This is a genomic window from Paraburkholderia aspalathi, from assembly GCF_905220735.1.
Lineage (GTDB): Bacteria > Pseudomonadota > Gammaproteobacteria > Burkholderiales > Burkholderiaceae > Paraburkholderia > Paraburkholderia aspalathi.
The window spans coordinates 625,058-682,216 of record NZ_CAJNBA010000003.1 but is presented as its reverse complement, the minus strand read 5'-3'; the positions used below and the strand labels follow the sequence as shown (position 1 = coordinate 682,216).

The 57,159-nt window shown below is 61.7% G+C and carries 51 protein-coding genes and 5 tRNA genes (2 of these 56 only partly in view); 20 read left to right on the top strand and 36 right to left on the bottom strand.

The window, feature by feature from the left end; all coding sequences use genetic code 11:
- Positions 1 to 205 carry the end of a peptidoglycan DD-metalloendopeptidase family protein gene (locus KHO30_RS22025; RefSeq protein WP_211702283.1) on the top strand. It extends 521 nt beyond the left edge of the window, so the window shows 205 of its 726 coding nt (coding positions 522-726); its start codon lies off the left edge, out of view; the stop codon is at positions 203 to 205.
- A gap of 127 nt (positions 206 to 332) precedes the next feature.
- The gene (locus tag KHO30_RS22020; RefSeq protein ID WP_093640302.1) at positions 333 to 659 is read left to right on the top strand and encodes a hypothetical protein; all 327 of its coding nucleotides are present in this window, start codon (positions 333 to 335) and stop codon (positions 657 to 659) included.
- Between the two features lie 743 nt (positions 660 to 1,402).
- Here KHO30_RS22020 and KHO30_RS22015 read toward each other — a convergent pair.
- Positions 1,403 to 2,131: a pentapeptide repeat-containing protein gene (locus KHO30_RS22015; protein WP_200652464.1), complete on the bottom strand. Its 729-nt coding sequence runs from the start codon at positions 2,129 to 2,131 to the stop codon at positions 1,403 to 1,405.
- Positions 2,132 to 2,242: 111 nt separating this feature from the next.
- On the opposite strand from KHO30_RS22015, the gene KHO30_RS22010 reads away from it, so the two are divergent.
- Entirely contained in the window at positions 2,243 to 2,551 is a 309-nt protein-coding gene (locus KHO30_RS22010; protein WP_093640308.1) for a DUF2288 domain-containing protein, read from the top strand.
- Positions 2,552 to 2,643: 92 nt separating this feature from the next.
- Positions 2,644 to 3,936: an MATE family efflux transporter gene (locus KHO30_RS22005; RefSeq protein ID WP_244864106.1), complete on the top strand. Its 1,293-nt coding sequence runs from the start codon at positions 2,644 to 2,646 to the stop codon at positions 3,934 to 3,936.
- A gap of 174 nt (positions 3,937 to 4,110) precedes the next feature.
- Here KHO30_RS22005 and KHO30_RS22000 read toward each other — a convergent pair whose 3' ends face one another.
- On the bottom strand, positions 4,111 to 4,272 hold the full coding sequence (locus KHO30_RS22000; protein WP_166618273.1) for a hypothetical protein: 162 nt from the start codon (positions 4,270 to 4,272) through the stop codon (positions 4,111 to 4,113).
- 163 nt (positions 4,273 to 4,435) lie between these two features.
- Between KHO30_RS22000 and KHO30_RS21995 the strand changes: the two genes are divergently transcribed.
- From KHO30_RS21995 to KHO30_RS21980, 4 genes are all read left to right on the top strand, one after another.
- A complete protein-coding gene (locus KHO30_RS21995) occupies positions 4,436 to 4,609 on the top strand; it encodes a hypothetical protein (protein ID WP_166618274.1) in 174 nt (57 codons plus the stop codon).
- Between the two features lie 97 nt (positions 4,610 to 4,706).
- Positions 4,707 to 4,783 (top strand) — tRNA-Pro (locus tag KHO30_RS21990).
- 191 nt (positions 4,784 to 4,974) lie between these two features.
- Complete coding sequence (gene sixA / locus KHO30_RS21985) at positions 4,975 to 5,433, top strand: phosphohistidine phosphatase SixA (protein ID WP_200618402.1); 459 nt, start codon at positions 4,975 to 4,977, stop codon at positions 5,431 to 5,433.
- Between the two features lie 226 nt (positions 5,434 to 5,659).
- Complete coding sequence (locus tag KHO30_RS21980; RefSeq protein ID WP_054036277.1) at positions 5,660 to 6,472, top strand: GNAT family N-acetyltransferase; 813 nt, start codon at positions 5,660 to 5,662, stop codon at positions 6,470 to 6,472.
- 125 nt (positions 6,473 to 6,597) lie between these two features.
- Here KHO30_RS21980 and ppx read toward each other — a convergent pair whose 3' ends face one another.
- Complete coding sequence (ppx, locus tag KHO30_RS21975; protein WP_093640350.1) at positions 6,598 to 8,223, bottom strand: exopolyphosphatase; 1,626 nt, start codon at positions 8,221 to 8,223, stop codon at positions 6,598 to 6,600.
- 202 nt (positions 8,224 to 8,425) lie between these two features.
- On the opposite strand from ppx, the gene ppk1 reads away from it, so the two are divergent.
- A complete protein-coding gene (ppk1, locus tag KHO30_RS21970) occupies positions 8,426 to 10,489 on the top strand; it encodes a polyphosphate kinase 1 (protein WP_211702281.1) in 2,064 nt (687 codons plus the stop codon).
- A gap of 110 nt (positions 10,490 to 10,599) precedes the next feature.
- On the opposite strand, the gene phoR is transcribed toward ppk1, so the two are convergent.
- From phoR to KHO30_RS21915, 11 genes are all read right to left on the bottom strand, one after another.
- Positions 10,600 to 11,913: a phosphate regulon sensor histidine kinase PhoR gene (phoR, locus tag KHO30_RS21965; RefSeq protein WP_211702279.1), complete on the bottom strand. Its 1,314-nt coding sequence runs from the start codon at positions 11,911 to 11,913 to the stop codon at positions 10,600 to 10,602.
- 36 nt (positions 11,914 to 11,949) lie between these two features.
- Positions 11,950 to 12,651 (bottom strand): phosphate regulon transcriptional regulator PhoB, encoded by a 702-nt coding sequence (gene phoB, locus KHO30_RS21960; RefSeq protein WP_028199153.1) that lies wholly within the window; start codon positions 12,649 to 12,651, stop codon positions 11,950 to 11,952.
- A 25-nt stretch (positions 12,652 to 12,676) separates the two neighbouring features.
- Entirely contained in the window at positions 12,677 to 13,381 is a 705-nt protein-coding gene (gene phoU / locus KHO30_RS21955) for a phosphate signaling complex protein PhoU (protein ID WP_054036271.1), read from the bottom strand.
- 28 nt (positions 13,382 to 13,409) lie between these two features.
- Entirely contained in the window at positions 13,410 to 14,258 is an 849-nt protein-coding gene (gene pstB, locus KHO30_RS21950; RefSeq protein WP_054036269.1) for a phosphate ABC transporter ATP-binding protein PstB, read from the bottom strand.
- A 17-nt stretch (positions 14,259 to 14,275) separates the two neighbouring features.
- Complete coding sequence (gene pstA / locus KHO30_RS21945; protein WP_093640359.1) at positions 14,276 to 15,172, bottom strand: phosphate ABC transporter permease PstA; 897 nt, start codon at positions 15,170 to 15,172, stop codon at positions 14,276 to 14,278.
- Complete coding sequence (pstC, locus tag KHO30_RS21940) at positions 15,169 to 16,170, bottom strand: phosphate ABC transporter permease PstC (protein WP_211702277.1); 1,002 nt, start codon at positions 16,168 to 16,170, stop codon at positions 15,169 to 15,171. Before pstC ends, pstA begins: the two co-directional genes overlap by 4 nt.
- A 141-nt stretch (positions 16,171 to 16,311) precedes the next feature.
- Positions 16,312 to 17,343 (bottom strand): phosphate ABC transporter substrate-binding protein PstS, encoded by a 1,032-nt coding sequence (gene pstS, locus KHO30_RS21935; RefSeq protein ID WP_093640365.1) that lies wholly within the window; start codon positions 17,341 to 17,343, stop codon positions 16,312 to 16,314.
- A gap of 297 nt (positions 17,344 to 17,640) precedes the next feature.
- Entirely contained in the window at positions 17,641 to 18,999 is a 1,359-nt protein-coding gene (glmM, locus tag KHO30_RS21930) for a phosphoglucosamine mutase (protein ID WP_093640368.1), read from the bottom strand.
- Between the two features lie 28 nt (positions 19,000 to 19,027).
- Positions 19,028 to 19,927 carry a dihydropteroate synthase gene (gene folP, locus KHO30_RS21925; protein ID WP_200653109.1) on the bottom strand — a complete coding sequence of 300 codons (900 nt, stop codon included), beginning with the start codon at positions 19,925 to 19,927 and terminating at the stop codon, positions 19,028 to 19,030.
- Between the two features lie 83 nt (positions 19,928 to 20,010).
- Positions 20,011 to 21,900 carry an ATP-dependent zinc metalloprotease FtsH gene (ftsH, locus tag KHO30_RS21920; RefSeq protein ID WP_054036261.1) on the bottom strand — a complete coding sequence of 630 codons (1,890 nt, stop codon included), beginning with the start codon at positions 21,898 to 21,900 and terminating at the stop codon, positions 20,011 to 20,013.
- A 189-nt stretch (positions 21,901 to 22,089) separates the two neighbouring features.
- Positions 22,090 to 22,752 (bottom strand): RlmE family RNA methyltransferase, encoded by a 663-nt coding sequence (locus KHO30_RS21915; protein ID WP_054036258.1) that lies wholly within the window; start codon positions 22,750 to 22,752, stop codon positions 22,090 to 22,092.
- Between the two features lie 182 nt (positions 22,753 to 22,934).
- Here KHO30_RS21915 and KHO30_RS21910 point away from each other — a divergent pair, with 182 nt between their 5' ends.
- The gene (locus KHO30_RS21910; RefSeq protein WP_093640370.1) at positions 22,935 to 23,465 is read left to right on the top strand and encodes a YhbY family RNA-binding protein; all 531 of its coding nucleotides are present in this window, start codon (positions 22,935 to 22,937) and stop codon (positions 23,463 to 23,465) included.
- Positions 23,466 to 23,597: 132 nt separating this feature from the next.
- On the opposite strand, the gene KHO30_RS21905 is transcribed toward KHO30_RS21910, so the two are convergent.
- The 7 genes from KHO30_RS21905 to gloB form a co-directional block, all read right to left on the bottom strand.
- Entirely contained in the window at positions 23,598 to 24,107 is a 510-nt protein-coding gene (locus KHO30_RS21905) for a DUF4149 domain-containing protein (RefSeq protein ID WP_093640373.1), read from the bottom strand.
- A gap of 20 nt (positions 24,108 to 24,127) precedes the next feature.
- A complete protein-coding gene (greA, locus tag KHO30_RS21900) occupies positions 24,128 to 24,604 on the bottom strand; it encodes a transcription elongation factor GreA (RefSeq protein WP_054036257.1) in 477 nt (158 codons plus the stop codon).
- 151 nt (positions 24,605 to 24,755) lie between these two features.
- Entirely contained in the window at positions 24,756 to 28,010 is a 3,255-nt protein-coding gene (carB, locus tag KHO30_RS21895) for a carbamoyl-phosphate synthase large subunit (protein ID WP_200618398.1), read from the bottom strand.
- A gap of 155 nt (positions 28,011 to 28,165) precedes the next feature.
- Positions 28,166 to 29,320 (bottom strand): glutamine-hydrolyzing carbamoyl-phosphate synthase small subunit, encoded by a 1,155-nt coding sequence (carA, locus tag KHO30_RS21890; RefSeq protein ID WP_211702275.1) that lies wholly within the window; start codon positions 29,318 to 29,320, stop codon positions 28,166 to 28,168.
- 429 nt (positions 29,321 to 29,749) lie between these two features.
- Entirely contained in the window at positions 29,750 to 30,991 is a 1,242-nt protein-coding gene (locus tag KHO30_RS21885) for an MFS transporter (protein WP_200653107.1), read from the bottom strand.
- Positions 30,992 to 31,192: 201 nt separating this feature from the next.
- Positions 31,193 to 32,887 carry a transglycosylase SLT domain-containing protein gene (locus KHO30_RS21880; RefSeq protein WP_211702272.1) on the bottom strand — a complete coding sequence of 565 codons (1,695 nt, stop codon included), beginning with the start codon at positions 32,885 to 32,887 and terminating at the stop codon, positions 31,193 to 31,195.
- Between the two features lie 157 nt (positions 32,888 to 33,044).
- Positions 33,045 to 33,836 (bottom strand): hydroxyacylglutathione hydrolase, encoded by a 792-nt coding sequence (gene gloB / locus KHO30_RS21875; RefSeq protein ID WP_200618395.1) that lies wholly within the window; start codon positions 33,834 to 33,836, stop codon positions 33,045 to 33,047.
- A 19-nt stretch (positions 33,837 to 33,855) separates the two neighbouring features.
- Here gloB and KHO30_RS21870 point away from each other — a divergent pair, with 19 nt between their 5' ends.
- The 5 genes from KHO30_RS21870 (at position 33,856) to KHO30_RS21850 (ending at position 38,487) form a co-directional block, all read left to right on the top strand.
- Entirely contained in the window at positions 33,856 to 34,719 is an 864-nt protein-coding gene (locus tag KHO30_RS21870; RefSeq protein ID WP_093640385.1) for a class I SAM-dependent methyltransferase, read from the top strand.
- On the top strand, positions 34,716 to 35,162 hold the full coding sequence (gene rnhA, locus KHO30_RS21865) for a ribonuclease HI (protein WP_093640388.1): 447 nt from the start codon (positions 34,716 to 34,718) through the stop codon (positions 35,160 to 35,162). Before KHO30_RS21870 ends, rnhA begins: the two co-directional genes overlap by 4 nt.
- A gap of 80 nt (positions 35,163 to 35,242) precedes the next feature.
- Entirely contained in the window at positions 35,243 to 35,983 is a 741-nt protein-coding gene (gene dnaQ / locus KHO30_RS21860) for a DNA polymerase III subunit epsilon (RefSeq protein WP_211702269.1), read from the top strand.
- 48 nt (positions 35,984 to 36,031) lie between these two features.
- Positions 36,032 to 36,106 (top strand) — tRNA-Val (locus KHO30_RS21855).
- A 503-nt stretch (positions 36,107 to 36,609) separates the two neighbouring features.
- A complete protein-coding gene (locus KHO30_RS21850) occupies positions 36,610 to 38,487 on the top strand; it encodes an ABC transporter ATP-binding protein (protein ID WP_211702266.1) in 1,878 nt (625 codons plus the stop codon).
- A gap of 98 nt (positions 38,488 to 38,585) precedes the next feature.
- On the opposite strand, the gene KHO30_RS21845 is transcribed toward KHO30_RS21850, so the two are convergent.
- The 3 genes from KHO30_RS21845 to KHO30_RS21835 all read right to left on the bottom strand — a co-directional run bounded on the left by KHO30_RS21845 (position 38,586) and on the right by KHO30_RS21835 (position 41,396).
- Positions 38,586 to 39,050, bottom strand: coding sequence for a DUF2214 family protein (locus tag KHO30_RS21845; protein ID WP_211702264.1), 465 nt, complete (start codon positions 39,048 to 39,050; stop codon positions 38,586 to 38,588).
- 158 nt (positions 39,051 to 39,208) lie between these two features.
- The gene (locus tag KHO30_RS21840) at positions 39,209 to 40,063 is read right to left on the bottom strand and encodes a hypothetical protein (RefSeq protein ID WP_093640656.1); all 855 of its coding nucleotides are present in this window, start codon (positions 40,061 to 40,063) and stop codon (positions 39,209 to 39,211) included.
- A gap of 268 nt (positions 40,064 to 40,331) precedes the next feature.
- A complete protein-coding gene (locus tag KHO30_RS21835) occupies positions 40,332 to 41,396 on the bottom strand; it encodes a glycosyltransferase family 4 protein (protein WP_211702261.1) in 1,065 nt (354 codons plus the stop codon).
- Positions 41,397 to 42,088: 692 nt separating this feature from the next.
- Here KHO30_RS21835 and KHO30_RS21830 point away from each other — a divergent pair.
- Positions 42,089 to 43,924, top strand: a complete 1,836-nt coding sequence (locus KHO30_RS21830; protein ID WP_093640662.1) for an ABC transporter ATP-binding protein — start codon at positions 42,089 to 42,091, stop codon at positions 43,922 to 43,924.
- Positions 43,925 to 44,039: 115 nt separating this feature from the next.
- Here KHO30_RS21830 and otsA read toward each other — a convergent pair whose 3' ends face one another.
- Both otsA and otsB read right to left on the bottom strand, forming a co-directional pair.
- Complete coding sequence (gene otsA, locus KHO30_RS21825) at positions 44,040 to 45,500, bottom strand: alpha,alpha-trehalose-phosphate synthase (UDP-forming) (protein WP_093640665.1); 1,461 nt, start codon at positions 45,498 to 45,500, stop codon at positions 44,040 to 44,042.
- A 67-nt stretch (positions 45,501 to 45,567) separates the two neighbouring features.
- A complete protein-coding gene (gene otsB / locus KHO30_RS21820) occupies positions 45,568 to 46,317 on the bottom strand; it encodes a trehalose-phosphatase (protein WP_200653102.1) in 750 nt (249 codons plus the stop codon).
- A 474-nt stretch (positions 46,318 to 46,791) separates the two neighbouring features.
- On the opposite strand from otsB, the gene KHO30_RS21815 reads away from it, so the two are divergent.
- From KHO30_RS21815 to KHO30_RS21805, 3 genes are read left to right on the top strand one after another with little or no spacing between them, the layout of a single operon-like run.
- Complete coding sequence (locus KHO30_RS21815; RefSeq protein ID WP_244864100.1) at positions 46,792 to 47,361, top strand: SCO family protein; 570 nt, start codon at positions 46,792 to 46,794, stop codon at positions 47,359 to 47,361.
- A gap of 18 nt (positions 47,362 to 47,379) precedes the next feature.
- Positions 47,380 to 47,841, top strand: a complete 462-nt coding sequence (locus KHO30_RS21810; protein WP_054036246.1) for a copper chaperone PCu(A)C — start codon at positions 47,380 to 47,382, stop codon at positions 47,839 to 47,841.
- A gap of 9 nt (positions 47,842 to 47,850) precedes the next feature.
- Entirely contained in the window at positions 47,851 to 48,735 is an 885-nt protein-coding gene (locus tag KHO30_RS21805; protein WP_211702257.1) for a cytochrome c oxidase assembly protein, read from the top strand.
- Between the two features lie 79 nt (positions 48,736 to 48,814).
- On the opposite strand, the gene KHO30_RS21800 is transcribed toward KHO30_RS21805, so the two are convergent.
- The 5 genes from KHO30_RS21800 to KHO30_RS21780 all read right to left on the bottom strand — a co-directional run bounded on the left by KHO30_RS21800 (position 48,815) and on the right by KHO30_RS21780 (position 52,675).
- Positions 48,815 to 49,309, bottom strand: coding sequence for a GNAT family N-acetyltransferase (locus KHO30_RS21800; protein ID WP_211702255.1), 495 nt, complete (start codon positions 49,307 to 49,309; stop codon positions 48,815 to 48,817).
- A gap of 156 nt (positions 49,310 to 49,465) precedes the next feature.
- Positions 49,466 to 50,446, bottom strand: coding sequence for a sensor domain-containing diguanylate cyclase (locus KHO30_RS21795; RefSeq protein ID WP_093640418.1), 981 nt, complete (start codon positions 50,444 to 50,446; stop codon positions 49,466 to 49,468).
- A 180-nt stretch (positions 50,447 to 50,626) separates the two neighbouring features.
- The gene (locus KHO30_RS21790; RefSeq protein WP_093640421.1) at positions 50,627 to 51,385 is read right to left on the bottom strand and encodes a TraB/GumN family protein; all 759 of its coding nucleotides are present in this window, start codon (positions 51,383 to 51,385) and stop codon (positions 50,627 to 50,629) included.
- Positions 51,386 to 51,432: 47 nt separating this feature from the next.
- Positions 51,433 to 51,837, bottom strand: a complete 405-nt coding sequence (locus KHO30_RS21785) for a hypothetical protein (protein WP_093640424.1) — start codon at positions 51,835 to 51,837, stop codon at positions 51,433 to 51,435.
- A 103-nt stretch (positions 51,838 to 51,940) separates the two neighbouring features.
- Positions 51,941 to 52,675 (bottom strand): hypothetical protein, encoded by a 735-nt coding sequence (locus tag KHO30_RS21780; protein WP_211702253.1) that lies wholly within the window; start codon positions 52,673 to 52,675, stop codon positions 51,941 to 51,943.
- A gap of 567 nt (positions 52,676 to 53,242) precedes the next feature.
- Here KHO30_RS21780 and KHO30_RS21775 point away from each other — a divergent pair.
- Positions 53,243 to 53,935, top strand: coding sequence for a hypothetical protein (locus KHO30_RS21775; RefSeq protein WP_143131759.1), 693 nt, complete (start codon positions 53,243 to 53,245; stop codon positions 53,933 to 53,935).
- A gap of 145 nt (positions 53,936 to 54,080) precedes the next feature.
- Here KHO30_RS21775 and KHO30_RS21770 read toward each other — a convergent pair.
- The 5 genes from KHO30_RS21770 to uvrC form a co-directional block, all read right to left on the bottom strand.
- A tRNA-Cys gene (locus KHO30_RS21770) sits at positions 54,081 to 54,154 on the bottom strand.
- Between the two features lie 104 nt (positions 54,155 to 54,258).
- A tRNA-Gly gene (locus KHO30_RS21765) sits at positions 54,259 to 54,334 on the bottom strand.
- Positions 54,335 to 54,396: 62 nt separating this feature from the next.
- Positions 54,397 to 54,472 (bottom strand) — tRNA-Gly (locus KHO30_RS21760).
- A gap of 215 nt (positions 54,473 to 54,687) precedes the next feature.
- Positions 54,688 to 55,281: a CDP-diacylglycerol--glycerol-3-phosphate 3-phosphatidyltransferase gene (gene pgsA / locus KHO30_RS21755; protein ID WP_054036235.1), complete on the bottom strand. Its 594-nt coding sequence runs from the start codon at positions 55,279 to 55,281 to the stop codon at positions 54,688 to 54,690.
- A 198-nt stretch (positions 55,282 to 55,479) separates the two neighbouring features.
- Positions 55,480 to 57,159, bottom strand: the 3' portion of a protein-coding gene (uvrC, locus tag KHO30_RS21750) for an excinuclease ABC subunit UvrC (protein ID WP_093640433.1). Its footprint extends 513 nt past the window's final position; only the last 1,680 of its 2,193 coding nucleotides appear in the window; its start codon lies beyond the right edge, outside the window — the gene reads right to left on this strand; it ends in the stop codon at positions 55,480 to 55,482.

The window sequence follows — 57,159 nt, the reverse complement described above, 5'->3', positions numbered from 1 at the left end:
CCTGCTGATCCTCAAACACAACGCCGACTATCTGACGGCCTACGCGCACAACCGCGTGCTGCTGGTGAAGGAAGGCCAGTCGGTCGCCCGCGGCGATAAGATCGCCGAAATGGGCGACACCGACACCGACCGTGTCATGCTGCACTTCGAACTGCGCTATCAGGGCCGCTCGATCGACCCGTCGCGGGCACTGCCGGCGCGCTAGCCGCCCGGCTTCGGGCACGCGCCCTGCAACAGCAGTCAAGGGAACCGCGCGTGCTATAAAACGCCCAATCCCATGCATGACGCGGCTACACGCCGCGTCTTCCCCTGTTATCTGTAAGGAATCTGCAATGAAGAGCGCACTGGCGTCTTTAACAACGGCCGCGGCGATCGGCCTCGGCCTGCTGACGCTCGGCAGCCTCGGCGGCTGTTCCAGCACCACCACCATGACTTACCTGCCGAGCGGCGATACGGGCTTTGCGATCAACTGCAGCGGCAGTGACGCGAGCTCCAGTTGGGCCGAGTGCTACAAACGCGCGGGTGAGGTCTGCGGCAACTACGGCTACGACGTCGTTTCGAAGGACGTCGACAACGGCGCGACCTCGGGCGGCTCGGTCGGCGGAATTTTCGGTGCGAACGTCAAGAACCGGTCGATGGTGGTTCGCTGCAAGCAGTAGAAAGCAAACCGGTAACGCAATAACGCAGGCGTTAAGGCCGCTCGATCTGGCGGCGGCGCCAGCGGCCAGAGCGCGGATTGACGCGTGCGGCGAATGCGAACAGCCCGCCGAGCGCAATTGGCCAGAGAAAAAAAAGCCCGGCACGAGGCCGGGCTAACGGGGGTTCGGCGCATATCGGCAAAGGACCGGTTCACCATGCGCCAGAAGGAAATCTAACAACCCCCTTTTACAAGCGCAATCTATTAATTTCGCGGGCAATGTGACGCGGCGTACGGAGTCCGCATTACGTGAAGAGAAAATGTCGGAAATAGGCGAGGTAAATAGCCTTGTCTGCCCCGTATGAAACCTCATAAAAGCGGCAAGTCTAAGTCGTGCGCGTAGTTCGCCAGGCCTTATAAATCAATCACCTACCCGCGCACTACCGGAAAAGCCTGATGAAAGCCCACTGTTCGATTCCCGCCAGCCCCGCCCAGCATGATCCGGACGCTTTATGTATTGCGAACCTTTAGTGCGCCAACGCACCATACAGATACATTAGCGATTATCGAGCGGCACGAATAAGAAATCACGTTTCTTCATAACAAATTCGCGAATAGCGAATACATTAAAAATCTTCAAATCCGCTGACAAATTGCGAGCTTGAAAATCGACTGCAGTTAATGAATCAAAGATTAGATGATAAGCACAGGCATTGATTCGTTCAAGCTGGCCGAATGGCTAAAATCGGCCAGCTTGCAGCGCAATCACATCACTCGCAGGCCCAGCTCGGTCACGAGCACCGCCGCCTGCTGATGCGAAATCGTCGCGCCCTTGAACAGCGCCGCATCGACGAGCCGCACGCCGCTCAGATCCGCCTCACGCAGGTCCGCGCCGTCAAAGCGCGCGCCTTTCAGATGGGCATCCTTCAAGCTGCCGCCGTCGAAGATCGCCTCGCGGAAATCGACGCCGGCCAGATCGGCGTCGGAGAAATCGAGTTGCTGGAGAGTGGCCTTGCGAAACGACAGGCCGCGCAAATGCGCACCCACCAGCAAGGTCTCGACAAAGCTCAAGCCGAGCGCCGTACAGGCTTCGAAATTGGCGCCCGTCAGCTTGCAGCTGTGGAACGACGCCGAGGCAAGCTTGGTGCGCCGCCAGCTGGTGTTGTTCAGATCACTCGACTGGAACGCCGCATCGACCAGATCGGCTGACGCGAAATCCGCCTGGCGGCCGCGGCAACGAACCCAGCGCGTGTGCGACAGCGTCGCGCCGAAAAACGACGTTTCGACGATCGTACAGCGATGAAACTCAGCGCCGCGCAGATCGAGTCGCGACAGATCGGCGCCTTCGAAATCGCAGTCGGTGAAATGGAGCGGCTCTCTATTGCCGCCCAAGCTCGCAGCAATGAGGCGCTCCACATCGGTGCGCGTGAGTGTGGCGTCCGCCACTACACAAGCTTGCGCGCCCGCAGCGCGCGCCGTTGAATCCAGTGACATGAAGGTTCAGAATGAATTTTGCCGAAAGACCTCAAGCGTACCGGAACGCGCGCCGCCCTGGCGATCCGCGCCGATGGTTTATAGTAACGGCCCCGTCAGAACCCGCTCACGATGACTTCCAACGACGCCACCCATAGCCCGCTGTACGCCCAGCTGCTCGCCGAAACCGCCAAAATCGGCTGGACCGAACTCGAACGTTTTTTCGCGCGCGGCATGCTGCTGCGCGTCGCACGCGACCTCGATCTGGTGAGCGTCGCCGAAGCCATCGCCAGCGACGACACCACGCAGGTCACGCAATGGCTGTCTTCGGGCCTCGTCGAACGCGTGCAGGCGGAAACCGCCGCCGATTTCGCCGCGCGCGATCCCGACCTCTGGGCAGTAGTCGTCTCGCCATGGGTGTGCGTGCAGGAACGTAATTGAGCGACCCCGCGCACGCCCCGAAGGAAGTCCCCTCGGGGAGCGGTGCGAGCGCGACGGCTCCCGCCGTCCCGGTGCACTGGCACCGCCGGGTGATGACGCTGGCGTTTCCCATCGTCCTCGCCAATCTCACCCAGCCGATTCTCGGCGCAGTCGACACCGCCGTCGCCGGTCATCTGGACGGCGCGTCCTATCTCGGCGGCGTCGCGCTTGGCGGCCTGTTCTTCAACTTCGTGTTCTGGGGCTTCGGCTTCCTGCGCATGGGCACCACCGGCCTCGTCGCGCAGGCGCACGGCGCGAGAGACCAAGCCGAGCTGCGCAATAACGTCGTACGTGCATTGTTGCTGGCGGCGGCGATCGGCGCTGCGGTGCTTCTGCTGCAGGCGCCGTTGATCGATTACGCATTGCGCGTGATCGGCGGCAGTGAGGCGGTGCAGCGCCACGCGCAAATCTACTGCCACGCGCGTATCTGGGCCGCGCCGCTCGCGCTCGGCAACTACGTAGTGCTCGGCTGGCTGCTCGGTACGCAGCAGGTGCGGCTTGCGCTGCTGTCGCAAGTGTTCATCAACAGTGTGAACATCGCGGCGGTGCTGTTGTACGTGTACGTATTCGATTGGGGCGTGGCCGGCATCGGCGCGGCCACGGCCACTGCCGACGCACTCGGCTTCCTGTTCGGCGCCGCGTTGTTGTGGCACGGCCGGCCGCGCGGTTTGCCTGCGCTGAACCGCGCGGCCCTCTTCGACGCTGCGGCCCTCAAGCGCCTCGTGGTGTTGAATCGCGATATCTTCGTACGCACGCTCTGTCTGCTGTCGTCGTTCGGCTGGTTCGCGCATCTCGGCGCGAAGCAAGGTGACGCCACGCTCGCCGCCAACGCACTGCTGCTCAATTTTCAGACCTTCATGGCGTATGGCCTCGACGGCTTCGCTCACGCGGCTGAGGCGCTGGTAGGCGCTGCGATCGGCGCGCGCGACCGGCACGCTTTCGCGCAGGCCATCAAGGTGACGGCACTGTGGTCCGCGCTCGGCGCGCTGGGCTTCTCGCTGGTGTACTGGGGCGCGGGCTCATGGGTCATCGAAGGTCTGACCAATCAGGCCCTTGTGCGCGCCACGGCCGAAACTTATCTGCCGTGGGCCGCGCTCTTGCCGGTGATTTCAGTGTGGGGCTTTCTGCTCGACGGCGTGTTCATCGGCGCCACGCGCACGCATGAGTTGATGACGTCGATGGTGGTCTCGTTCGCGGTGTTCGTGGCGGCCTCGTGGGCCTTGCTGGCGCTGTACGGCAACCACGGTTTGTGGGCCGCGATGCTGATCTTCATGGCCGCGCGCGGTGTGACGCTCGCGCGCTTTTTGCCGGGTGTCATGCGGGGCATGGCGGTGGCGGCGGTCTGAACGACAACGCCGCACACGCAGCACATCGTTACGGCTTGAAACAAGCGCACACATATCACGCGTGCGCGTCGCCCTAGAATGATTGCAGCCCGCGCCGTTCGCGCGAATTCTCTGCGCGGGTCAGAAGCGCCGACGTGCCCGCGCCGGTGCTTCGCTTTCATTCCCTAAAAGCGCTCAGGGCGCGGGCGCCATGACGGGCGGACGGTCGTCGGTAGGCACACCGTGATAGTCGACAGGATCTTTCGGCGGCGGGCCGCCATGATGGCCGGAAGGATCGTTGGCACAGCCGGCGAGCCCTGCAGCCAGCATCAATACAATCAACAAAACGCGGTTCATAGACTCTCGAAACAGAATGACAATAACGGCAACGAAGCGCCGAGAGTCTACCTGCAATTCACATTCGACGATGTCGCGGCAGGCCGCGTCACCCTGCTACCCCTGCCATTTTGTTACGCGTGTCCTACTATAGAGGCACGGCTGCGTGTCATAGGAGACTGCCATGGACGCTGAATCGATCGCAGGTCTGATCGGACTTGCAATAGGCCTGCTCGTGCTGCTCGCACTGTCGATTTTCGAATCGAGAACCTACCGGCGCGAACATGACGGCGAAGGCATGCTGCATCACTGGATCACGCACCAGCACATGCCGCACTGGATGCGTCGCCGGCATTGAACAGATAAACCGGCGCGCCACACTGGCACCTTTTTTCACCCCGGCGCAATTCGTGATTGACTCTGGCACCCAATGCCACGTAGAATCTCGGATTCGTCGGAGCGTAGCGCAGCCTGGTAGCGCATCTGATTTGGGATCAGAGGGTCGAAGGTTCGAATCCTTTCGCTCCGACCACGAAAAGCAATACGAAACCCGCGTAGCCTTCGGCTTCGCGGGTTTTTGCTTTTTGGGCGCGAGAGGTTCACGCGAACTGATGTGACCGTTCGGCACGCGCCATCGCCTTGCGCCCTCACAAGCTCGCATGCGACAGTGATTGAAAACCCGGCGCTGTTATCCACGCCGCAACCAGAGTCAAGGAGACACACATGAATCTGATCCTCTGGCGTCACGCCGAAGCCGAAGATTTCGCCGCTAGCGATCTCGCCCGCGCACTCACCACGCGGGGCCGCAAACAGGCGCAAAACGTCGCCAAATGGCTGCGCACCCGCCTGCCCGAAGACGCTGTGGTCCTCGCGAGTCCTGCGGTGCGCACCATCCAGACCGCGGAAACCTTGAGCGACCAATATCGCGTGGTGCGCGAACTCGCGCCTAACGCCAGCGCAGACGATGTGCTCGAGGCCGCCGGCTGGTCAAAAGGCATCGCACCGACTGTCGTGATCGTCGGCCATCAACCGACGCTCGGCCACGTGGCGGCACGTTTGCTCGGCAACAGCGGGGCGAGTTGGCCATTGAAGAAAGCCGGCCTGTGGTGGATCGAAAGCCGTGAGCGCGACGGCGACGACCAGGCCGTGCTGCGCGCGGCGATGAGCCCCGATCTGATCTGAGGCGATCAGCTCACGCAACCTGGTACTCAAGAGGCCCTGTTGCGCCCGCCACTCCCACGGGTCGCGCGGAAACAACACATGACCTGCCCTACCCACGACATTACAAGCCGCGCGCACGCAGCTTACGGGCAGTCATCCAATCGTCACAGCTTTGCCATGCGAGCGTCACCAGGCGTTACTACATTGGCGAAAAAAGAAATCTCCCTTTTTTCGACCAGGACGCCACATGCGAGAACTGCCGACGCCCACCCTGCCCCTGGCTTCGATCTTCGAAACGCGCCGCCTGCCGCGCGCCGAAGAGACAGTCACCGCCCAGCATCGCCTGCAAGTGACGTGGGCACGCACCGACGAGCAACTGCGCGAAGCCCAGCGTCTGCGCTACCGTGTATTCGCCGATGAAATGGGCGCCCGTCTGACGGGTCCGGCCGGCCTCGACGTCGATGTGTTCGATTCGTACTGCGATCACCTGCTGGTGCGCGATCTCGACACGCTGAAGGTGGTCGGCACTTATCGCGCGCTGCCGCCGCACCAGGCCGCCCGTATCGGCCGCCTGTATGCCGAAAGCGAATTCGACGTGTCACGTCTCACGCACCTGCGCGCCAAGATGGTCGAAGTGGGCCGCTCGTGCGTGCACCCTGACTATCGCAGCGGCTCGGTGATCATGTCGTTGTGGGCAGGGCTCGCCGCGTACATGAAGCACAACGGCTACGAGACGATGCTCGGCTGCGCGAGCGTCGCGATGGTCGACGGCGGCCACTACGCGGCGAATCTTTACTGCTCGCTGCGCGACAACGCGATGACGGCGCCGGAATATCGCGCGTTCCCGCACACGCCGCTGCCGGTGGAAGAATTGCAAACCGGCGCCGACGTCGCACCGCCGCCGCTGGTGAAGGGCTATCTGCGCCTCGGCGCGAAGATTTGCGGCGCACCGGCCTGGGATCCTGACTTCAACACGGCCGACTTTCTGACGCTGTTGCGTCTGACGGATATCAACGCGCGTTATGCGCGGCACTTCCTCGGCGACGCAACACCGCGCTGAATTGAACTGAGTGGCGCACGCGAGCCGCCCGGCAGATTCAACCGGCGGCTGAGCGACTGAAAACCGAAGCGCATAAAAAAAGCCCGGCTAATCCGCCGGGCTTTTTCATTTACCGCGCATGATGCTCAATCGTCCGTATAAACCACGCGATAGGGAATGCCGACCTTCTCCCATTCCGCGGCTTCCTGGATCAGGCTGTAATCCGTCAGCGGATTGTTAGCCACCCACTCGTTCGGCAAACGCACTTCGTAGCCGCCGTTGACCTGCGCAACCGCGATACCCGGCAAGCCGACATCCGCACGCCGGCGGCACAGCAGCGCCGCGAGCCGCAGGCAGAACAGCAGCGGCCATTCCACTTCGCGCGTTTGTGAGAGCTTGCCGAGTTTCCCCGCGTGGCCGAGCACCAGCGCGGCGAGCCGCGCCTGGTCGGTGCGCGAAAAGCCCGGCATGTCGGCGTTGCTGGCGATATAGGCGGAATGCTTGTGATAGGCGCTGTGCGAAATCGACAGGCCGATTTCATGCAAGGCCGCGGCCCAGCCGAGGAACATGCGGTTCTCGGCGCGGCGTTCTTCATCCGGTTCGGCAAACTGGTCGTAAAAACGCACCGCGAGTTCACCGATACGCCCGGCCTGCGCGCGGTCCACACCGTAACGGCGCATGAAGCCTTCCACCGTCACCGTGCGCATGTCCTCGTGTTGCGAACGGCCCAGCAAGTCGTACAGCACGCCGAGGCGCAGCGCACCGTCTGTCGTATCGACGTAGTCGACGCCGAGTTCGTCGAACACCGCGATCATGATCGACAGGCCACCGGCCAGCACCGGAATACGATCGCCCTTCAACGCGACCAGCTTCAGACGATTGACGTTTTCCGCCTTGATCAGCGCGCGCTTGAGGCGCTCCAGCCCACCGCGCGAGATGCCGTGCGTGACGCCCGGATCGTTGAAGCCATTCGCCTCGACGAGTTCGGCGAGCGCCCGCGCGGTGCCGGACGAGCCAATCGCCTGTTCCCAGCCGGTTTTCTTGTATTCGGCGGAAATGATCTGAATTTCACGGCTCGCGGCGAGTTCGGCCTGGCGCATCGTGTATTCGTCGACATTGCCCGCCGGGAAGAATGCGCGGCTGTGGCTCACGCAGCCGATATACAGGCTCTCCATCTTGATCGGCGTGTAGTGCGAACCGATGATGAATTCCGTCGAGCCGCCGCCGATATCCACCACGAGACGCTTGCCCGCGCTCGCGGGCACGGAGTGTGCAGCCCCTGCATAAATCAGGCGCGCTTCTTCACGCCCGGCGATCACTTCGATAGGAAAACCCAGCGCGGCTTGCGCTTCGCCGAGAAACTCGCCCGCGTTCTTGGCGATGCGCAACGTATTGGTGGCGACGGCGCGAACATGATCGGGATGAAAGTCGCGCAGGCGTTCGCCGAAGCGCTTGAGCGCGTCCCAGCCGCGCACTTGCGAGGCGCGGTCGAGCATCTTGTCGCGCGACAGGCCGGCCGCAAGGCGCACCGGCTCGCGCAAGGCGTCGACCTGATAAATCTGGCTGCCCGCGTCGGTTTCCTCGACCCGGCCCACGATCAGGCGGAAGCTGTTCGAGCCGAGATCGACTGCAGCGAGGAGTTGTGGAGTAGTGACCATCGAGTAAGCGGACTCCATGCGCGCGAGCGCGGCGGCGGTGGATGCGAAAGGTGCCGGATGCCCACCCGATGCCTTGGGCGCCTTGTGGCCGGCCGCGCTGTTCAAAGACGCCATTCTAAGCGTACCGGACCTCACGATGTCGCCTCGCAGTAATGGGGGTGCCCTATGGTCCCACACACACTGCGTCATAATTACGACACGCAATGAATACGGCGTAGAATTTATAACTTCGAGAATGTCATAACAACGTCATCATACTGTGAGAATTTCCGAGCGTCTTTACGTCTCCCTTCCTGACATTCCATTCTCGCTGCCGATGTCCATCCGCTACCCCTTATTGAATCGCGAGCTGGGCATTCTGGGTTTCAACGAGCGTGTGTTGGCACAAGCTGCCGACCCTGCCGTCCCTTTGCTCGAACGCCTGCGTTTCATCTGCATCACCAGTAGCAACCTCGACGAATTCTTCGAAGTCCGCATGGCCGGACTGCAGGAACAGATGCGCGACAACCCGGGCGCGCTGTCGCCGGACGGCATGTCGCTGCAGCACGTGTACGACCTCGTGGTCGAGCGCGCGCAGAGGCTCGTGCATCGCCAGTACACCATGTTGCACGACACGGTGCTCACCGCGCTCGAAGCAGAAGGCATCTATTTTCACGGCACTGAAGCGTGGAACGAAGCGCAGACCGAATGGGCGCGCAATTACTTCTTCGACGAACTGCTGCCGGTGCTCACGCCGATCGGCCTCGATCCGGCTCACCCGTTTCCGCGCGTGCTCAACAAGAGCCTGAACTTCGTCGTCGAACTCGAAGGCAAGGATGCGTTCGGCCGCCAGGCGATGATGGGCATCGTGCAAGCGCCGCGCGCCTTGCCGCGGCTCGTGCGCATGCCGCAGGAACTGTCGGGCTATCCGCATGGTTTCGTGCTGCTGAGCTCGTTGCTGCAGCGCTTTGTCGGCGAGCTTTTCCCGAACCTGGTGGTGCGCACCTGCAACCAGTTTCGCATCACACGCAATAGCGAACTGTTCGTCGACGAAGACGAAATCACCAATCTGCGTGTCGCGCTGCAGGGCGAACTGCCGGCGCGCCATCTGGGCAACGCGGTGCGGCTCGAAGTGTCGGCGGAGACGCCCACGCATGTCGTGCGGCGCCTGCTCGACGAAAGCGGCCTCACCACCAAGGATTGCTATTTCGCGGACGGTCCCGTCAATCTGGTGCGGTTGATGCAATTGCCGGAGATGGTGGACCGGCCCGACCTGAAATTCGTTCCGCATATTCCAGCGATCCCGCCGCAGATCGCCAACAGCACCAGCATGTTCGACGTGATCGATCAGGGGGACGTGCTGCTGCATCATCCTTATGAGAGCTTTCAACCGGTGCTCGAGTTGCTGCTGCAGGCAGCTAAAGACCCGAACGTGATGGCCATCAAGCAGACCATCTATCGCACCGGCACCGACTCGCCGCTGATGGATGCGCTGATGCAAGCGGCGCGCAACGGCAAGGAAGTGACGGTGGTGGTCGAACTGCTCGCGCGCTTCGACGAAGAAACCAACATCAACTGGGCGTCGCAGCTTGAAGCGGTGGGCGCGCACGTCGTGTACGGCGTGGTGGGCCACAAGTGCCACGCGAAGATGATGCTGATCGTGCGGCGTGTCTCGTCGGGCGGCAGGACCACGCTCAAGCGTTACGTGCACCTGGGCACCGGCAACTATCACCCGCGCACCGCACGTCTTTACACTGACTTCGCGCTGATGACCGCGGATCAGAAGATCTGCGAAGACGTGCACCACGTGTTTCAGCAACTAACCGGTATCGGTGGTGAACTGTCGCTGCACGAGTTGTGGCAGTCGCCGTTCACGCTGCATCCGAAACTGGTCGAAGCGATTCGCGCGGAAGCCGAGCATGCGCGCGCCGGCAAGAAAGCGCGCATCGTCGCGAAGATGAACGCGCTGCTCGAACCGACCGTGATTGCCGAGCTGTACGAAGCGTCACAGGCGGGCGTGAAGATCGATCTGATCGTACGTGGCGTGTGTTCGTTGCAACCGGGTGTGCCGGGTTTGTCGGAGAACATCACGGTGCGCTCGATCGTCGGGCGTTTCCTCGAGCATCACCGCATCTTCTACTTCTACGACGGCGGCAAGGAACAGGTGTATCTGTCGAGCGCCGACTGGATGGACCGTAACTTCTTCCGCCGTGTGGAAGTGGCGTTTCCGGTCAACAACCGTCGCTTGAAGCGGCGTGTGATTGCTGAAGGGCTGTCGGCCTTTCTCGGCGACAACCAGTCCGCGTGGCTGATGCAAAGCGACGGCCACTATCGGCGCCGCCGGCCGGGCAAATCCTCGCGCAATGCGCAGATGAGTCTGCTAGGGAAATTCTGTTCGTGAGTTTGTGATTGCCTGATTGCGTTCACGCTCCGCTGAAGCAAGCGGCGCTGCGCATAAAAAAAAGCCCGCCTTGTCTTGCTCCAGGCGGGCTTTTTTTCAGACCAACGTTTTCAAACCGGTGCCGGTTGCCGACGCGCCGTGCGAAACACCGGAAAACGCACGGTGAACGTGCTGCCACGTCCCTCTTCGCTCTTCACGTCGAGCTGCGCATCGTGCCGTTGCAGCACATGCTTGACGATGGCGAGACCCAGGCCCGTGCCGCCTGTATCGCGCGAGCGGCTACGGTCGACGCGATAGAAGCGCTCGGTCAGACGTGGAATGTCCGCGGCTGGAATCCCCAGGCCGCTGTCCGTAACCGAAAACACTGCACTGCCGCCGTTGGCCTGCCAACTCACCTTGATCGCACCGCCGTCCGGCGTATAGCGGATCGCATTGGTCACGAGGTTGCCCAGCGCGCTGAGAATTTCCGTTTCCACGCCAGTGACGGTGAGCCCTTCGTCGGCGTCGAACGCGATCTTGTGATGGTCGCTCGACAGGCTTTGCGCGTCGTCCCGCAGATGCCGCAGCACCGCGCGCATATCGATCATCTGATCGCTCGGCGGCTTGTTGTCGCCTTCGAGCTTCGCGAGCACCAGCAAGTCGTTGACGATATGGCGCATGCGCGAGGCCTGCTGTTCCATCAGTTCGAGGTAGCGCCCGCGCTCGGCTTCGCTTAGCGGCAGCTCCCGCATCGTCTCGAGAAAACCCGACAACACAGTCAACGGCGTCTTCAATTCATGCGACACGTTGGCGACGAAGTCGCGCCGCATCGCGTCGGTACGCTCCAGCTCGGTGATGTCCTGCGACAGCACCAGCTTGCGATTCTCGCCATACGGAAACACTTGCACCGACAGCACGTTCTGGCGCTTCTCGCCCATGCCGCGCATGATCAGCATCTGCTCGTAGCGTTGCGAATTCAGATAGCGCACGAAATCGGGCTGACGCACGAGATGCGTGATGTGCTGACGCAGATCTCGTTTCGCATCGAGCCCGAAATGGAGTTCGGAGATCGCGTTGCACCACTCGATCTGATCGTGGTCGTCGAGCATCGCCACGCCGTTCGGCGACGCCTGGATCGCCTGGATGAAACGCGAATGCTGCTGCTCGACCTGACGCACCTGCGCATGCCAGCGCTTCGCGAGCTTATGCAGACGGTAGTAGATTTCGCCCCAGATGCCGGGGGCGCTCGGCACTTCGCCGTAGACCGGGGCGTCGAGCAGGCGCCACAAACGCTGCTTGTGGAAGGTGCTAAAGAAGCTCTGCGCGAGCAGCATGACGATCGCGAGGGCCAGCCCTGCCTTGACGTTCAGGAGTGCGCCGACCACCACGCACAGAACAGCCAGCAGCACGACCGACACGATGGAGCGCGCCCAGATGATGTTCATGTTCTAGCGATCGAAGAGAAAAGTGCTACCGCAAAGTCACGCGCTCTTCGCGAGACGGTAGCCGCTGCCGCGTACCGTCTCAATCATAGCATCGCACCCGGCCGGCTTCAGTGCCGCGCGCAGACGCTTGATGTGCACGTCCACCGTGCGCTCTTCGACGAACACGTGGTCGCCCCACACCTGATCGAGCAACTGCGTACGGCTGTGCACGCGCTCCGGGTGCGTCATGAAGAAGTGCAGCAGACGAAATTCCGTCGGGCCGAGATCGAGCTTGATCTCGCTGCCTTCGGCGTGTGCGGCGACGCGGTGCGTTGCCGGATCGAGCTTCAGGCCGTTGATCGCGACCAGGTCTTCGGTCAACTGCGGCGCACGGCGGCGCAACACCGCCTTGATACGCGCCATCAGTTCCTTCGGCGAAAACGGCTTGGTGACGTAGTCGTCCGCGCCGATTTCGAGGCCGAGCACCTTGTCCTGCTCATCGCCACGTGCGGTCAGCATGATGATCGGGATGTGCTTGGTGCGCTCGTTGTTGCGCAGATCGCGAGCGAACGCGATGCCCGACTTGCCCGGCAACATCCAGTCGAGAAGCACGAGGTCGGGCAATACGTCGCTGATCAGGTTCTGCGCCTGCTCCGCGTTGTACGCGCGAATCGGGCAGTGTCCGGCGTGTTGAAGATTGACCGAAATCAGTTCGGAAATGGCGGGCTCATCTTCAATGACGAGAATGCTGCTGGGCATCGGCACCTCTGGTCCTTATGACTGGTTAACTGAGTGCTTCGCGTTCGAGCGCGTCGCGCGACTTGTGCCGCACGTCGGTGCCCTTGACGATGTAGATGATGAATTCAGCGATGTTTTTCGCGTGATCGCCGATCCGTTCGATCGCCTTGGCGATGAACAGAAAATCGAGGCCCACCGAAATCGAACGCGGATCTTCAGTCATGTACGAAATCAGCTTGCGAACGAAAGCGCGGAATTCTTCGTCGATCGCCTTGTCGTCGCGCATGATCTGCGCGGCGGCGACCGTGTCCAGACGCGCAAAGGCGTCCAGCGCGCGGCGCAGGATCGACACTGCCATTTCGCCCGACAATTTGATCTCGGCGATATTGATGCTGCGCGAAGCGCCGTCTTCCATCAGCCGCTTGGTGCGCTTGGCGATTTTTTCGGCTTCGTCGCCGGCGCGCTCGAGATTCGTGATGGTCTTCGAAATCGCGATCAGGAGGCGCAAGTCGCGCGCGGCCGGTTGACGGCGCGCGATGATGTTGCTGCACTCTTCGTCGATCTCGACTTCCATCGTGTTCAGACGGTCTTCAGCGGCGATCACCTGCTCGCATACATCGAGGTCGAAGTTGTTGAGCGCGATCATCGCGTTGACGATCTGCGACTCGACCAGGCCGCCCATTTCGAGCACCTTCGAGGAAACGAGGTTCAGGTCGGCGTCGAACTGGCTGGACAGATGTTTATCGGACATGTCGTACTCCGTTGTTTTGCGCGGCGGCTTAGCCGAAGCGGCCAGTGATGTAGTCCTCGGTTTCCTTGCGGACCGGCTTGATGAAGATCTTTTCGGTGTCGCCGAATTCGATCAGTTCACCGAGGTACATATAGGCAGTGTAGTCCGAACAGCGCGCGGCCTGTTGCATGTTGTGCGTCACGATTACAACCGTGTAATCGCTCTTCAACTCGGCGATCAGTTCTTCGATGCGGCCCGTGGAAATCGGGTCGAGCGCGGAACACGGCTCGTCGAGCAGCAGCACTTCAGGGCGGATCGCAATACCGCGCGCGATACACAGACGCTGTTGCTGGCCGCCGGACAAACCGTAGCCGCTCTGGCCCAGTTTATCCTTGACTTCGTTCCACAGTGCGGCCTTGGTCAGCGCCCATTCCACGCGGTCGTCCATTTCCGAGCGCGGCAGCGTTTCGAACATCTTCACGCCGAACGCGATGTTGTCGTAGATCGACATCGGGAACGGCGTCGGCTTCTGGAACACCATGCCGATCCGCGCGCGCAGCAGCGAAATATCGCGCTTGGAGGTCAGCAGGTTTTCGCCGTCCATCAGGATCTCGCCTTCGGCGCGTTGCTCCGGATACAGCGCGTACATCTTGTTGAGCGTGCGCAGCAAGGTCGACTTGCCGCAACCCGACGGGCCGATGAAGGCGGTGACCTTGCCTTCAGGAATCCGCAGATTGATGTTCTTCAGCGCGTGATACTTGCCGTAGAAGAAGTTCAGGTCGTTGATTTCGATCTTCGGACGCGACTGGGCTTGCGCCTGGCCGCTTTGGGCGGGATCGAAACCGGCCGGCGCCGTGGGACGCGTGCCCGGATTGAGTTGAGTTTCTGCCATATTCATCGGATTACACTCCGCCCTTACTTATTCGAAAAGATCGTGCGCGCGAGGATGTTCAATCCCAGCACCGCGAGCGTGATCAGGAAGACGCCGGCCCATGCGAGCGATTGCCACTGCGCAAACGGGCTCATCGCGAACTTGTAGATCGTGACCGGGAGGTTCGCAACCGGCTGGTCCATGTTCCACGAGAAGAACTGGTTCGACAACGCGGTGAAGAGCAGCGGCGCCGTTTCACCGGCAATGCGCGCGACGCCGAGCAGCACGCCGGTGATAATGCCCGCGATCGAAGCTTTCAGCGTGATCGACATCACCATCTTCCACTTCGGCGTGCCGAGTGCGAAAGCGGCTTCACGCAGCGCATTCGGCACCAGCTTCAGCATGTTCTCGGTGGTGCGGATCACGATCGGAATCTGCAGCAACGCGAGCGCGAATACGCCGGCCCAGCCGCTGAAGTGGCCCATCTTCGCCACGACGAGCGCGTAGACGAACAGACCGACGACGATCGACGGCGCCGACAACAGGATGTCGTTGATGAAACGTGTGAGACTGGCGAGCCAGCCCTTCTGACCATACTCGGCCAAATACACGCCCGCCAGAATGCCGATCGGCGTGCCGACGAAAGTTGCGAGCGCAACCAGCATCACGCTGCCGACGATCGCGTTGGCGAGGCCACCGCCATCGGTGTTCGGCGGCGGCGTGGACTGCGTGAACAATTCGACCGACAAGCCGCCGATGCCAAGACGCAGCGTCGTATAAAGAATCCATACCAGCCACAGCAGACCGAACGCCATAGCCGCGAGCGACATGGTCAGCGCAACGGCATTCTTCGCGCGGCGGCGGCCTTGCAGGCGCACGCGCATCGCTTCGAGCGCGACGGCGTCGTTCGAACCCGGCATATTCAAAGTGGGCTGGCTCATTTCGCGCCCTCCCCTTTTTCGAGGCGAAGCAGCATGACCTTCGAGATCGCCAGCACGATGAAAGTAATCACAAAGAGGATCAACCCGAGTTCCATCAGCGCCGACGTATGCAGGCCCGGATCCGCTTCCGCGAATTCGTTGGCGAGCGCCGAGGTAATACTGTTGCCCGGCGAAAACAGCGAGACGTTATCGAGCAGATTGGTGTTGCCGATCACGAACGTGACCGCCATGGTCTCGCCGAGCGCGCGGCCGAGGCCGAGCATCACGCCGCCGATCACGCCGCTCTTGGTGAAGGGCAGCACGATCTTCCACATCACTTCCCAGGTCGTGCAGCCGATGCCGTACGCCGATTCCTTCAACAGGACCGGCGTGACTTCGAACACGTCGCGCATCACTGAAGCGATGTACGGAATGATCATGATGGCGAGGATGACCCCGGCGCACAGGATGCCGATGCCGATCGGCGCCCCCTGAAACAACGCGCCGACGATAGGAATGCCGCCGAGGAGCGTGCCAAGCGGCTTTTCGAACCAAGTCGCGAAGATCGGCGCGAACACCAGCAGACCCCACATGCCGTAGACGATCGACGGAATCGCGGCAAGCAGTTCGATGGCGATGCCGAGCGGACGGCGCAGCCACGCGGGCGCGAGTTCGGTCAGGAAAAGTGCGATGCCGAAGCTGACCGGCACCGCGATGATGAGTGCAATGAGCGAGGTCGCGATCGTGCCGTAGATAGGCACCAATGCGCCGAATTGCTTGCTTGGTGGATCCCAGTCGGCGGTCCATAGGAACGCGAGGCCGAACTGCTTGATCGACGGCAGCGAAGCGACGATCAGCGAAACGATGATGCCGCCGAGCAGCAACAAGGTGACGATGGCGGAGAGACGGGCAAGGCCGCCGAAGATGACGTCGCCGGCGCGGCTGGGCGCCTTCTGCTGCGACGTGCTGCCGGGCGGTGTCGATTTCGCCGCGCCAGACGCTAATTGGATATCGGACATGAGAGCCTGATGGACCTGTTTCCAGTTGCCGTACGACACTTGTCGCGCGGCGGACAATGCTGGCTGATGCCGGGGTAACGCCATTGGCCGTCCTCGAATGAGGACGGCCAATGTATTGCTGCTTACTGCATGCTACGTAACTTAGTCAGCGATCGGCTTGCCCGCAGCGTCCTTCACCTTCGACTTCCACTGCGTGCGGATTTCCGACACAACCGAATCCGGCAGCGAAATGTAGTCCAGATCGTTCGCAGCTTGCGAGCCATTCTTGAACGCCCAGTCGAAGAACTTCAGCGTTTCGGTGCCTTGTGCCGGCTTGTCCTGCGCCGTGTGCAGCAGCACGAAGGTTGCGCCGACGATCGGCCATGCGTTCTTGCCCGGCTCGTTCGTCAGGATCTGGTAGAACGACTTCGACCAGTCCGCGCCCGCTGCCGCTGCCTTGAACGTTTCCGTCTTCGGCTCGACCACCGTACCCGACGAATTCTTCAGGCCGACATACGTCATCTTGTTCTGCTTCGCGTACGCCCATTCGACGTAGCCGATTGCACCCGGCAGACGTTGCACGAAAGCTGCGACGCCGTCGTTGCCCTTGCCGCCCGTACCCGTCGGCCAGTTGACCGTCGAACCTTCACCCACCTTCGACTTCCAGTCTGCGTTGACCTTCGACAGGTAGTTCGTCCAGATGAAGCTGGTGCCCGAACCGTCGGCGCGGCGAACCACGGCGATGTCGGTATCCGGCAGCTTAGCCTTCGGGTTCAGTGCAACGATCGCCGGATCGTTCCACTTCTTGATCTTGCCCAGGTAGATGTCGCCGAGCACTTCGCCCGACAGCGTCAGTTCACCCGGCGTCACGCCCGGCACATTAACAACCGGCACCACGCCGCCGACAACCGTCGGGAACTGGAACAGGCCTTCCTTCGCGAGTTCTTCGTCCTTCAGCGGAGCGTCCGAACCAGCGAAGTCAACAGTCTTCGCGACGATCTGCTTCACGCCACCCGACGAGCCGATACCTTGATAGTTGACCTTGCCGCCACCCGACTTCTGGTAGGCATCGGCCCACTTCGTGTAGATCGGTGCTGCGAAGGTGCTGCCCGCGCCGGTGATGTCTGCGGCTTGCGCTGCGATCGCGAAAAGCGCGCCAGCGACGCCAGCGAACACGGTTTGCATCAATTTCATGAGACCTCCAAGGGTGTGAGCGGTGTGAGCGAATAACACGAACACCGCGAAGCTTAGGGTCTCTTTGTGACAGTAACGTGACTAACCGTGAAACGGATGTGACAGTGAGATTACTAAGGTGAAAGGCGTCAGCGCGGACAAATCGCCGCTTTGGCGGCGTTGCGGGCGCCGTTCTACAGATTAGGCGAAAAAAATGGGACGCGAACGTTTGCGTGTGCTTCGAGGGGGTACGGCGAAGGGGTGCGGCGGCGGGGACGCGCTCATTGTCGTCCCTCGCCGCCGTGGGCAAGGCGCAGTTTAGGCAGTGGCCAGCTTGACCGCGTTGGCGATCGCTTCGGAATGGCGAATGGCGTCGTCGACTTTTTCCGCCTCCACCATCACGCGCAGAACGGGCTCGGTGCCCGAGGCCCGGATCAGCACGCGGCCGCGGCCGTTCAGCGCTGCCTCGGCCGTGCTGATGGCGCGGCGGATCGCGTCGCTGCCCTTCCAATCCGCGCCGGGCTGCATCCGTACGTTGATCAGCTTCTGCGGGAACAGCGTCACGCCGTGGAGCAGCTCAGCGAGCGTTTTGTCGCTGCGTTTCATTGCGGCCAGCACCAGCAAGGCCGACACGATGCCGTCGCCGGTCGAATGGCGGTCAAGGGACAGAATATGGCCCGAGCCTTCTGCGCCCAGCTGCCAGCCGTGTTCGCGCAATTGCTCGAGCACGTAGCGGTCGCCCACCGCCGCGCGGACGAACTTCACGCCGGCTTCCTGCAGCGCGACCTCGACCGCCATGTTGGTCATCAAGGTGCCGACCGCGCCTTCCACTTTGCCGTCGGTCGCCATCCGGTCCTTGACCAGCACGTAGAGCAGCTCGTCGCCGTTATACAGGCGGCCTGCCGCGTCCACGACCTGCAGCCGGTCGGCGTCGCCGTCGAGCGCGATGCCGAGGTCCGCGTGATTTGCGCGCACCGCGCGCACCAGCGCGTCCGGTGCGGTCGCGCCGACGCCGTCGTTGATATTGAAACCGTTTGGCGCGACGCCGATCGGAATCACATCGGCACCGAGCTCATGGAACACGTGCGGCGCGACGTCGTACGCGGCACCGTGCGCGCAATCGACCACCAGCTTCAGGCCGCGCAAGTCGAATGCTGCCGGGAACGTGCTTTTGCAGAATTCGATGTAGCGGCCGGCTGCGTCGTCGAGGCGCCGCGCCTTGCCGAGTTGCTCGGAGGCGGCGCATGCGAGCGGCAGATCGAGTTGTTCTTCGATCTGCAATTCCACTTCGTCGGGCAGCTTGTTGCCGTCGGCGGAGAAGAATTTGATGCCGTTGTCGTAGTACGGATTGTGCGACGCGCTGATCACGACGCCCGCGGCGAGCCGCAGTGCACGCGTCAGATAGGCGATACCCGGGGTCGGCATCGGCCCGGCCAGCATGACGTCGACACCCGCCGCAGAAAAGCCCGCTTCGAGCGCGGCTTCGAGCATATAGCCCGACACGCGGGTGTCTTTGCCGATCAGCACCGTGGGCCGTGCGCCCGTTCTCGCCCAGCGGTCCGCGCCCGCGAGCACCTTGCCGGCCGCGTAGCCGAGCCGCAATACAAACTCCGGCGTGATCGGCCCTTCGCCGACCTTGCCCCGAATCCCGTCTGTTCCGAAATAACGACGTGCCATGTTTTATGTTCCTCCTTGGCTTGTGGGTTCAGCCGCGCGCGCGGCTGTGATTCGCCGCGTCGCGCATGGCCGCCCATACTTTCAATGCATCCACTGTTTGCGCGACGTCGTGCACGCGCAGAATTGCCGCACCGCGCCCGGCGGCACACACCGCGGCGGCGATGCTGCCCGCCACGCGCTCCGGCGCCGGGCGTCCGACAACCGCGCCGACCATCGACTTGCGCGACATGCCTGCCAGAACGGGGTACGGCGGCTCGGCCCGCGGCGCCGTGTCCGGCAGATGCGCGAGCAGCGCGTAATTGTGTTCGATCACCGCCTTGCCGAAACCAAAGCCCGGGTCAACGCTGATGCGAGCACGAGCGATGCCCGCCTGCTTCAGGGTCGCCACCCGTTCTTCAAGAAACTGCCGAACTTCGCCCACCACGTCGTCATAGGCAGGCTCACCGAGCTGCATGGTCTGCGGCTCGCCGAGCATATGCATCACGCACAGACCGCACTCGCTGTCGCGAACGGCGTCGATCGCACCGGGCATCCGGAAGCCCCAGATATCGTTGATCAGGTCAGCGCCCGCGGTCAGTGCGTGGCGCATCACTTCCGGCTTGTATGTATCCACCGACAACGGCACATTCGCGCCGCGCAGTAGTTCGACCAGCGGGATCACCCGCTCCAGCTCTTCGTCGAGCGGCACGGGCGGCGCACCCGGACGGGTCGACTCACCGCCGATGTCGATGATGTCCGCACCGTCGAGCAGCATGCGCTCGGCCTGGCGTAACGCGTCGCCGCGCATCGCGTACTGGCCGCCATCGGAAAACGAATCGGGAGTGACGTTCAGGATGCCCATGACTAACGGGCGTTCAAAGGTCAGCTTGAAGCGGCCGCATTGCAGCGGTTCGGGAATGGGAAGAGAGGGAAATTCGACTTTCGACACGTAGCGGTCAATCACGTAAAACGAATAAATGCAAAACGGGCCGGTGTGAATCACACCGGCCCGCACTTTCCACTGGTCGCCGATCAGGCCGGCGCGGTCGCGCTGCCCGGCTTGACCTCGGTGCCCGGGCTGCCGCCCGACGAGGCGTCGCTTGCCGACGGCGGCGAGCTCTTCGGCGAACGCGGCGGACGGCCTGCCATGATGTCGTTGATCTGATCGGCGTCGATCGTTTCCCACTCCATCAGTGCGGCGGTCATCGCTTCGACCTTGTCGCGGTTCTCGTCCAGCAGGCGCTTGGCGAGGTTGTACTGCTCGTCGAGCACGCGGCGGATTTCCGCGTCGACCTTCTGTTGCGTCGCTTCCGAAATGGTGCGCGTGAAGCCACGGCCAAACGGCGTTGCGTCGTTTTCGTCGTCGACGTAGACCATCGGTCCGAGTGCGTCCGTCATACCGAAGCGAGCCACCATGGCGCGGGCCGTAGCCGTTGCCTTGTTGAAGTCGTCCGATGCGCCGGTGCTGATCAGGTTCAGGAACAGCTCTTCCGCGACACGGCCACCGAACAGGATCGCGAGGCGGTCCAGCAGATAGTCTTTCGAATACGTTTCGTTGTCATGCTCCGGCAACTGCCACGTGACGCCCAGCGCACGGCCGCGCGGGATGATCGTGACCTTGTGCACAGGATCGGCCTTCGGCAACAGCTTGGCGATGACCGCGTGACCCGACTCGTGATACGCAGTAGCACGCTTCGATTCTTCGCGAATCACGGCCGACTTGCGCTCCGGACCCATGAAGATCTTGTCTTTCGCGTCTTCGAAGTCGTTCATTTCGACGATGCGCTTGCCGCGACGAGCCGCGAACAAGGCTGCTTCGTTGACCAGGTTCGCCAGATCAGCGCCCGAGAAGCCCGGCGTGCCGCGGGCGATCACCGCTGCGTCGACGTCGTTCGAAATCGGCACCTTGCGCAGGTGAACCTTCATGATGTGCTCGCGACCGCGGATGTCCGGCAGACCGACGTACACCTGACGGTCGAAACGGCCCGGACGCAGCAGCGCCTTGTCGAGCACGTCCGAACGGTTCGTTGCAGCGATCACGATCACGCCCGAATTCGCTTCGAAGCCGTCCATCTCGACCAGCATCTGGTTCAAGGTCTGTTCGCGTTCGTCGTTACCGCCACCCATGCCGGCGCCGCGATGACGGCCGACCGCGTCGATTTCGTCGATGAACACGATACACGGTGCATGCTTCTTGGCCTGCTCGAACATGTCGCGCACACGAGCCGCACCGACACCCACAAACATTTCCACGAAGTCCGAACCCGAGATGCTGAAGAACGGCACCTTCGCCTCACCGGCGATAGCGCGCGCCAGCAAGGTCTTACCCGTTCCCGGAGGGCCTACCAGCAGCACGCCGCGCGGAATGCGTCCGCCCAGCTTCTGGAATTTCTGCGGATCGCGCAGGAAGTCGACCAGTTCGGAAACTTCTTCCTTGGCTTCGTCGCAACCGGCGACGTCGGTGAAATTGATAGCGTTGTTATTTTCGTCGATCAGACGTGCACGGGATTTACCGAACGAGAACGCACCGCCTTTCCCGCCTCCCTGCATCTGTCGCATCATGTAGAACCAGAAGCCGATGATCAGGATCGTTGGTCCGAGGTAATACAGCGCGGACACCAGCGCATTCGGTTCGTCATCAGCCTTGCCGCTCACCTGAACGCCATACTTCATCAGATCGCCGACCATCCAGATGTCGCCGGGCGACACGATCTGGTACTTCTGGCCGTCTGCTGGAGTGACCGTGAGGTTCCGCCCCTGGACAATGACGTTCTTGACTTTGCCGTTCTTCGCGTCGTCCATGAACTGCGAATAGGAAACGCCTTCCTGGACACGGGGCTTGTCGAACTGCTTGAACACCGTAAACAGCACCAGTGCGATAACCAGCCACACTGCTGCTTTCGAAAACATATTGTTGTTCAAAGCACCACTCCTTCACTTAGACGGGCGCCTACATTTGCCTTGCGGCACCACGAAAGCATTCTAATCCAGTCCGCAGACCCCTGCCATAAGGTTTCGCTACCACACAAATAGCGCAACGGGCCATTACAGCGCCAATTTCTAGTGCTGTGGGCACATTATCGGCAGATGCGGAACCTTCCTGCAGCGCACCTACGCGGGGCGCTTCAGATGCTTACCCAAAATAAACGTTTCTGACGATTTGTCCCGCGAGGCTTTCGGCTTGCGGGCCGCCACCACCTTGAACTGGCGCTTGAACTTTTCGACAATCTGGCTATAACCGCTGCCATGAAAACATTTGACTAAAAGGGCGCCATCCGGCTTCAGGTGGTTTTGCGAAAATTCCATCGCGATATCGCACAGATGCTCGATTCGCGCGGCATCCGCCACCGCCACTCCCGACAGGTTGGGCGCCATATCCGAAATTACAAGATCAACCTGGCGTTCTCCGACTAATTCTTCGAGTTGCTCGAGAACCGAGTCTTCGCGGAAGTCGCCTTGGATGAAATGCACGTCGGCGATTGGCTCCATCGGCAGCATGTCCAGCGCGATGATCGTGCCGTCGATACCGCCCTCGCGCTCGGCGTCGCGCTGCGAGCCCTTGGCGAGTTTGTTGCGGGCGTACTGGCTCCAGCTGCCCGGCACCGAGCCGAGGTCGACAATTACCTGGCCTGGCCGGATCAGCTTGTCCTGCTCGTCGATTTCCTTCAGCTTGTAGGCTGCGCGGGCGCGATAGCCCTCCCGCTGCGCCATTTTGACGTACGGGTCGTTGATGTGATCATGCAACCACGCCGTGTTGAACTTGTTTTTTGCCATTAAAGGTGAACTCTTGCTGCGAAATGTGGCGCTTTAGGGGATAATACGCGGTTAATTCGCGCGGCCACCGCCAAAACTGGCAGTCATCCGCGATTCTGTTGTTCTGACGCGCCGCCCTGCGCTATTGGCCGAATCTCTCGGAAATGCAGGTGCCGCCATTTTAGTCGAGTCTCCCACTTTCCATGCCAGCCCTTAAAGTCTCTTCCGACCAACGCGCCGAGTTGCGCTCCCAGGCACATGCGCTCAAACCGGTCGTGCTCGTCGGCGCCGAAGGCTTGACCGACGCTGTGCTGTCGGAAATCAAGGTCCACCTTGGCGCGCATCAACTGATCAAGATCCGCGTGTTCGGCGACGAACGCGAAGAACGCATCGCCATTTACGAACAGATCTGCGACACGCTGAACGCGGCGCCGATTCAGCATATCGGCAAGCTGCTGGTGATCTGGAAGCCGGAAGCCGCGGTGCAACCGGCTGTCAAGGCCAAGCGCGGCGCCCTGCCGAGCGCCCGCGAAGCGGCTGTCGAAGCCAAACCGGGCAAAGGCCGCGCACCGCGCGTGGTCACGGTGGTGAAGCCCAGCGAAATCCCGATGCGCAAGCCGAAGGCAAAAGCGGTCGTGGTGCGCGGCAATGAACGCGTCACGCAAGGCGGCAATATCAAACGCGCCAAGAAGCGCCAGACCAGCGCGAAGCGCGCGCATCAGTCGTCGAAGTAAGCGAATGATGAGGGTGCGGGCGGTGTCCGCACCTTGGGGTGAACTGCTCAGCGGGCCCGGGTGATGCCTATTTGATGCCCATCTGGGTAACGCTATGGGCAGACCCGCTCAAGCAAGGTAGAACCATAACACTCAACTGGTTACTTTCCCCGCAGCGCTGCGAGCGCCCTGCTCCGTGCTCACGACACCGAGGCTCGCCGGCAGTTTCCACACCAGCGCCACACCCAGCAGGCTCTCGATCAGGTAAAACAGACTCGATACGCCATGCAGGATGCCGAAGCGCGTCGCATAAGCCGAATGCCCGACATCACTGCCCGCTTCCAGCGCGGCAATGCGCATTGCATTCATGAACGGCTGCAGCGCAAAGTAACCCACCAACACGCACACCAGCATGCCGACGATCAACCAGCGCAAACGGCGATAAGCGTCGCTGCCCCGGCGTACCAGTACGTTCGCGAGGCCCAGCAGCAAAATGCCGCACACCGCACCCAGCACGCCCTCGATACGAAACAGTTGCGCCGCCACGGCGCCCGCCGTCATGCGATCGAGCGACGTGAACAACACCGGCGCGACGGCATAGCCGATAGTCAACAGACTACCGACCCAAACCACCGTCAGCAGACGGAACAGTCGATGCGGCATCAAGGACACCGGGGCCGCCTTCAAACGTAGCTAACCGCGATGATTTCGTACTCGCGCACGCCGCCCGGCGCCTGCACCGATGCAACGTCGCCTTCCGACTTGCCGATCAATGCGCGCGCGATCGGCGAGCTGATCGAGATCAGACCGTGGTCGATGTCCGCTTCATCGTCGCCGACGATCTGGTATTTGACCTTTGCACCCGAATCGAGGTCTTCGAGTTCGAGCGTCGCGCCGAACACCACGCGCCCGTCCGCTTCGACCGCCGCCGGGTCGATCACCTGCGCTCCGGCCAGCTTCGATTCGATTTCGGCAATACGGCCTTCGATGAAGCCCTGCTTTTCCTTCGCCGCGTCGTATTCCGCGTTTTCCGACAGATCGCCCTGGGCACGCGCTTCCGCGATCGAATTGATCACCGAGGGACGCTCAACCGATTTCAGGCGCTGCAATTCATCGCGCAACATTTCCGCGCCGCGCTTAGTCAATGGAACAGTGCTCATAAACAACTCTATGCAAAAAACAGCCGTAAAAAAAATCACCGCGGTTAAGTGCATTCCGCGGGGGCCAGAGCGCCGGACAAAGCCCGGGGCCCAGCACCTGCGGAACGCCGCTTAACCGCGGCACTTACATCTTGGACAGGTATTCGAAGCCTTAGTTTAGGCGAGCGTGAAGACCTTGTAAATCATAGACTTCCAGGTCCTTCAAATAGCGCAAACCTTCAACCGCGGCCCGTGCACCGGACATCGTCGTGTAGTACGTGACCTTGTTCGCCTGCGCGCTCATGCGGATCGAACGCGAGTCGGCGATCGCGGCACGGGTTTCGTCGACGGTCGTGAAGACCAGCGCGATTTCACCGTTCTTGATCATATCGACGATGTGCGGACGGCCGTCCTTCACCTTGTTGACGACCTTGACCGGCACACCGGCCGCTTCGATTGCAGCCGCCGTGCCCTTGGTCGCGACGATCGGGTAGCCGAGTTCGTGCAGCATGCGCGCGACTTCGACGGCCTTCGGCTTGTCGGCGTCCATCACGGTCAGGAGCACCGTGCCCGACTCCGGCAGACGCGAACCTGCCGCGAGTTGCGACTTGAACAGCGCTTCGCCGAACGTTTGACCCACGCCCATCACTTCACCGGTGGAGCGCATTTCCGGTCCGAGCACCGGATCGACTGCCGGGAACTTGACGAACGGGAATACGGCTTCCTTCACGCTGAAGTACGGCGGATCGATTTCCTTTGTCACGCCCTGTTGCGCGAGCGTCTGGCCGACCATCGCGCGCGCGGCGATCTTGGCGAGCGGCAGGCTGGTCGCCTTCGAGACATACGGCACGGTACGCGAAGCACGCGGATTTACTTCGAGCACGTAGATCACGTCCTCTTTCGAACCATCCGCCTGCGGCACTTGTTGAATCGCGAACTGCACGTTCATCAGGCCGATCACGTTCAGCGCCTTGGCCATTGCACCGGTCTGACGCTTCAGCTCGGCAATCGTTTCCTTCGACAGCGAGTACGGCGGCAGCGAGCAAGCCGAGTCGCCCGAGTGAACGCCGGCCTGTTCGATGTGCTCCATCACGCCGCCGATGAACACGGCTTCGCCATCCGAGATGCAATCCACGTCGCATTCGATCGCGTCGTTGAGGAAGCGGTCGAGCAGCACCGGCGAATCGTTCGACACCTTCACGGCCTCGCGCATATAGCGCTCGAGGTCACGCGGCTCGTGGACGATTTCCATCGCGCGGCCACCCAGCACGTACGACGGACGCACCACCAGCGGGTAGCCGATTTCTTCAGCGAGCTTGAGCGCTTCGTCTTCGGCACGCGCGGTACGGTTCGGCGGCTGACGCAGGCCGAGGTCCTGCAACAGCTTCTGGAAACGCTCGCGGTCTTCCGCGGCGTCGATCATGTCCGGCGACGTGCCGACGATCGGCACACCGTTCGCTTCGAGATCGAGCGCAAGCTTCAGCGGCGTCTGACCGCCGTACTGCACGATCACGCCAACCGGCTTTTCCTTGTCGACGATTTCGAGCACGTCTTCGAGCGTCAGCGATTCGAAGTACAGACGATCGGACGTGTCGTAGTCGGTCGAAACCGTTTCAGGGTTGCAGTTGACCATGATCGTTTCGTAGCCGTCTTCGCGCATGGCGAGCGCAGCGTGCACGCAGCAGTAGTCGAACTCGATACCCTGGCCGATCCGGTTCGGGCCGCCACCCAACACCATGATCTTCTTGTTGTTCGTGGGGTTCGCTTCGCACTCTTCCTCGTAGGTCGAGTACATGTAAGCGGTTTTCGTGGCGAATTCGGCCGCGCACGTGTCGACGCGCTTGTACACCGGGCGCACGTTCAACTCGATACGGCGCTGGCGCACTTCCGCCGGCTTCGCGCCGAGCAGCTTGGCCAAACGGCGATCCGAGAAGCCGCTTTGCTTCAGATACTTGAGCTCTTCCTTCGACAGGCTTGCCAGCGTACGGCCGGCCAGCGCCTTTTCCTTCAGGATGATCTGTTCGATCTGCGCGAGGAACCACGGGTCGATCGAGGTCTCTTCGAAGATCTCTTCGGCTGTCATGCCGACCCGGAACGCGTCGCCGACATACCAGATGCGATCCGGACCGGCTTCGCCGATCTCGCGGATGATCTCGTCGCGGTTATTGGTCTTTTCGTCGAGACCATCCACGCCCACTTCGAGGCCACGCAGCGCCTTCTGGAACGATTCCTGGAAGGTGCGGCCGATTGCCATCACTTCACCGACCGACTTCATTTGCGTGGTCAGACGCGCATCGGCTTCGCGGAATTTCTCGAACGCGAAACGTGGGATCTTGGTGACGACGTAGTCGATCGTCGGTTCGAACGATGCTGGGGTCTGGCCACCGGTGATTTCGTTCTTCAACTCGTCCAGCGTGTAACCGACAGCGAGCTTTGCCGCGACCTTGGCGATCGGGAAGCCGGTCGCCTTCGAGGCCAATGCTGACGAACGCGACACGCGCGGATTCATTTCGATCACGATCATCCGGCCATCTTTCGGATTGATCGAGAACTGCACGTTAGAACCGCCCGTGTCCACGCCGATCTCGCGCAGCACAGCGAGCGATGCGTTACGCAGGATCTGATATTCCTTGTCCGTGAGCGTTTGCGCCGGCGCGACGGTGATCGAGTCGCCGGTGTGGATGCCCATCGGGTCCAGGTTTTCGATCGAGCAAACGATGATGCAGTTGTCCTTCTTATCGCGGACCACTTCCATCTCGTACTCTTTCCAGCCGAGCAGCGATTCTTCGATCAGCAGCTCACGCGTAGGCGACAGGTCGAGACCGCGCTTGCAGATCTCTTCGAATTCGTCGCGGTTGTACGCGATACCGCCGCCCGAACCGCCCAACGTGAACGAAGGACGGATCACGACCGGATAACCGCCGCTGCCCGTTTGCGTCGCGATGTCGGCCTGCACCTGCAGTGCTTCTTCCATCGAATGCGCGGTGCCCGACTTGGCCGAACCGAGGCCGATCTTGGTCATCGCGTCTTTGAACTTCTGACGGTCTTCCGCCTTGTCGATCGCTTCCGGCGAGGCGCCGATCAGCTCGACCTTGTACTTCTCCAGCACGCCGTGCGCGTGCAAATCGAGCGCGCAGTTCAGCGCGGTCTGGCCGCCCATCGTCGGCAGGATCGCGTCCGGACGCTCCTTGGCGATGATGCGCTCCACCACTTCCCACGTGATCGGCTCGATGTAGGTGACGTCGGCCGTGTTCGGGTCGGTCATGATCGTCGCCGGATTGCTGTTGACGAGAATGACCTTGTAGCCTTCCTCACGCAGCGCCTTGCATGCCTGTGCGCCCGAGTAGTCGAACTCGCACGCCTGGCCGATGATGATCGGACCCGCGCCGATGATGAGGATGCTTTTAATGTCTGTCCGCTTGGGCATAACGCTCTCGCTAATGTATTCCTGAATTCTTTCCGTCGGCGCGCTGCGTTGATACGTTGCGCGCGCTCTGTTGTGTGCGGCTCGCTGCGCTTGTGCGCCGAGGCGCTGTTCGCGCCGCGAGCCGTGCGCCGCCTGGGCGCCTCACACTCTATTGCTTATGCCGCTGTCGCCTTGCCGGCCTTCTTCGTGTCCATCAACGCCGTGAAGCGATCGAACAGATAGGCGATGTCGTGCGGACCGGGCGATGCTTCCGGGTGGCCCTGGAAGCAGAACGCCGGCTTGTCGGTCAGCGCGAAGCCTTGCAGCGTGCCGTCGAACAGCGAGATGTGCGTGACCTTGGCGTTGGCCGGCAGCGTGTCGGCGTCGACCGCGAAACCGTGGTTCTGCGACGTGATGACGACACGGCCATCTTCGAGATCCTTCACCGGATGGTTCGCGCCGTGGTGGCCGGTCTTCATCTTCAGGGTCTTCGCGCCGAGCGCGAGGCCCATGATCTGGTGGCCGAGGCAGATGCCGAAGGTCGGGACGCCGCGCTCGATCAGCTCTTTAGTCGCTGCGATCGCGTAGTCGCACGGTTCCGGATCGCCGGGGCCGTTCGACAGGAACACGCCGTCCGGATTGAGCGCGAGCGCATCAGCCGCGGAAGCTTGCGCCGGCAGCACGGTGACGTGGCAGCCGCGCTCAGCCAGCATGCGCAGAATGTTGTACTTCACGCCGTAATCGAACGCGACCACGCGGTACTTCGGCGCGTTCTGCGTGCCGTAGCCGGTGCCCAGACGCCATTCGGTCTGGGTCCATTCGTAGCTTTCCTTGGTCGACACGACCTTCGCGAGGTCCATGCCCGACAAACCCGGGAACGAACGCGCGAGTTCGATTGCCTTCGCTTCGTCATCCGAACCGGCCAGAATGGCGCCGTTCTGCGCACCCTTGTCGCGCAGCACGCGCGTCAGCATGCGTGTGTCGAGACCGGCGATGGCGACCACGCCTTCGTCCTTCAGGTATTGCGGGAGCGTGCGCTCCATGCGGAAGTTCGACGCGAGAACCGGCAGATCACGGATGATCAGGCCGGCGGCATGGACTTTCGTGGCTTCGACGTCTTCGGCATTCACGCCGACATTACCGATGTGCGGATACGTGAGGGTCACGATCTGGCGCGCGTAGCTCGGGTCGGTCAGGATTTCCTGATAACCGGTGATAGCGGTGTTGAACACGACTTCGCCGATCGTATGCCCGGGGGCGCCGATCGAGTAACCACGAAAGACCGTGCCGTCGGCGAGTGCGAGCAAAGCGGGAGAAAATGACGGCAACACGGGAGACTCCTTGGGGAACACCCTGTTGCCGACCTGTCTATCCGACTGCGAGCCGCAGCGAAACGCATCGGCAAGGATGCGCGCGCAGACTCGCTCGCGTACTGCTAGCGACGTCGCAAGGGGCGCGATGGGTCCATTGTGTGGACGGCTCGGCTGGGGTGCGGGGCGTCGAAAGCGCGCGGCGGATGAACGGTATGGGAGAGGTAGGCGCTAGGGTGCGGGTTGATAAGCTCAAACCTTGAAATTATAGCGTGAAACTACCCTTCCCTCCAAATCCGAGATGGGGCGCCGGCAGAGCGGCGCGCCCTCCCAAACGGGTCGAAGTCTTGCTGCGCATGGCTCAGAAGCCGGCCTACAAAATTTGCGAGGGCCAGAATCGGGATAGCGCCGGTAAATGTGACCCGGCCGGCCGAACCCTCTATAACGACCTTAAACCTGCCGCTCGGCGTGCGCGTGCGCCGGCTGAAGCTCTGCGCGGCCGGGCAATACGTACCAGATCGCGCTTAACAATTGCAGCGCCATCAGAATGCCCCAGGCGGTCAGATGTGCGGCGGCCGGATAGTGTCCGCCACTGGCCGGCCAGTGCGACAGCACCGCTCCAACACCAATCTGGAAGCCGAAAATCAGCAAAAAAATGATCAGCGTCAGGGTGGTATTCACCCGGCCGATCATCTGCGCCGGGAAGTGCCGCGCCATCACCGCGTAGCTGAGAATCCCGGTCCCGCCAAAGATCCCATACGCGGCCCAGAGGAGGCTCGCGGGCAGCGGCGCATTGAACATGATCAGCAACTGGGTCACGACGAACAGCGCCATACCGATGCCGCAAAACACGTACAGCGAGATACCGCGCCGCTCGAGGCTGCGCGCCGCCGCGCCGAAGCCCACACAGCCGGCCATCATCGCGAAGCCGAGAATCGATACCAGCGCGGCAGCTTCTCGCGGCTCGAAGCCCTGCACGTCGCGCAACCAGGCGCCAACCCACAGCGATTGCATCGCGTAGAACACACCTTGCGTCACGACTGAAAACGACGCGATCTTCCAGAACGCCGCACTCTTCAGGATGTGCAAAGTGCCCTTGAACTGGGCGCCGAGACTTGCCTGGTGATGGGTTTCCTTTGCGTCCGGCGCGAGGGTCCACTGCGCGACCGCCACAAGAACCGTCAGCAGGCCCAAGCCGACGCAGACCGCGCGCCAACTGGCGAAACCCAGCACCCACGTGAGTGGCGAGCCGACCATCACACCGCCGAAGCCGCCAATCGCCATCACCAGCCCGTTCATCAGCGGCAGCCGTGCCGACGCGAAATGCTGGGCCAACGCCTTGAAGGCGGCGCCGAGACACACGGACACGCCGACGCCGATCAGCAGACGCCCGATCATCATCGCGCCAACGCCGTGCGCCGCGCCGAACACCCAGATTCCCAGCGCGGCAAATAGCAGAGTAGCCGCCGTCACCCGACGCGCGCCGAAGTGGTCGAGCAACACACCCGCCGGAATCTGCGCACCCGCGAAGCCGAGGAAATACAGACTGGTCAACAAACCGAGATCAGTGGCCGACAAGCCGAGATCGTGCGTGATGAAGGGCGCAAAGCCCAGATTGACGCCGCGAAACAGGTACGAAACGAAGTAACCGGCAGAAAACAGGAGGAAAACGCGCAACTGGGTGGACGACATGGGCTTCGAAAAGAGCGGCCGACAAGGCCCGAGCACGAACGATAAATGAAATGAGCGAAATTCGCCTGATTTGATCTGCAGAATGAAAAACGCCGTCACCCTGAGGTGACGGCGTCGGAATAACACGGTGCGTGATCGGAGCGCAATTCATGCGCTGCCCCCGCAACGCATGTGGTCACTACCGTGGAGCCGCTTTTTGGTCTACTTACCCTTCTTCGCGTTGGCCACGGTCTTCTGGCGGCTATCTGCCGCGGCCTTCGACGCCTTGCTGGACGTGGAAGCCGACACCTTCGTCACCTTGCCCTTGGTGGCGCCGGACGTTGTCGGCTTGCTCGCTTTAACCACCGGATCAGATACCTTCACCACGGCGGAACGGCCACGACCCTTCTTCTTATCGTAGCGCGAATCGTTCTTCGTGTCTGTGACACGGGTGCCGATCTTCTCGACGCCGCCGCCCTGCACGTCGGTTGCGATGCGCTCGGGACCCGGTTCGCTCGGCATCGCCTTGCCGACCGGCACGTGCAGCACGATCACCTGGCCGCGCGAAACCTGATCGCGATGCGTGCGATTCCACGCTTTCAATTGACCGATCGAAACGCCGTAACGCACCGCGATCGCGGCCATGGATTGATTGCGACGCACGCGGATCAGCATCTTGCGCGTGTCGGGAACGTCAGGCTCCATGGCGAGCACGGCGCTTTCCGCGACGTCGGCGCTGATGTCTTCGTCGTCGTCCGAACCACGCGGCACCACGATCGTGGAGCCCGGTTTCAAACGCATGCCGACCGGAATCTTGTTCACTTCCATCAGCGTGTCGGCGTCGACACCGATCTTTTGCGCGATCGCCGCCGGTGCCGAACGCTCCGTGACCGTGTACGTGGTCCAGGACGACAGCGAGCCGGAATAGGCCTTCAGATTACGTTCGAAGGCGCTGGCGTTATCGAACGGCAGCAGGATTTGCGGCTGCGTGGCGCCGAGAATCACCGGCTTCCTGAACGATGGGTTCAGCGAGCGGAATTCGTCCGGCGACAGATTGGCGAGTTTCGCCGCCATGTCCACGTCGATGTCGTGCGAGGTCGTGACCGTGACGAAATACGGGTGGTTTGGAATCGACGGCAGCGTGAGCCCGTACATCTGCGGGTTCATCACAATGTTCTTCACCGCCTGCAGTTTGGGCACGTAGTTGCGCGTCTCGTTCGGCATGCGCAGGCTGAGGTAGTCGGTGGGCAGACCCGCCGCTTCGTTGCGCGCGATCGCGCGCTGCACGTTGCCCTCACCCCAGTTGTACGCAGCGAGCGCCAGTTGCCAGTCGCCGAACATGTCATGCAGACGCGACAGGTAGTCGAGCGCGGCACTGGTCGAAGCCAGCACGTCGCGGCGCTCGTCCTGCCACATGTTTTGCTTGAGGTTGTAGGTGCGGCCCGTGCCCGGCATGAACTGCCACATGCCCGCGGCCTTCGCCACCGACAACGCCTGCGGGCTGTACGCGGATTCGATGAACGGCAGCAACGCGAGCTCGGTCGGCATATTGCGCGCCTCGAGCTCTTCGACGATGTGGTACAGGTATTTCTGCGAGCGCTCGGTCATGCGCTGCACGTAATCCGGGCGCTGCGCATACCAGTTGACCTGCATGTCGACGAGGTCGGTTTGCAGATCCGGCATTTGAAAACCACGGCGAATACGGCCCCACAAATCGGCGTCCGCGCTCGTCAGTTGACTGACCGAGCCTTGATCGACGTTGATCGTCTCTTTGGCGGTGGCTGTCTTGCGAAGGGCGTCGGCTACGGCTTGCTGGCTGGCGGGGTTTGTTGCGGTGGTAGGGCTATTCGTCGCCGGTCCCTGACTCGCGCAAGCGGCGAGTGTCAGGACCAACAACGCACTAAAGATAAATCGCATGAACGTCTCGGCTTCCACAAGGGCTGGAATTTGCAGCCGATAGTACGAAACGGCAACGTTTACGTCAATCGGAAAATTACGAAAAATATCAAGGAAATCTTGGGCTTGGCGAATTTTTGCGATTCTTCGCGTGAGCAATACCCTGATGCCGAACGGGTCAACGGAAGCGGTTTTTCCATTCGCGCATCAGCGTAAATGCCGCCAAACGATCGGGCACTTTTTCGTGCAACTGCTCCTGCAAGGTGGCGCGAATCGCCGGACTGTCGGCGCGCAAAAACGGATTCACGGCGCGTTCGTGGGCGATGGTAGTGGGAAGTGTAGGCACATGGCGAGCGCGCAATTCGCTCGCCGTGTCGCGCCAGGCTTGCAGTTCGGCGTTGCCCGGCTCGCAGGCGAGCGCGAAGCGGATGTTCGACAAGGTGTACTCGTGGGCGCAGTGAACCTCGGTCGCGCCGGGCAGCGCGGCCAGCGAATCCAGCGACGCCAGCATCTGCGTCGGCGTGCCTTCGAACAAGCGGCCGCAGCCACATGCGAACAGCGTGTCGCCACAAAACACGTGCGGCGTGCCGCGCGGGTCGGCCGCCTGAAAATAGGCGATGTGACCGCTCGTGTGACCAGGCACGTCGAGCACGCTGAATTCGAGTGCGGGGGCCGCAATCGTCACATGATCGCCGTTTTTGAGACGATACGTGAGATGCTGGATCGCCTCGCCAGCGGGGCCGTACACGGGAACGGCCTGGCCGTTCAGCAGATCGGCCACCCCACCGACATGGTCTTGGTGATGGTGGGTGAGTAAAATAGCGCTCAGCCGCCAACCCCGTTTCGCCAGATATGCGCGCACGGGGGCGGCCTCACCCGGATCGACGACCACCGCATGATGCCCGTCGGAAACGACCCAGATGTAATTGTCTTCAAACGCCGGGACCGGTACGTACTCGAGCGCATTCATAGGCGACGCATTCTCTGATATGACTGATCGAGCAATTATAGACTGGCCTGCCTGGACCGATTCGCCGCCAGGGCGCTACGTACTCGAGTGGGAACAGACCCAGCTCGATCGCGTGGTGTCCGACGTGTTCGGTTACCATGCGCTGCAACTCGGCCTGCCGCAGCTCGACGCGTTGCGCGAGAACCGCATGCCGTGCCGCGGGCTTGTGCTCGACGCAGCGAGCGGCGCGAGCGCGCCCTACACTTTTCCGCGCGGCCTCGGGCGCGCCGGGAACGGCTCGGGCAAGAACATGGGTAACAGCGCCGCGCAGGGTCTGCCCGCGGGTTTGCCTGCGCCCGCTGGGCGCAGCGCGGTCTGGTGCGATCTGCTCGACTTGCCGTTCGAAGCACAAAGCGTCGACCTGATCGTGATGCCGCATACGCTGGAATTCACGAGCGACCCGCACCGGCTGCTGCGCGAAGCGGAGCGCGTGCTGATGCCCGAAGGGCAGTTGATCATTCTCGGCTTCAATTCGCTGTCGCTGTGGGGCGCGCGCCAATCGGTCGGCAAGATGACCGGCCGGCCGTTCGTGCCCGCCGCAGTCGACCTGATCGCCTTCACGCGCCTGAAAGACTGGATCAAATTGCTGGGTTTCGACCTTGAACGCGGGCGCTTCGGCTGCTATCGTCCGCCGCTCGGCAGCGAACAATGGCTGTCCCGCTATGGCTTCATGGAAGCCGCCGGCGACCGCTGGTGGCCGATTTTCGGCGCCACCTACATGATCAAGGCGATCAAGCGCGTGCGTGGCATGCGCCTCGTCGGCCCGCTGAAAGTGAAGAAACCTGTCCTCGCCGCGGGCCTCGCGCCCGCCGCCACTCCGAACACACGCAACCACACTCAATGACTCCCGACATCATCGATATTTACACCGACGGCGCCTGCAAGGGCAACCCCGGCCCTGGCGGCTGGGGCGCGCTGCTGCGCTTCGGCGATCAGGAAAAAGAACTGTTCGGCGGTGAGCCCAACACCACCAACAATCGCATGGAACTGATGGGCGTGATCGGCGCGCTCGAGGCGCTCAAGCGCCCCTGCAAGGCCGTCGTGCACACCGACTCGCAGTACGTGCAGAAAGGCATCAGCGAATGGATTCACGGCTGGAAGAAAAAAGGCTGGATCACCGCCGCGAAGCAACCGGTGAAGAATGCCGATCTCTGGAAACGGCTCGATGCGCTCGTCGCGCAGCACGAAATTGAATGGCGCTGGGTGCGCGGTCACAATGGCCACCCGGAAAACGAACGCGCGGATCAACTGGCCAATCGCGGCGTCGCGTCACTCGCGGAAATGTGACGCGTGCCGTGACGCCCGCGGCGACACCTACGCGCGCGCCCTTCTTTTTTGCTGATTTTTTTAGAGCAGGCTAATCCGACATGCGTCAAATCATCCTCGACACCGAAACCACCGGCCTGAATGCACGAACCGGCGACCGGATCCTTGAACTCGGTTGCGTCGAAATGGTGAACCGCCGGCTCACGGGCAACAACCTGCATTTCTATATCAACCCGGAACGCGAAAGCGATCCGGGCGCTTTGGCGGTCCACGGGCTGACCACGGAGTTTCTGAGCGACAAGCCGAAGTTCGCCGAGATTGCCGATCAGGTTCGCGACTTCATTCAGGACGCGGAGCTGATCATTCACAACGCGCCGTTCGACATCGGCTTTCTCGATGTCGAATTTGCGTTGCTGGGTTTGCCGCCGGTGAAAACCTACTGCGGCGAGATCATCGATACGCTCGCACGCGCCAAGCAGATGTTCCCGGGCAAGCGCAATTCGCTCGACGCACTGTGCGACCGCTTCGGCATCAGCAACGCGCACCGCACCTTGCACGGCGCACTGCTCGACTCGGAACTGCTTGCCGAGGTTTATCTGGCGATGACGCGCGGCCAGGAAAGCCTTGTCATCGACATGCTTGGCGATTCGCACGGCGGCGGCGATGCGAGCGCACCGCGCATCGCGATCGATTCGCTGAATCTGGTCGTGATCGCCGCGAGCGACGACGAAGTCGCCGAACATCAGGCCGTGCTCGACGGTCTCGACAAAGCGGTCAAAGGCACGAGCGTGTGGCGTCTCGAAGCGGCCCCGGCTGCGGCCGCGGATGAGCAAACCGCTTAAAAAGTACTAGACGAGTCGAAAAATCCCTGACATAATTCGGCTCTCTTCGGGTGGTTAGCTCAGCGGTAGAGCACTGCCTTCACACGGCAGGGGTCACAGGTTCAATCCCTGTACCACCCACCAGATTCGCTGGTTCCCGAAGAACCACAAGAGAAAGCCCTTAGACGAAAGTCGAGGGCTTTTTTGTTTTTGCTTCTGTTTTTCCTAGGCATGCGCGCACCGGATTGATCACATCTGCACCCGTTGGTACGCATCTGCGCCCGCTCTACTTCGAAGTCAACACCGAACTTTCGTACGATTGCGGCGGCCAAATACTGCTGATATAGTCAGCTTTCGGGCACTTGCCCCGTCCATTCCTTCACTTCATTCGACTACAGGGAGGCGTCACATGTTCGCAGTGCATATCGCTCTCCCTGGGATGGCCTCACGACCATTCTCGCGACTTTAAGTTTGTCGCGTTGTCGCTCACGCGGTGCTGCCTGATCAGGCGTTCCGCGCAATTCCCAGACAGTCCGTAGTCCCATTGCCGGCATTGCTGTCAACACAGCGCGGCTCGCTTGACTGTCTCTTCCTTTCGCTTCTTGACTGGAACCTCGGTGCGCTCACGCGCCACCGGGTCGTGGCAAATGACTAGAAAAAAACTCGACTTTCGTGGACAAGCCTTCAAGGACGTCCTCGGCTTTACCTTCCGTCACTGGGCCAAACAGCCCTGGCGCATCTTCGTCACTGCGGCGTTGGTGCTGCTCTCGGCATTGGCCGACGTACTCACGCCGATGTTCGCCGGACGGCTCGTCGACGCGATCGCATCCGGCTCCGCCGGCGATGCCGTCGCGTGGCACGCGGCGATCACGGCCTTCTGCGTGCTGGGCGCGCTCGGGCTCGGCGCCACGCTGCTTCGTCAAGGCGTGTTCTTCAACCTCATCAGGCTGACGCTCAAGATGATGAGCGAGATCGCCGGCAACGCCTTTCATCGCGTGCAGCGTTTTTCGACAGACTGGCATGCCAACAGCTTCGCCGGATCCACCGTGCGCAAGATCACGCGCGGCATGTGGGCACTCGACCTGCTCAACGACACGTTGCTGGTCGCGTTGCTGCCGTCGCTGGTCATGCTGGTCGGCGCAACGGTGCTGCTCGGCTGGCGCTGGCCGATGATGGGCGCGGTTGTCGGTATCGGTTCGGTGCTGTATATCGCGGTGACCGTGGCGCTGTCGCTCGGCTTCGTTGCGCCCGCCGCGCGCCTCGCTAACGCGTGGGACACACGCATGGGTGGCGCCCTCGCCGACGCGGTCAGTTGCAACGGCGTGGTAAAAGCGTTCGGCGCCGAAGATCGCGAAGAAGCCCTGCTCCAGCGCGTGATCGTCAAGTGGCGTCATCGCACGCGCCGCACGTGGATTCGCGGCACGATCAACGGCGGCGTGCAAGGCAGCATGCTGGTGGCGATTCAGGCCGCCATTCTCGGCGTCGCGTTGCTGTTGTGGGTGCGCGGCGAAGCGAGTGTCGGCGACATCACCTTCGCGCTGACGATGTTCTTCATGCTGCAAGGCTATCTGCGCGACGTGGGCATGCACATCCGCAACCTGCAGCGTTCGGTCAACGACATGGAAGAACTGGTGTCGCTGGAGAGCCAGCCGCTGGGTATCGAAGACCGTCCCGGCGCAGGCCCGATCGCGATCGGCAAAGGCGAAATTCGCTTCGAGCACGTTACCTTCCACTACGGTGCGAAGGCCACGCCGCTCTACGACAACTTCTCCGTGCACATCGCGCCAGGAGAACGCGTCGGACTGGTCGGACATTCGGGTTCGGGGAAGACGACTTTCATCAAGCTGATCCAGCGGCTCTACGACATTTCAGAAGGCCGGATCACGATCGACGGTCAGGATATTGCCCGTGTGCAGCAGGCGTCGTTGCGCAGCCAGATCGCCATCGTTCAGCAGGAGCCGGTGCTGTTTCACCGCTCGCTGGCGGAGAACATCGCCTATGCACGGCCCGACGCGAGCCGTGCCGAGATCGAACGCGCCGCGAAGCTCGCGAGTGCGCACGGCTTTATCTCGGCGCTGCCTCAAGGCTACGACACGCTGGTGGGCGAACGCGGCATCAAGCTCTCGGGTGGCGAACGTCAGCGCGTCGCGATCGCGCGGGCGTTTCTCGCGGACGCGCCGATCCTGATTCTGGACGAAGCGACTTCGAGCCTCGATAGCGAAAGCGAAGTGCTGATCCAGCAGGCCATGGAACGGCTGATGATGGGCCGCACGACGCTGGTGGTGGCGCACCGCCTCTCCACCGTGCGAGCGCTGGACAGACTGCTGGTGCTGGACAAGGGCAAGGTCATCGAGGAAGGCAGTCACGAGGCGTTGATCAGACTCGAGAACGGCTTGTACAGGCGCTTGTTCGAACGTCAGGCGCTGGAGTTGATCAAGGGCCTGGGAGATTCGGAGGTCGCGCACAAGACCAATGCCGTGAAGGCGAATCGACTCGATGATTCGGACTTGCTAGTCGAGAAGTAAATTGCGAAGCAGTGTGCGGGACGTCCTGCAGAAGCCGCCGTAACAGGCGCCTTCTGCAGGCTTATCGGCACGCTTATGCACACTCACGCACACACGGCCTACACGACGCCTGCGGGCAGCCCGATACCACGCGCCATGCCAGTCGCCGCGAACACCATCAACACCAGCAGCACGGTCTGGATCACACTGAAACGCGCATACGTACGCGCCTTTCGCAAATCAGGCGTGGCGCCTTTTCTGATGCTGGCGCGCCAGCGCATCAGGCCGAGCATCGTCGGGACTTCGAGAATGAGGATCAGCACGAGCAGCGTCATCTTCAAGTGAAAGAGCGGCTCATGCAGGTAGTAGTCGGCGCCCTTTTCGAAACCGCCGAAGACGCGCATCAGACCGGTGACGATCAGCACTAAAGCCGAAAGACCCCAGCGCGAGTCGGAGCGGAATACGGATCGCAGCGCAGCAGGCACGCTGGCTCGCCGAAGTGACCAGGTGCGCCGGAGAATCGACGCGAGGGCGAAGCCATAAGCAAGTAGATGAAGGGCGGCAAGCAACCAGCGAACCAGCATAGCGACTCCTGCAAACGACGCAATACGATCGATGTATCTCTCACTCGCCCACTGAAACGCCGGGCGGCACTTTTTCTTACATGTCTTATTATCGACTACCGCACTTTACGACGTCTGCTTCGCCCGCGCGTTGTAGCTGACCGAACGAAGCAACAGTTTCAGACTTGCCGCAACGATGTGTCGAGCGCTCGCGCGGCGACCCGATCGCCCTCGGTAGTCAGCGCGGTGCGGAACACGGTTTGCCGGTTGTGGCCCGCCGCAGCCGGCGAATCCCACAGCAATTCGATTTTCGGACGTCGGCCGAAGCCGCCGCGCACCAGCGCAGGCGCGCCGACCGAACCGAGCGGCGCCGCAGGTCCACCCGCCTCGCCGGCAACACCGAACGCCACCGCAGGCGCAGGCGCCGACGGCGCGCTCATGCCAGGGGCCGCCGCCCAGCGCACGGACAATTCGCGGGCGTCGTACTGCCCTACCTTGCGACGCTCGGCCCAGACGACCACCGTGCGTGTGGCCGGATCGAGCGCGACCGCATAGCGGCCGATCGCAAAGCGTCGCGCGGCGATATTGGTTCGCCACAGCGCGCGCGGCCGGCAAATCCACACGACCGCCGCGTACAAAGCCGGTGCCGCCAACAGCCAGCCGTTGGTGGCCGCCACCGCCTGCGCGGCGCGCCGCCAACCGGCGCTCGCCGCAAATGCGCCGACCGACCAGACAGCAAACAGGAATCCGAGGAAAGCAAACAGACGCACTGCCTGCCGCAACCATTGCGGCAGCGGATGCAACGGACGCTCGGCCACGGCGCGGGCGCCCGGCAGGAAGATCAGCAGGAACAGGAACACCAGGTTGATGCACGCCCACGGCGAAGACACCATCGCCGACAACGACGCGCCCAGGTCCATCTGCGCCATCGAAAAAAGCCAGCGAGTGAGGAGCACGAGACCGATGGCGCGCAGCGCGAAAATCATTCCGGCGCCGGGCGCCGCGTTCGCACGCGTCTCTTTCGTTCTCGCCAAAGCATCCTCCTGTCGTCGACGGCGCCGCAGCCAGATTTGCGGCAGGGCCATTATAGGGATATTACCGAGACAGGCTCATGCTTGCCGGTCCCAAAACCGTACTTTCTGCCGCATACGCGCAAAATCGCGGCGCGCATGCAACAACGCCCCGCAGGCGAGATGCACGCGGGGCGTTGCTGGGGCAGCCGGACCATCGATCACTGGGCGCCGAAAGTGCGCGCCCGGCCAGCCGGTCTGGCTGCTTTTACGTACCGTACTTAGCTGGCGCTCAGCTGGCGTTAACTTCGCGCAGCACCGTGCGATGCTTCTGACGCAGCAACTCTTCGTAGGCGGCGACGTAGTTATGCGCCATCACTTTCGACGAGAAGCGCGATTCGAATGCGGCACGCACCTTGGCGCGCGGCAGCGTGTGCAGACGCTTCACTGCGGCGACCGCACTGATTTCGTCTTCGACGACAAAACCCGACACGCCGTTTTCGATCACTTCCGGCACCGAACCACGGTTGAACGCGATCACCGGCGTACCGCAAGCCATGGCTTCGATCATCACCAGACCGAAGGGCTCCGGCCAGTCGATCGGGAACACCAGTGCATGCGCGTTGCCGAGGAACTCACGCTTTTCGGCTTCGCCGATTTCGCCAATGTATTCGACGTGCGGCAGCGCCATCAGCGGCTTGATCACTTCTTCGTAATAGGCACGATCGGCCTTGTCGATCTTGGCGGCGACCTTGAGTTTCATGCCTGCCTGGCCGGCGATGCGGATCGCACGGTCGAGACCCTTCTCCGGCGAGACGCGGCCAAGGAATGCGAGGTAGCCCGGCTCGACGTCCTTGATCGGCGTGAGCACGTTTTCCGGCAGGCCGTGATAAACGGTTTGCAGCCAGTTCGCCTGTTGCAGCGGGATGCGCTGGTTGTCCGAAATCGACACCACCGGCACGTCGTTGAACGTGTTGAAGATCGGCTGCAGTTCCGGCAGATCGAGACGGCCGTGCAGCGTGGTCAGGAACGGCACCGGCTGGCGGGCGAACAGCGAGAACGGGTAGTAGTCGATGTGGAAATGCAGCACGTCGAATTCGTCCGCACGGCGGCGCACTTCTTCGAGCAGCAGCATGTGCGGCGCCATCACGTCGCGGATGGTCGGGTCGAGGCGCAATGCCTGCGGCCAGAACGCTTCGAGCTTCGCCGAGGTTTGCGAATCGCCGCTTGCGAAAAGCGTGACGTCATGGCCCTGTTCAACCAGCGCTTCGGTCAGGTAGGACACCACGCGTTCCGTCCCGCCGTAAAGCTTGGGAGGAACCGCCTCGTGCAAGGGAGCGATTTGAGCGATTCGCATAATGAAGAACTCCTCGTAAAAAATCAGGCAAAAGTACTGCGTTTGGTAAAAGCGATTCGCTTGCTCGCCAGGGCAGTCTGGCCGGATATGCCGGCGCGGGCCTGATTCTTTCGAGAAATCCTGCGATGGATCGCTTGGGTAGTGAGCCCAGATCAGCAGTTTGCTGTCTGCGCATGTGCCGGTAAACGCACACATGACACCTACGTTGACAAACTGTCAGATATTTCGGTGGGCTAGCAGAGCATGCATTATCAATGCCGGGGATCTCGCTGCACCACAACATTTCAAAGTCTTTACGTTGTTACAAAGGCGAAACACTTTACAAACCCTTGTTTTATAAGACAGTTCTACAGTAGCAACTGGCTTGCAACGCTGACCCGAATACGGCAGCTGTAAGGTCCTGAGTCAACTTTGCCGGCAGGCATTGAAGAAATGCCGCACCGCAGTTGAATGCAATTTGTAATTATATCCCGAAATATTCCGCAGCCTGCGTGAACCACCGCCCGATCGGCGGGTCGAGCAACAGTAGGTCGCGGTCGTCTATCGCGAAATCAGTCGCGCCATCGCCCGGATACACAGGGCGCAATCGCTTTTGCATGTTTACAATGCGAAGCATCGGCTTCGCGGCGAACGCTTTTGCTGTGGCCCATGCCTTGCATGCACAACCTGAAACACACCGACCTCACGATCAATTGGAACACTTAACCATCGCCCAGCGTAACGCCCAGAACGCAAAGCTTGCGAGCTATGCGCACAGGCCGCTTGCGTTTCTTTTCCGCTTTATTCGCCGCCATCCGCTCGCGCATGCGATCGTCCTGTGCAGCGTGTTCGCGGCCGTGGGCTGTGCGCTCGCTTCGCAATACGCGATCAAGCATCTGATCGATGTGCTCGGCGAAGGCCGGCATCATCCCGGTCCGCTGTGGGGCGCGTTCGCCATCCTGGTTGGTTTGATCGCCGCCGACAACCTGCTGTGGCGGGTCGGCGGCTGGGTGGCCGCGCACACCTTCGTGGCCGTGACCGGCGACCTGCGGCGCGACCTCTTCCAGTATCTAAGCGGCCATTCGCCGACTTACTACTCTGAGAAACAGCCGGGCATGCTGGCAAGCCGCATCACGGCAACCTCGAACGCGGTCTACACCGCCGAGAACACCACCGCCTGGAACGTGCTGCCGCCGTGTATTGCCGTGCTCGGCGCGATCGTCATGATCACCGCCGTGAATCCGCTGATGGCCGGCGGCCTGATGCTGTGCTCGGCCATTCTGTCGGTCGTGCTCTACAAACTTGCCGGGCGTGGCTCGGCGCGGCATCACCATTTCGCCACCAAAGCAGCGTCGGTGGACGGTGAGCTGGTGGACGTGATCAGCAACATGGGCCTCGTGCGGGCCTTCGGCATGACGTTTCGCGAGCAGCAGCGTTTCGGCGCGACCGTCAAAGCGGAGATGGAAGCGCGCCAGCAGAGCCTGCTGTATCTGGAAAAGCTGCGCCTGCTGCATGCGGTGATCACGGCGCTGCTCTCTGCCGGCTTGCTGGGCTGGGCGCTGTGGCTGTGGGATCAAGGGAAGGCGACCTCCGGCGACATCGTGCTGGTCAGCTCGCTCGGCTTCACGATTCTGCACGGCACACGTGATCTGGCCGTGGCGCTGGTCGACGTCACGCAGCACGTCGCGCGGCTCGCGGAAGCCGTTCGCACCCTGCTCGAACCGCATGGCATGCCGGACCGCGATGGCGCAACCGAGCTCGTGCCGCAAGGCGGCCGGGTCGATTTCGAAGCCGTGACGTTCGCCTATCCGCGCCGCCGGCCCATTCTCGATCACTTCGATCTGCATATCGAGCCGGGCCAGCGGGTCGGCCTGATTGGTAAGTCGGGCGCGGGCAAATCCACCGTGCTGGCGCTACTGCAACGTTTCTACGAGACGCAGGGCGGCGCCATCAAGATCGACGGCCAGGACATCGCCGCGATCACCCAGGACAGCCTGCGCCACGCAATCGCACTAGTACCGCAGGATATTTCCCTGTTCCATCGCACGGTGTATGAAAACATCGCCTACGGCCGCCCTGAGGCGACCCGGGAAGAAGTGGTCGCTGCCGCGCGCGAAGCCCGCTGCAGCGATTTCATCGAAGCCATGCCGGAAGGATTCGACACGATCGTCGGCGACCGCGGCGTCAAGCTCTCCGGCGGACAGCGCCAGCGCATCGCGATTGCGCGCGCGATCCTGAAGAACGCGCCGATCCTGCTGCTCGACGAGGCCACCTCGGCGCTCGACAGCGCATCGGAAGAAGCGATCCAGAAGGCGCTCGACCGCTTGATGGTGGGCCGCACGGTGATCGCGATCGCACACCGGTTGTCGACGCTGAATAACTTCGACCGGATCATCGTGATGAGCCAGGGCAAGGTTATCGACGACGGCAGTCCGGAAGAGTTGCGCCAGCGGCCGGGCCTGTATCGCGATCTGCTCTCGAAGCAGTACGGCAAGGGCACCACGCTGCATGTCGGCGGCAAGAAGGTGGATGAACAACACGTGGTCTAGTCAACACACCGCCTTCTGCTGCTTCAGCGAGAATCGCAGCAGCAACAAACAAAAAAGCCGCTTCCGAGCGGCTTTTTTGTTTTCCAGAGGCAATTCTAATTGGCCTCGAAACCACCTATCCGACCGTGGTTTCGCGCGCCGTCTTCTTGCCCGATCCGGCACGCACCTTCACGGTTCTGGTGCTTTTCGCACCATCGACGCGCTGAAGATCGCGCATGAAGTTGTCGCGCCACACCGATACGTTGTTCTCGCGCAATTGCACCATCATGTCGCGATGACGCGCCTGGCGCTCCACAAGCGGCATCTCCAGCGCTCTCGCCAACGCCTCGGCCATCCCGTCGATATCGACCGGATTCACGATCAGCGCACCATCCAGTTCCTGCGCGGCCCCGGCAAAGCGTGACAGCACGAGCACGCCCGGATTGTCCGGATCCTGCGCCGACACGTACTCCTTGGCGACGAGGTTCATGCCGTCGCGCAACGGCGTGACGTAGCCGACATGCGCGGTACGAAACAGCGCAGCCAGCACCGAGCGCTCGTACTGCTTATGGATGTACAGGATTGGTGTCCAGTCCAGTTCGGCAAAACGGCCATTGATGCGCCCCGACTCCCCTTCGAGTTGCAGGCGGATGTCCTGATACGCGTTCATGTCGGCCCGCGTCGGCGGTGCGATTTGGAGGAACGACACCTGGTTGCGTTGCGCGGTGAAATGTTCCAGCAAGCGCTCGAACGCGCGGAAACGTTCGACCAGCCCCTTCGAATAATCGAGGCGGTCCACGCTCATGATCAGCTTGCGCGAATGCAGTGCCGTCTTCATCGTGCGAACCGGCTTGCCGCGCTCGCCCGCCTTCGCGAGTTCGGCGATTTCGTCCGGATAGACGCCGATCGGATACGCCGCCGCGCGCAAGGTGCGGCCGAACGCATGGACGGTGAGCGGGCCGCTGGCGGATATGTCGACCGTGCCGTTCGCCTCATTGACGATGTAGTCGCAGAACGCCCGCAAATCCGGCGCGGTCTGGAAGCCGAGCAGATCGAACGAACACAGCGCTTCGACCAGCTCGCGATGCGGCGGCACCGCCAGCAATACCTGCGACGCCGGAAACGGAATATGCAGAAAGAAGCCGATGCGATTTTTCACGCCGGCCGCGCGCAACGCCTGGGCGAACGGAATCAGGTGATAGTCGTGGACCCAGATCACGTCGTCTTCGCGCAATAGCGGGACCAGTTGCTGGGCGAGCCACGCGTTGACGCGGCAATAGCCTTCGAAATCGTGCCGGTCGTATTGCAGAAGATCGGCGCGATAGTGGAACGCGGGCCACAGCGTGGCGTTCGAGAAACCGCGGTAGTACTGGTCATAATCGCGGCGCATCAGCGCGATGGTCGCGAAGGTCACCGGTCCGCGCTCTTCCACCTTGATCTGCGGCTGGCCCGAGCTCAGCACATCGCCGCTCCAGCCGAACCACATGCCGCCGGTTTCCTTCAGCGCGTCGTATACGCCGACCGCCAGGCCACCCGCCGCCGGGCCGCCCTCCGAAATCGGCGCAACCCGGTTCGATACGATGATCAGTCGGCTCATGAAGCGCGATTCCCGATGCAATTAGTCATGGTCGTTAGGGGATGGGGCGCAACCGACGGTGTCAAGATCACGCTCCGCGCGCGGCCGCGACAATCGATTCCAGCCAGTCGAGCAGCGCCGTGACCGACTCGATTCGCGTATGCGCCATCGTGTCGCCCGCGCCTACTTTGATCGACAGGCCACCGCGCTCGTTGACGACGGCAAAGCCTTTCTCGTCGGTCAGATCGTCGCCGGCAAACACCGGCGTGCGCCCCACGAACGGCGGCTCTTCCAGGAACGCGCGCATCGCGCGGCCCTTGTCGACGTCCTTCGGCTTGATTTCGTAGACCATCTTGCCCGGCTGCAACACATACGAACCGGGATAATCGGCCACCAGCCGCTCGGTCGCCTCGCGCGCCACCGGCTCGCGGTCGGGCGCGTTGCGGTAGTGCAGCGCGAGCGCCGCCCCTTTGATCTCGAGCAGCATGCCGGGATGTTCGTTGACGACCTGCGCGAGCACCTGCTCCATACGCAACAGGCGCTCGTCGTGAAAACCGATGCGCTGTGTGTCGCCGTTCGCGTCGCGCCGCTCGGCGCCATGGAGACCCGCGATCGGCAGATCGGGCATGCCGAGAAAACTGTCGATGCTGTCGATGCCGCGGCCCGACACGATCGCGACCGCGCCGTTCGTGAGACTGCGCAACTCGGTCAGCAGCCCGATCACGCGCGGTTGCACCAGCACGCCGTCCGGCGTGGGCGCGAGTTCGACGAGCGTGCCGTCGAAGTCGAAGAAAAATGCCGTCTCACCAGGAGACAGAACAGCCGGAAGTGCTTGCATCGGTTAATTTTGCCTTTCAGCCTTCTGCGGCCGGAAAAGTGTGCGCATCTTACCGCGCATCCGTCAATTTTTCGAGAAAGTAAGCCGGGACACAAGCCTGGCAGGCCGGCGCAGCCGACGCCGCTCACGATTGCGTTCAAAAAGAGAACAATCGGGCTTCAGCGAGCTTTCAGTCGCCTGCGTCAAATTGCCTCGCAAACCGCGCGCCCGCGGGCGCTGCGCGACGTCATCGGAGATTTTGCGATACAGTCGCTGCCACGCAGACCATTGCAGCGACGACGCTATTTGCACACCATGACGGGCCGCGCGCCTGGCACGAATCAACCGAGTCAGTTTACGGGCAGCGTCAGGCGCTGCTCTTCAATCGAGTCATTGAACCCTGCTTTGTTCCCCATCCTCTCGTCCCGCCACCAACAGTCGAACCTCTTAACGCCACGCCGGCCGTGGCCCGGGCGCCTGGTCGCGTTGACCGCCATGGTGGGCGCACTCGCTGCGCTAACCAGCTGCACGCATCCCGCCGAACCGTTCCAGTTGACCAACGTGACCGGCCACTTGCCGGATCTCGACTTCACGCTAACTGGCGACGACGGCCGCGCCGTAACCGGTGATTCGTTCAAAGGCCGCACGTCGCTCGTCTACTTTGGTTATACGCATTGTCCGGACGTCTGCCCAGAAACGATGGGCCGACTGATGCAGGTACTCGGCAAACTCGGCCCGGACGCGCAAAAAGTGCGCATCCTGTTCATCACCGTCGATCCGGCGCGCGACACGCCCAAAGCGCTGCATGACTACGTCGGCGCTTTCGACTCGCAGCACGCAGAGGGCCTAACCGGCACCGACTGGCAGATCGAGTCGCTCGCCAAGCGCTACCGGGTCGCCTATCAGATGGAAAAGCGCGACCCCAACGGCAACTACGAAGTCACTCATAGCTCGGCCGTCTACGTGTTCGACCCGCAAGGCCACGCGCGCCTGCTCGCCACCGATCACGATACGCCCGATGCGATCGCACAAGACCTGCGCCGCATCGTTGATGACCGTTCCTGACCTTTCTCGAGTTCACCCATGTCGATCAAGATCAAAACGTTCGCCGCACTGAGCTGCACCCTCGCCCTCTCATTCGGTTTCGCTTCGGCCGCGCATGCCGCCGGTGCGAACGCGATCAGCGTCAAGGACGCGTGGGTGCGCTGGCTGCCGAACAATCTCCCCGCCGCCGGCTACGTGACGCTGGTGAACGCGAGCGACAAGCCGGTCGACCTCGTCGATATTTCCAGCAACGACTACGGCGACGCGATGCTGCATCAAACCGTATCGAATGGCTCGACGCAAAAGATGGTGATGGTTGACAAGCTGACGGTGCCCGCGCATGGCCAGGTGGCGATCGCGCCGGGCGGCTATCACGTGATGCTCGAAGACGCGAAGCACAAGGTCGCACCGGGCGACACCGTGCATCTGACGCTGAAGTTCTCCGACGGCGAAACGCTCGATACGCCGTTCGCCGTCAAGTCGCCCGCCCAGACCAAGTAACGTCCCGCGATGAACCTGCTCTACTGGCTCGACCCCTGGGAGTTTTCGCCGACCGTCGTCATCGCCTTGCTGGTGCCGGCGATTCTTTTCGTGCGTGGTGCGCACAAAGCGAAAGTGTCGATACCCCGGCGCATTTCCTTCTGGTTCGGGCTGGTGGCGTTGTACGTCGCGCTGCATACGCGGCTCGATTATTTCTTCGAGCATGAGTTCTTCATGCATCGCGCGCAGCATCTGGTGCTGCATCACCTCGGGCCGTTCTTTATCGCCCTCTCCTATCCAGGCGCCGCGTTGCGCGCGGGCATTCCATTCAGCTGGCGGCAACGCTTCGTGCGGCCTGCGCTGGAGACGCCGGTAGTACGCAAGCTGCTCGACGTGGTGATGCATCCGGTGGTCGCCGTCACGTTGTTCGTCGGCTTGATCTACTTCTGGCTGATGTCGCCAATTCATTTCATGGCGATGCTCGACTGGCGGCTTTATCGCGTGATGAACTGGAGCATGGTGATCGACGGGCTGCTGTTCTGGTGGCTCGTGCTCGATCCGCGCCCGGCGCCGCCGGCGCGTTTGTCGCCCGGCAAGCGCGTACTGGTGGTGATTGCTGCGATTCCGCCGCAGATCATGCTCGGCGCGTTTATCTTCTTTACGCCGCGCGAACTGTATCCGATCTACTCGATTTGCGGCCGCGCCTTCACGTGGCTGAGCCCAATGCGCGATCAGCAAATCGGCGGGCTGTTGCTGTGGATTCCGGGCTCGATGATGAGCGTGATCGGCGCGCTGTTGGCGTTGCGTCACTGGATGCGCTTGTCGGCACGCGGACGGCTGCGCAGCGAGCGGCGCGTCAAGGTGACGCAAGGTTTGACGCAGCCCGCGTCAACGCCTGCGAGCAGCCAGCGCTAAGCATTCTCGAATCGATTGAAGTCGCGGCGGTTGAAGCCGGTCGGCGCGCGAACGCCGAGTCCGGTTGCGCCCTGGCTTTTCAGGCCGAACGCATCCACACGTGCGGGATGCCGTCCTCTTCGTGAATCTCCGACACCGGCGTAAAGCCGAATGCCCCGTAAAAGCCTTGCAGATGCGCCTGCGCATGCAAACGGATCGGCGTACCCGGCCACTGCGCGCGGATATGCGCGAGCGAGCGTTCGAGCATCGCGTTGCCGACGCCGATGCCGCGGAATTCCGCCGTGGTCAGTACGCGGCCAATGCGGATATCGGTGTCGTCGGCGTCCGGCAACAGCACGCGCAGATAGCCCGCGAGCGCCGGCTTCTTTTCACCGGGGCCAAAGGCAAACAGGTGCCAGGCATCTGAATCGAGCCCGTCGATATCGCCATACAAGCAGTTCTGCTCGATGACGAACACCGCGCTGCGCGCGGCCAGCATCGCGTAAACTTCCGCGGCCGTGAGGTCTTCGAACGCTTTCCAGCGCCATTCGAGTTGCGCCAGTCGCGTGGCGGCGGTTTGCTGCGGTTCAGTCATGGGAAGACTTCAAAAAGAGGTACGCCAGCAGGGATGGCGGCAATGCGAAATTATGCCGCGCGTGGGGATCTTAGGCTATGCCGCGCCTGTATTGGCGAGTTCAGCGGCGACCCATGACCGACGCCCCACCCGCACACATACTGCAGTCAGCCGCGCTCAACCGCCACGCGCCGCCCGCGCCTTCGACGCCTGTTTGTGGCTATACATCGCCGCATCGGCCGCCGCGAGCAATTCGGCGATTGATGCATGGCGCTCAGGATCGTACTGAATCTGGCCGACGCTATAGCGGATCTGATAACCACGCTGGGCCTCGGCATTGCGCTCGTCCAGCAGTTTCGTGAGACGTTGCGTGACCTCCAGCGTTTCCATGCTGCCCGAGTCGGTCAGAAGCGCGACGAACTCGTCGCCGCCGAGTCGCCCGATCACATCGCTTTCGCGCAGCGCAGAGCGCAACACCTCGGCGAAGGTCTTCAATGCGCGGTCGCCTTCCGCGTGGCCGTGGGTATCGTTAATCAGCTTGAAATCGTTCAGATCGAAAAACAGCAGCGACGCCGGTTTGTCCATCCGCTTGCAGACATTCAACGCATGTTGTGCGAGCGCTTCGAAACCGCGGCGGTTCGACAACAACGTCAGGTCGTCGAGTGTGGCCAGTTGCACCGCCACCAGTTCCTGTTCGGCCATACGCGCCAGATCGCGCAACAACTCGCGCTCTTCCTCGTCAAGGCCGCGTGGCTTTACGTCGATCAGACAAAGCGTGCCGAGCTTGCTGCCGTTCGGAACCGTAAGGGGACAGCCGGCATAGAAACGGATATTCGGATTGTTCGTGACGAGCGGGTTATCGTGGAAACGCTCGTCCGCCAGCGTGTCGGGGATCATCAGGATTTCGTCGCCGAGAATTGCGTGTGCACAGAACGACACGTCGCGAGAAGTCTCACTCGCGGTCAAGCCGACGCACGATTTGAACCACTGCCGGTCCGCATCGACGATGCTCACGAGCGCGATCGGCACGCCGAATAGCCGTTTGGCGAGACGCGTCAGCCTGTCGAAGCGCTCTTCGGGCAAGGTATCCAGGATGTTCAGCGCACGCAGTGTGTCGAGGCGGGCACTTTCATTAACGGGCGTCAGTGGGACATGCATGTCGTATTCCGTAGAGCCATGGAGGTTGACCGGCGTCGCAGGCACATAGTGTATAGCGGCATCCATACCGTCGGATTGAGCCCGGCTACTGGAGTTCCGCCTGATTGCGCCCTAATCCGGGCACGCTATCCCGGTATTGACGGTGAATTGCGCCGACGCTGCCGCCCGGCGGCAAATCCGCTAGCAGCTTAAGAAAACCGGCTCGACGGGCTGTGCGAGACAGTCGATCAGGTTACCGGGCCCACACAGATGCAGCGCGCCCACCACCACCAGGGTGCGCTCCGGCCGCCCGAGCAGCGCCGTCACGCGCGCCGCCCACGCGCGATTGCGCGCATCGAGAATGGCATGGCGGATGCCGGGCAGATTGAACATTGGCGACTCGACAGCGATCTGGTGCACGGCTTCCAGATCGCCATGCAACCACGCGGCGTGCATCCGCTCGAGCGTGCGCTGCGGTTCGCCGAGATCGGACATCAGCATGCCGAGCGCGGTGCCAACTGCTTCAAGCGAAATCGATTCGAGCGATGCCGCCACGTCCTGCGCGGTCTCGAGATACTGGTACGGTTTGGCTTGCGTGAGCGCCGAGCGCAGCATGCGCGGCTCGACGCCTTCGACGACCTGCTGGAACAGCGTCGGCGCGACGATCAGTGCGGCCCAAGGACGTAGCTCGACGAGCGGTGCCAACGGGCCCTCGACGGGCCACACAGCCTGGAGCTGATTCCAGGCATCGGCGGAGAGCAAAGGCCGCAACTGATCAGCACCGCCTTGCGCGGGAGCCTTGAGAAACGGCAGGATCGTCGGCGGATCGGATTCGAAGACCAGCGATTCGGCCCAGTCATACGCTTCGGCGATCCATGGCGGCGTTCTGCGGCTCGTCGCTGGAAACAGATGCATCGAGCCGAGCAGACGGACGTTGGTGCCGGTGAGTTGTAGGTACATGCAGCCTCGTGTAGACGGGCAATTGCGCAAAGCGGCAATCGGGCAATTCAATCAGCGGCGCGCGGGGCGGCGGCCCGACTCGCGGCCCCTCGCCATGCGGTCCGCACCGTGAACGCGACGAACAGCAGGAAAGCGATCTGCGAAACGTACAGGTCCAAGCGGATCGGATAGTGCAACGCGAACCATGAATTGTGCACCACGTCCGTGAAGATGACAGCGACGCAGAGGATCAGCCCTGCTCTCGGACTCAACAGCAATAGCAGAACCGTTAGCGGATCGATGAAGAGCAGCGACGTCCAGTAGATTTGTGTCAGCGGCGCCGCGCCGCCGTAGTCCCACCCGAGCCCGTGGATCAAAGCCACCTGCAGATGCGTCCAGGTGGCGCCGCAGAGACACAGCGCGTAGATCAGGCGCAAATAGAAGGAGCGGCGTACGGGGTTTGAGATACGCATGTCTTATCCGTTTTGCATTCAGGAAGGATTAAAAAAAGCCCCGACGTACGGGGCTTTTTCTTTTACGCAGCAAAAGCGGACAGTTTAATCGTCAACATTCGAATCATTCCGTGCCTCTTTTGAACGACTCCAGTTCGCCTATATAGCGCTCGTTTCGCACACCATTACTGCCGTAATATTCTTCCACTGACTTTACCCAGCGGCCAATCTCAGGCACATACCAGAACGCTTTATAAGTGCGTCCGGTCACCTGAACGGGGCCGGTTTTCTGTGCGTGAGTGATCATGGCGGTGTCGCCTTGCTGCGTCTGCACGGCTTGAGTAACGGTCTGAGTCGGCTCGAGTTGCGCAACCCATTCGCCTTCCGCTTCGACTTTAATCGCCTGGAATTTTCCTGCCGGTACCTCGACGGTTTCAGTATCCACCACCCGATACTGGCTGCTCCACTTTTGCGAAGCGAAGGTCTTGTTCGGATGCTGTTCCGTATATTCGAGGTTCCAGGTTTTGCCCGGCGATAGCGGGAAAGCGAACGGCCGATTGACGACCACCTCCGCGCCATTCACGTTGCGCTCTCGGCTCCAGTCGGCGCCTGCTATCACTTCGTTCGGCACCTGGGTCGAGCCCGCCTGCTTCGAGGTGTAATAAATGTGGGCAGGGGTTGCGCGCAGGACCGTCACTTCGTCGTGCGTCTGGCGCCATATTGAAGGCGTTTTCTCAAAGGTGTTGACGTAGGTCCACGAATCCCCGCCTTTAATGTCGGGAGGCGGCGCCGATTGCGCGATCGCCAGCAGTGGCAACCCAATGGTAAACAGCACAGCAGCGGTTATGTTTTTTTTCATCGGTCGTATGTTGTATTAACAGCGGGTTTGCCCTGCCCCGTGCTTTCGCGACCTGGAAACATCTAGAACCATTGCATCGTATCTCTAACGATGTTTCCGAATATGCGAAGCAGCCTGAGCTACTTTACATGATCGGCGTCGAACCGCCAGCGATCAATGCTTTATTCCGGACTCTAAAAAAACCTGGAATAAAATTGAAAGACAAAACAACAAAAATGAAAGACACAGATGACCGGTCACGGCTAACCGATAACAGTCGCGATGGCATGGACCTCTCAGGCTTGCTTGTATTGAGTCACTGCCCTCTTCGTGAATACAGACCGCACGATTCGAGAACGACCCCTCGCTGAATGCAGCCCGTCTTCGACGACGCTTTAATGTCACCGTGCGCTAAAGTTAACCGCGGATCTGTCGTTAAGAATATCGCAGACGCACGATCCATTTGACTTCCTCTATTCGACTTTCTGCGATACCGCAGGACTTCGCCGAAACGACGGGTGGGAAGGCCATATGGCTTACGAGCGCTGAAATCTTAATTACACGCTAACTCGGAAGCTGATCCCCTAAATGAACCTGAGAAACCTCTTTTTATTGCTGTCTATCGCAGCGTTGGCGGGATGCGCGACGACGCCGCCCATGTCGGTAACGAAGCAGGAGCAGCATGAACTTGGGCCGGTAGCCGGTGCGCTATTCATTCCCCAGAATAGCTTGTTGGTGACAGTAACGCCGACCAACGCCGGTGGCGCAGGCCTGCTCGGCGCGCTGATTGTAGCGGGCATCGATGCGGCCCGCCGATCCTCGGCAGAAAGCGCCGCCGCTCCGATGTTTGAGCAACTGCACGATTATGACTTCCGCGCCGTCATGAAGCAGGCGTCCAACGACGCAGTCGGCTCGCTCGAGACCATCAAGTTTGCAGCGCCACTCAATGTCGAGACTGTCAACTCGAGCACGCAGAAAAGAATCGTCTTTGACAATGCTTCAGCAAGCGCAGTCATGTTCGTCGATGTCGGCTACCAGTTGCAGTCTGGAAACCTTTATGTGTCCGCTAATGTCGTGATGTATCCGAAGTCCGACAACTTGCGGCAGTTCAGGAATAAACCGAACGATTCCGACCCGCTCAATTCCGGTAATGCCATATACCGGAAAACGTTCAACTACGCGAAGTTGAATGTGTCTGCTACCGACATCAAGCAGGGTTTGACGGAAGGGGCGAACAACATCGCATCCCAGCTCGCGGCCGATCTGAATCATCCCATTTGATTTGAAGTAGCGGTTGTTCGGCTGCGTGGTGCAACACGGTAAGCGCTGATGCCGGACACCGAAACGCGCCAGGTTGATTTCGGCGACAACGTCGCCGAAAAAAGAAAAGCCCCGACAAGTCGGGGCTTTTCTTTACATCAACTACTGGAGGCGCGAGCCGGAGTCGAACCGGCCTAAACGGCTTTGCAGGCCGCTGCATAACCGCTTTGCTATCGCGCCGCAAGCGGACTGGAATCTAGCTGCAGATTCTCAGATTTGTCTGGCGGGCGACCGTAAGGACTGACCCACCAAACAAAAAGGGAAGCGCTGCTTCCCCTTATGTATGGAGCGGGAGACGAGGCTCGAACTCGCGACCTCAACCTTGGCAAGGTTGCGCTCTACCAACTGAGCTACTCCCGCATTGCCCTACTTCACAACGCCTTGCACTTTTACTGCGCCAAACAACGCGTTGCTTCAAAATTTGGAGCGGGAGACGAGGCTCGAACTCGCGACCTCAACCTTGGCAAGGTTGCGCTCTACCAACTGAGCTACTCCCGCAATGTGCTGCTAACTTCTGCCTTGTTACTGCAACTACTCTCTTACTGCCACCGCGCTTCAAACTGCGTGCATCGGAGAAACGAGATTATGGAGAAACGACTGAAACGTGTCAACCCCTTTTGCGAATGTCTTTAACGGAAAAGATTTCACTCATGCTTGACCGACGTTCGGGCACGCTTCAGCCGCTCGGGCATCGCGCCCCGAACGTTTTCCAATCAGGCGACGCCACTCCGTTCGCGGATCTGCGGCCACGCGAGTTTCATGTAATAGAGCATCGACCAGATCGTCAGGAACGCGGCCAGATAGATCAGCCACAGGCCCCACACGCGCGTATCGACAGACACCCCACCACCGAACGGCAACGGCCCGTAGAACAGCAGCATCGGAATCGCGACCATCTGGCACACCGTCTTGAACTTGCCGAGCGAATTCACCGCGACACTCTTCGATGCGCCGATCTGCGCCATCCATTCACGCAACGCCGAGATGGCGATCTCGCGCCCGACGATCACCAGCGCGATCGCCGAATCGATCCGTGCGAGTTGCACGAGCACCAGCAACGCAGCCGTCACCATCAGCTTGTCGGCGACCGGATCGAGAAACGCGCCGAACGCCGAGGTCTGGTTCCATTTGCGGGCCAGAAAGCCGTCGAACCAGTCGGTGAGCGCCGCCAGAATGAAAATCGTCGCGGCGGCCAGATTGCGGTGCGCCGGGCTCATCATCATGTCGGGCAAATAGAACACGCCGACGACGAGCGGAATCAGGACGATCCGCAGCCAAGTCAGGAAAATCGGGAAATTAAACGGCATGGGCAGGCGCAGCGTCTGACAAGGGAGATGCAATTGTGCCGTGTCACAGGGCCTGCCACAAGCAAAGCGGCGCGCGGGGCCTGGCAGGCGCCGCGCCGGAGCACCGTTTGTCGGACACTTATCAGCCGCTTGCTGAGCGCTTCTGCGCGACCCATTGGCCGCACGTTGCCCGTCTGGGGCAGCGTGGCGTACTACAGATCAGTGCAATTGCCGATAGATCTGCTCAGCAAGCGCCTGCGAAATTCCTTCGACGCTAGCCAGATCCTCGACACTGGCCGCAACCACCCCACGCAGCCCGCCGAAGCGCGCCAATAGCCTCTGACGCCGCTTCGCGCCTACCCCTTCGAGCTCTTCGAGCCGAGAGGTCTGGCGAGTCTTGCCGCGCTTCGCGCGCATGCCGGTAATCGCAAAGCGGTGCGCCTCGTCACGAATTTGCGCGACCAGCATCAGCGCCGCGCTCTCCTTGCCAAGTTCGAGCGCCGCACGGCCGTCCGCGAAAATTAAGGTCTCGAGACCGACCTTGCGTCCCTCGCCCTTCGCGACACCGACCAGCATGCCGGTATCGAGACCCAGTTCGGTGAACACCTGGCGCGCGATTTCAACCTGACCCTTGCCACCGTCGATCAGCACGATGGTCGGCAGGATGCCGCCGGCCGCAGCCGGTTCCGCGGCATCCGCTGCGAGCGACGGGTCCGCAGCCGCGTCGCTTTGCAATTCGGCGGCTTCGTCCGCGGCGTTCGCAGCCGCCTGCGCGACCATCTTTTCGTAGCGACGCGTCAGCACCTGACGCATTGCCGCGTAGTCGTCACCGGGCGTAATGCCGGTGATGTTGTAGCGCCGGTATTCGGACGACTGCATCTTGTGATGGTGATACACCACGCACGACGCCTGCGTCGCCTCGCCCATCGTGTGGCTAATGTCGAAGCACTCGATACGCAGATGCGCGAGGTCATCGCACTCCATGCCGAGCGTGTCGGTGAGCGCGCGCGTACGGGCCTGCTGCGAGCCTTGTTCCGAGAGCAGGCGTGCGAGCGCGAGCCGCGCGTTCTGCTCGGCCATTGCGAGCCATGCGCGCCGTTGACCTTGCGGCTGGCGCAGCACCGTCACCTTGTGGCCGGCCTGTTCGATCAGCACGTCGACCAGTTCGCGCGTGGACGGCGCATGGCTGACCACGAGCACCGGCGGGACGCGATTGCCGATGTAGTGCTGCGCGATGAACGCCTCCAGCACTTCAGATTCGATCCCGCCGACGGTTGCACGGCCTTTGCGTGGCGCCGAAGGCTCGACTTCGGACTCGATCTCATCGCCCTCTTCACCTTCAGCCTCGACAGCAGCATCGGCCTCGTCGTCGTCATCTTCGGACGGCATCTGCCCGGCGATTGCGAGCGCGTCAGCTGCATCGGACGAAGCGTTCATGCTGTTCGCGGTCTCGTCAGACACCAGATCAGCATCGACCAGCAGTTCATCGTCGCCGCCTTGTTCAAGCCCGCCCTCGCCGACCGTCAATGCGCTTTCCACGTGCGACGGAAAATACGCCTTGTCGCCCAGATGCCGCCCGCCGCGCACCATCGCGAGATTCACGCACACGCGCCCGCCGAGCGCGACCACCGCGAGAATATCCACATCGCTATCGCCGCCGACTTCAATCGCCTGCTGATGCAGCACCGTCGACAGCGAACTCATCTGATTGCGCACCGCCGCGGCCTGCTCGAACTTCAGCTCGCTCGCGAACGCGTGCATTTTCTGCTCGAGCTCCTTCATTACCTCGCCCTGCCGGCCGAGCAGAAAGCGCGACGCATTGGCGACATCGCGCGCGTAATCTTCTTCGCTAATCGCCGCGACGCACGGCGCCGTGCAGCGGCCGATCTGATGCAGCAG

Coding starts and splice junctions, on each gene's coding strand:
- KHO30_RS22000 (WP_166618273.1), bottom strand. CDS start 4,272: ATGAACCGCGTTTTGTTGATTGTATTGATGCTGGCTGCAGGGCTCGCC.
- phoR (WP_211702279.1), bottom strand. CDS start 11,913: ATGAACATCATCTGGGCGCGCTCCATCGTGTCGGTCGTGCTGCTGGCT.
- gloB (WP_200618395.1), bottom strand. CDS start 33,836: ATGAATGCGCTCGAGTACGTACCGGTCCCGGCGTTTGAAGACAATTAC.
- KHO30_RS21835 (WP_211702261.1), bottom strand. CDS start 41,396: ATGCGAATCGCTCAAATCGCTCCCTTGCACGAGGCGGTTCCTCCCAAG.
- rnhA (WP_093640388.1), top strand. CDS start 34,716: ATGACTCCCGACATCATCGATATTTACACCGACGGCGCCTGCAAGGGC.
- KHO30_RS21795 (WP_093640418.1), bottom strand. CDS start 50,446: ATGCATGTCCCACTGACGCCCGTTAATGAAAGTGCCCGCCTCGACACA.
- pstS (WP_093640365.1), bottom strand. CDS start 17,343: ATGAAATTGATGCAAACCGTGTTCGCTGGCGTCGCTGGCGCGCTTTTC.
- KHO30_RS21880 (WP_211702272.1), bottom strand. CDS start 32,887: ATGCGATTTATCTTTAGTGCGTTGTTGGTCCTGACACTCGCCGCTTGC.
- otsB (WP_200653102.1), bottom strand. CDS start 46,317: ATGCAAGCACTTCCGGCTGTTCTGTCTCCTGGTGAGACGGCATTTTTC.
- greA (WP_054036257.1), bottom strand. CDS start 24,604: ATGAGCACTGTTCCATTGACTAAGCGCGGCGCGGAAATGTTGCGCGAT.
- ppk1 (WP_211702281.1), top strand. CDS start 8,426: ATGTCCATCCGCTACCCCTTATTGAATCGCGAGCTGGGCATTCTGGGT.
- KHO30_RS21785 (WP_093640424.1), bottom strand. CDS start 51,837: ATGCGTATCTCAAACCCCGTACGCCGCTCCTTCTATTTGCGCCTGATC.
- phoU (WP_054036271.1), bottom strand. CDS start 13,381: ATGTCCGATAAACATCTGTCCAGCCAGTTCGACGCCGACCTGAACCTC.
- ppx (WP_093640350.1), bottom strand. CDS start 8,223: ATGGCGTCTTTGAACAGCGCGGCCGGCCACAAGGCGCCCAAGGCATCG.
- carB (WP_200618398.1), bottom strand. CDS start 28,010: ATGCCCAAGCGGACAGACATTAAAAGCATCCTCATCATCGGCGCGGGT.
- KHO30_RS22005 (WP_244864106.1), top strand. CDS start 2,644: ATGACGCTGGCGTTTCCCATCGTCCTCGCCAATCTCACCCAGCCGATT.
- KHO30_RS21810 (WP_054036246.1), top strand. CDS start 47,380: ATGTCGATCAAGATCAAAACGTTCGCCGCACTGAGCTGCACCCTCGCC.
- otsA (WP_093640665.1), bottom strand. CDS start 45,500: ATGAGCCGACTGATCATCGTATCGAACCGGGTTGCGCCGATTTCGGAG.
- KHO30_RS21980 (WP_054036277.1), top strand. CDS start 5,660: ATGCGAGAACTGCCGACGCCCACCCTGCCCCTGGCTTCGATCTTCGAA.
- KHO30_RS22010 (WP_093640308.1), top strand. CDS start 2,243: ATGACTTCCAACGACGCCACCCATAGCCCGCTGTACGCCCAGCTGCTC.
- KHO30_RS21905 (WP_093640373.1), bottom strand. CDS start 24,107: ATGCCGCATCGACTGTTCCGTCTGCTGACGGTGGTTTGGGTCGGTAGT.
- KHO30_RS22020 (WP_093640302.1), top strand. CDS start 333: ATGAAGAGCGCACTGGCGTCTTTAACAACGGCCGCGGCGATCGGCCTC.
- pgsA (WP_054036235.1), bottom strand. CDS start 55,281: ATGCCGTTTAATTTCCCGATTTTCCTGACTTGGCTGCGGATCGTCCTG.
- KHO30_RS21805 (WP_211702257.1), top strand. CDS start 47,851: ATGAACCTGCTCTACTGGCTCGACCCCTGGGAGTTTTCGCCGACCGTC.
- KHO30_RS21910 (WP_093640370.1), top strand. CDS start 22,935: ATGCCAGCCCTTAAAGTCTCTTCCGACCAACGCGCCGAGTTGCGCTCC.
- phoB (WP_028199153.1), bottom strand. CDS start 12,651: ATGCCCAGCAGCATTCTCGTCATTGAAGATGAGCCCGCCATTTCCGAA.
- pstB (WP_054036269.1), bottom strand. CDS start 14,258: ATGAATATGGCAGAAACTCAACTCAATCCGGGCACGCGTCCCACGGCG.
- KHO30_RS22015 (WP_200652464.1), bottom strand. CDS start 2,131: ATGTCACTGGATTCAACGGCGCGCGCTGCGGGCGCGCAAGCTTGTGTA.
- KHO30_RS21915 (WP_054036258.1), bottom strand. CDS start 22,752: ATGGCAAAAAACAAGTTCAACACGGCGTGGTTGCATGATCACATCAAC.
- KHO30_RS21775 (WP_143131759.1), top strand. CDS start 53,243: ATGAACCTGAGAAACCTCTTTTTATTGCTGTCTATCGCAGCGTTGGCG.
- KHO30_RS21790 (WP_093640421.1), bottom strand. CDS start 51,385: ATGTACCTACAACTCACCGGCACCAACGTCCGTCTGCTCGGCTCGATG.
- sixA (WP_200618402.1), top strand. CDS start 4,975: ATGAATCTGATCCTCTGGCGTCACGCCGAAGCCGAAGATTTCGCCGCT.
- KHO30_RS21995 (WP_166618274.1), top strand. CDS start 4,436: ATGGACGCTGAATCGATCGCAGGTCTGATCGGACTTGCAATAGGCCTG.
- KHO30_RS21885 (WP_200653107.1), bottom strand. CDS start 30,991: ATGTCGTCCACCCAGTTGCGCGTTTTCCTCCTGTTTTCTGCCGGTTAC.
- KHO30_RS21870 (WP_093640385.1), top strand. CDS start 33,856: ATGACTGATCGAGCAATTATAGACTGGCCTGCCTGGACCGATTCGCCG.
- pstA (WP_093640359.1), bottom strand. CDS start 15,172: ATGAGCCAGCCCACTTTGAATATGCCGGGTTCGAACGACGCCGTCGCG.
- KHO30_RS21800 (WP_211702255.1), bottom strand. CDS start 49,309: ATGACTGAACCGCAGCAAACCGCCGCCACGCGACTGGCGCAACTCGAA.
- dnaQ (WP_211702269.1), top strand. CDS start 35,243: ATGCGTCAAATCATCCTCGACACCGAAACCACCGGCCTGAATGCACGA.
- KHO30_RS21845 (WP_211702264.1), bottom strand. CDS start 39,050: ATGCTGGTTCGCTGGTTGCTTGCCGCCCTTCATCTACTTGCTTATGGC.
- KHO30_RS21850 (WP_211702266.1), top strand. CDS start 36,610: ATGACTAGAAAAAAACTCGACTTTCGTGGACAAGCCTTCAAGGACGTC.
- KHO30_RS21815 (WP_244864100.1), top strand. CDS start 46,792: ATGGTGGGCGCACTCGCTGCGCTAACCAGCTGCACGCATCCCGCCGAA.
- KHO30_RS21780 (WP_211702253.1), bottom strand. CDS start 52,675: ATGAAAAAAAACATAACCGCTGCTGTGCTGTTTACCATTGGGTTGCCA.
- pstC (WP_211702277.1), bottom strand. CDS start 16,170: ATGTCCGATATCCAATTAGCGTCTGGCGCGGCGAAATCGACACCGCCC.
- glmM (WP_093640368.1), bottom strand. CDS start 18,999: ATGGCACGTCGTTATTTCGGAACAGACGGGATTCGGGGCAAGGTCGGC.